This is a genomic window from Actinocrispum wychmicini (assembly GCF_004345645.1).
Lineage (GTDB): Bacteria > Actinomycetota > Actinomycetes > Mycobacteriales > Pseudonocardiaceae > Kibdelosporangium > Kibdelosporangium wychmicini.
In genome coordinates, this window is record NZ_SLWS01000003.1 from 1 (window position 1) to 55,347 (window position 55,347).

The 55,347-nt window shown below is 69.2% G+C and carries 56 protein-coding genes and 1 pseudogene (1 of these 57 only partly in view); 27 read left to right on the forward strand and 30 right to left on the reverse strand.

The window, feature by feature from the left end; genetic code table 11:
* Positions 1-340: 340 nt before the first annotated feature.
* Both EV192_RS14370 and EV192_RS14375 read right to left on the reverse strand, forming a co-directional pair.
* Entirely contained in the window at positions 341-742 is a 402-nt protein-coding gene (locus EV192_RS14370) for a rhodanese-like domain-containing protein (protein ID WP_132115403.1), read from the reverse strand.
* A complete protein-coding gene (locus EV192_RS14375; protein ID WP_165960388.1) occupies positions 739-1,257 on the reverse strand; it encodes a cysteine dioxygenase in 519 nt (172 codons plus the stop codon). Before EV192_RS14375 ends, EV192_RS14370 begins: the two co-directional genes overlap by 4 nt.
* Positions 1,258-1,423: 166 nt before the next feature.
* On the opposite strand from EV192_RS14375, the gene EV192_RS53800 reads away from it, so the two are divergent.
* On the forward strand, positions 1,424-1,795 hold the full coding sequence (locus EV192_RS53800; RefSeq protein WP_165960389.1) for a Na-translocating system protein MpsC family protein: 372 nt from the start codon (positions 1,424-1,426) through the stop codon (positions 1,793-1,795).
* On the opposite strand, the pseudogene EV192_RS55735 reads toward EV192_RS53800, so the two are convergent.
* Positions 1,792-2,668 (reverse strand): annotated as a pseudogene (locus tag EV192_RS55735) (serine hydrolase). The gene EV192_RS53800 and the pseudogene EV192_RS55735 overlap by 4 nt on opposite strands.
* Before the next feature lie 5 nt (positions 2,669-2,673).
* The gene (locus EV192_RS54725) at positions 2,674-3,546 is read right to left on the reverse strand and encodes a LysR family transcriptional regulator (RefSeq protein ID WP_132115407.1); all 873 of its coding nucleotides are present in this window, start codon (positions 3,544-3,546) and stop codon (positions 2,674-2,676) included.
* 76 nt (positions 3,547-3,622) lie between these two features.
* Here EV192_RS54725 and bla point away from each other — a divergent pair, with 76 nt between their 5' ends.
* Entirely contained in the window at positions 3,623-4,534 is a 912-nt protein-coding gene (bla, locus tag EV192_RS14395; protein WP_132115409.1) for a class A beta-lactamase, read from the forward strand.
* 1 nt (position 4,535) lies between these two features.
* Here bla and EV192_RS14400 read toward each other — a convergent pair whose 3' ends face one another.
* Positions 4,536-4,910: a YccF domain-containing protein gene (locus EV192_RS14400; RefSeq protein ID WP_132115411.1), complete on the reverse strand. Its 375-nt coding sequence runs from the start codon at positions 4,908-4,910 to the stop codon at positions 4,536-4,538.
* 41 nt (positions 4,911-4,951) lie between these two features.
* On the opposite strand from EV192_RS14400, the gene EV192_RS14405 reads away from it, so the two are divergent.
* Entirely contained in the window at positions 4,952-5,710 is a 759-nt protein-coding gene (locus EV192_RS14405; protein WP_132115413.1) for a PIG-L family deacetylase, read from the forward strand.
* On the opposite strand, the gene EV192_RS14410 is transcribed toward EV192_RS14405, so the two are convergent.
* From EV192_RS14410 to EV192_RS14430, 5 genes are all read right to left on the reverse strand, one after another.
* Positions 5,691-6,719 carry an LLM class flavin-dependent oxidoreductase gene (locus EV192_RS14410; RefSeq protein ID WP_132115415.1) on the reverse strand — a complete coding sequence of 343 codons (1,029 nt, stop codon included), beginning with the start codon at positions 6,717-6,719 and terminating at the stop codon, positions 5,691-5,693. The genes EV192_RS14405 and EV192_RS14410 overlap by 20 nt on opposite strands.
* Positions 6,720-6,838: 119 nt before the next feature.
* On the reverse strand, positions 6,839-9,367 hold the full coding sequence (locus tag EV192_RS14415) for a WD40/YVTN/BNR-like repeat-containing protein (protein ID WP_132115417.1): 2,529 nt from the start codon (positions 9,365-9,367) through the stop codon (positions 6,839-6,841).
* Positions 9,368-9,456: 89 nt separating this feature from the next.
* Positions 9,457-10,656: a DUF1501 domain-containing protein gene (locus EV192_RS14420; protein WP_165960449.1), complete on the reverse strand. Its 1,200-nt coding sequence runs from the start codon at positions 10,654-10,656 to the stop codon at positions 9,457-9,459.
* Between the two features lie 18 nt (positions 10,657-10,674).
* A complete protein-coding gene (locus EV192_RS14425) occupies positions 10,675-11,946 on the reverse strand; it encodes a DUF1800 domain-containing protein (RefSeq protein WP_132115421.1) in 1,272 nt (423 codons plus the stop codon).
* 107 nt (positions 11,947-12,053) lie between these two features.
* Entirely contained in the window at positions 12,054-12,449 is a 396-nt protein-coding gene (locus tag EV192_RS14430; protein WP_132115423.1) for a hypothetical protein, read from the reverse strand.
* Positions 12,450-12,796: 347 nt separating this feature from the next.
* Here EV192_RS14430 and EV192_RS14435 point away from each other — a divergent pair, with 347 nt between their 5' ends.
* A complete protein-coding gene (locus EV192_RS14435) occupies positions 12,797-13,963 on the forward strand; it encodes a 4-hydroxybenzoate 3-monooxygenase (protein ID WP_207926051.1) in 1,167 nt (388 codons plus the stop codon).
* A gap of 30 nt (positions 13,964-13,993) precedes the next feature.
* Positions 13,994-15,706, forward strand: coding sequence for a methyltransferase (locus tag EV192_RS14440; RefSeq protein ID WP_132115425.1), 1,713 nt, complete (start codon positions 13,994-13,996; stop codon positions 15,704-15,706).
* Here the strand turns inward: EV192_RS14440 and EV192_RS14445 are convergent.
* Together EV192_RS14445 and EV192_RS14450 are read right to left on the reverse strand one after the other, a co-directional pair.
* On the reverse strand, positions 15,639-16,304 hold the full coding sequence (locus EV192_RS14445; RefSeq protein ID WP_279493333.1) for a response regulator: 666 nt from the start codon (positions 16,302-16,304) through the stop codon (positions 15,639-15,641). The two genes, EV192_RS14440 and EV192_RS14445, sit on opposite strands and share 68 nt — an antisense overlap.
* A complete protein-coding gene (locus EV192_RS14450; protein ID WP_243726843.1) occupies positions 16,301-17,896 on the reverse strand; it encodes a sensor histidine kinase in 1,596 nt (531 codons plus the stop codon). The genes EV192_RS14445 and EV192_RS14450 overlap by 4 nt, the downstream gene beginning before the upstream one ends.
* A gap of 163 nt (positions 17,897-18,059) precedes the next feature.
* Here EV192_RS14450 and EV192_RS14455 point away from each other — a divergent pair, with 163 nt between their 5' ends.
* Genes EV192_RS14455 through EV192_RS14470 form a run of 4 tightly spaced genes read left to right on the forward strand, consistent with a single transcriptional unit; the run spans position 18,060 to position 21,133 of the window.
* On the forward strand, positions 18,060-18,866 hold the full coding sequence (locus EV192_RS14455) for an ABC transporter ATP-binding protein (protein ID WP_132115427.1): 807 nt from the start codon (positions 18,060-18,062) through the stop codon (positions 18,864-18,866).
* The gene (locus EV192_RS14460) at positions 18,856-19,728 is read left to right on the forward strand and encodes an ABC transporter permease (RefSeq protein ID WP_481728863.1); all 873 of its coding nucleotides are present in this window, start codon (positions 18,856-18,858) and stop codon (positions 19,726-19,728) included. Before EV192_RS14455 ends, EV192_RS14460 begins: the two co-directional genes overlap by 11 nt.
* Before the next feature lie 9 nt (positions 19,729-19,737).
* Positions 19,738-20,775, forward strand: a complete 1,038-nt coding sequence (locus EV192_RS14465; RefSeq protein ID WP_132115429.1) for an ABC transporter substrate-binding protein — start codon at positions 19,738-19,740, stop codon at positions 20,773-20,775.
* A 22-nt stretch (positions 20,776-20,797) separates the two neighbouring features.
* Positions 20,798-21,133 carry a DUF4333 domain-containing protein gene (locus EV192_RS14470; protein WP_132115431.1) on the forward strand — a complete coding sequence of 112 codons (336 nt, stop codon included), beginning with the start codon at positions 20,798-20,800 and terminating at the stop codon, positions 21,131-21,133.
* Between the two features lie 18 nt (positions 21,134-21,151).
* Here EV192_RS14470 and EV192_RS14475 read toward each other — a convergent pair whose 3' ends face one another.
* A complete protein-coding gene (locus tag EV192_RS14475; protein WP_132115433.1) occupies positions 21,152-21,430 on the reverse strand; it encodes a DUF2277 domain-containing protein in 279 nt (92 codons plus the stop codon).
* 261 nt (positions 21,431-21,691) lie between these two features.
* Here EV192_RS14475 and EV192_RS14480 point away from each other — a divergent pair, with 261 nt between their 5' ends.
* Complete coding sequence (locus EV192_RS14480) at positions 21,692-22,510, forward strand: hypothetical protein (RefSeq protein WP_132115435.1); 819 nt, start codon at positions 21,692-21,694, stop codon at positions 22,508-22,510.
* A gap of 41 nt (positions 22,511-22,551) precedes the next feature.
* Here the strand turns inward: EV192_RS14480 and EV192_RS14485 are convergent, their stop codons facing one another.
* On the reverse strand, positions 22,552-22,959 hold the full coding sequence (locus tag EV192_RS14485) for a hypothetical protein (protein ID WP_243726844.1): 408 nt from the start codon (positions 22,957-22,959) through the stop codon (positions 22,552-22,554).
* 277 nt (positions 22,960-23,236) lie between these two features.
* On the opposite strand from EV192_RS14485, the gene EV192_RS14490 reads away from it, so the two are divergent.
* The 5 genes from EV192_RS14490 (at position 23,237) to EV192_RS14510 (ending at position 27,963) form a co-directional block, all read left to right on the forward strand.
* Entirely contained in the window at positions 23,237-24,142 is a 906-nt protein-coding gene (locus EV192_RS14490; RefSeq protein ID WP_132115439.1) for a cytochrome c oxidase assembly protein, read from the forward strand.
* Between the two features lie 100 nt (positions 24,143-24,242).
* Complete coding sequence (locus EV192_RS14495; protein WP_132115441.1) at positions 24,243-24,635, forward strand: hypothetical protein; 393 nt, start codon at positions 24,243-24,245, stop codon at positions 24,633-24,635.
* Complete coding sequence (locus EV192_RS14500; protein ID WP_132116713.1) at positions 24,632-26,161, forward strand: multicopper oxidase family protein; 1,530 nt, start codon at positions 24,632-24,634, stop codon at positions 26,159-26,161. Before EV192_RS14495 ends, EV192_RS14500 begins: the two co-directional genes overlap by 4 nt.
* Positions 26,162-26,173: 12 nt before the next feature.
* On the forward strand, positions 26,174-27,298 hold the full coding sequence (locus EV192_RS14505) for a sensor histidine kinase (protein ID WP_132115443.1): 1,125 nt from the start codon (positions 26,174-26,176) through the stop codon (positions 27,296-27,298).
* Positions 27,295-27,963 carry a response regulator gene (locus tag EV192_RS14510; protein ID WP_132115445.1) on the forward strand — a complete coding sequence of 223 codons (669 nt, stop codon included), beginning with the start codon at positions 27,295-27,297 and terminating at the stop codon, positions 27,961-27,963. The genes EV192_RS14505 and EV192_RS14510 overlap by 4 nt, the downstream gene beginning before the upstream one ends.
* Here the strand turns inward: EV192_RS14510 and EV192_RS14515 are convergent, their stop codons facing one another.
* The 3 genes from EV192_RS14515 to EV192_RS14525 all read right to left on the reverse strand — a co-directional run bounded on the left by EV192_RS14515 (position 27,964) and on the right by EV192_RS14525 (position 30,414).
* Positions 27,964-28,533 carry a TIGR03086 family metal-binding protein gene (locus tag EV192_RS14515; RefSeq protein WP_132115447.1) on the reverse strand — a complete coding sequence of 190 codons (570 nt, stop codon included), beginning with the start codon at positions 28,531-28,533 and terminating at the stop codon, positions 27,964-27,966.
* Positions 28,534-28,642: 109 nt separating this feature from the next.
* Positions 28,643-29,839, reverse strand: coding sequence for a chitinase (locus EV192_RS14520; protein WP_132115449.1), 1,197 nt, complete (start codon positions 29,837-29,839; stop codon positions 28,643-28,645).
* An 83-nt stretch (positions 29,840-29,922) separates the two neighbouring features.
* Positions 29,923-30,414, reverse strand: a complete 492-nt coding sequence (locus EV192_RS14525; RefSeq protein ID WP_132115451.1) for a VOC family protein — start codon at positions 30,412-30,414, stop codon at positions 29,923-29,925.
* A 366-nt stretch (positions 30,415-30,780) separates the two neighbouring features.
* On the opposite strand from EV192_RS14525, the gene EV192_RS14530 reads away from it, so the two are divergent.
* A complete protein-coding gene (locus EV192_RS14530) occupies positions 30,781-31,293 on the forward strand; it encodes an XRE family transcriptional regulator (protein WP_132115453.1) in 513 nt (170 codons plus the stop codon).
* A gap of 99 nt (positions 31,294-31,392) precedes the next feature.
* Here EV192_RS14530 and EV192_RS14535 read toward each other — a convergent pair whose 3' ends face one another.
* Genes EV192_RS14535 through EV192_RS14545 form a run of 3 tightly spaced genes read right to left on the reverse strand, consistent with a single transcriptional unit; the run spans position 31,393 to position 33,598 of the window.
* Positions 31,393-31,779, reverse strand: coding sequence for a VOC family protein (locus EV192_RS14535; RefSeq protein ID WP_132115455.1), 387 nt, complete (start codon positions 31,777-31,779; stop codon positions 31,393-31,395).
* A gap of 4 nt (positions 31,780-31,783) precedes the next feature.
* Positions 31,784-32,350, reverse strand: a complete 567-nt coding sequence (locus EV192_RS14540) for an ATP-dependent Clp protease proteolytic subunit (RefSeq protein WP_132115457.1) — start codon at positions 32,348-32,350, stop codon at positions 31,784-31,786.
* Positions 32,351-32,398: 48 nt separating this feature from the next.
* A complete protein-coding gene (locus EV192_RS14545; protein ID WP_132115459.1) occupies positions 32,399-33,598 on the reverse strand; it encodes a cysteine desulfurase-like protein in 1,200 nt (399 codons plus the stop codon).
* Between the two features lie 58 nt (positions 33,599-33,656).
* Between EV192_RS14545 and EV192_RS14550 the strand changes: the two genes are divergently transcribed.
* Positions 33,657-34,274 carry a TetR/AcrR family transcriptional regulator gene (locus EV192_RS14550; RefSeq protein ID WP_132115461.1) on the forward strand — a complete coding sequence of 206 codons (618 nt, stop codon included), beginning with the start codon at positions 33,657-33,659 and terminating at the stop codon, positions 34,272-34,274.
* Entirely contained in the window at positions 34,261-35,865 is a 1,605-nt protein-coding gene (locus EV192_RS14555; RefSeq protein ID WP_132115463.1) for an acyl-CoA dehydrogenase family protein, read from the forward strand. The genes EV192_RS14550 and EV192_RS14555 overlap by 14 nt, the downstream gene beginning before the upstream one ends.
* Here the strand turns inward: EV192_RS14555 and EV192_RS14560 are convergent.
* Positions 35,862-36,509, reverse strand: a complete 648-nt coding sequence (locus EV192_RS14560; protein WP_132115465.1) for a hypothetical protein — start codon at positions 36,507-36,509, stop codon at positions 35,862-35,864. The two genes, EV192_RS14555 and EV192_RS14560, sit on opposite strands and share 4 nt — an antisense overlap.
* 821 nt (positions 36,510-37,330) lie before the next feature.
* Between EV192_RS14560 and EV192_RS14565 the strand changes: the two genes are divergently transcribed.
* Positions 37,331-38,578, forward strand: coding sequence for a hypothetical protein (locus EV192_RS14565; RefSeq protein WP_132115467.1), 1,248 nt, complete (start codon positions 37,331-37,333; stop codon positions 38,576-38,578).
* 89 nt (positions 38,579-38,667) lie between these two features.
* On the opposite strand, the gene EV192_RS14570 is transcribed toward EV192_RS14565, so the two are convergent.
* The 3 genes from EV192_RS14570 to EV192_RS14580 all read right to left on the reverse strand — a co-directional run bounded on the left by EV192_RS14570 (position 38,668) and on the right by EV192_RS14580 (position 40,554).
* Positions 38,668-38,904, reverse strand: coding sequence for a hypothetical protein (locus EV192_RS14570; protein ID WP_132115469.1), 237 nt, complete (start codon positions 38,902-38,904; stop codon positions 38,668-38,670).
* 145 nt (positions 38,905-39,049) lie between these two features.
* Positions 39,050-39,709, reverse strand: a complete 660-nt coding sequence (locus tag EV192_RS14575) for a 4'-phosphopantetheinyl transferase family protein (RefSeq protein ID WP_132115471.1) — start codon at positions 39,707-39,709, stop codon at positions 39,050-39,052.
* Positions 39,706-40,554 carry a metallophosphoesterase family protein gene (locus tag EV192_RS14580; protein WP_132115473.1) on the reverse strand — a complete coding sequence of 283 codons (849 nt, stop codon included), beginning with the start codon at positions 40,552-40,554 and terminating at the stop codon, positions 39,706-39,708. The genes EV192_RS14575 and EV192_RS14580 overlap by 4 nt, the downstream gene beginning before the upstream one ends.
* Before the next feature lie 354 nt (positions 40,555-40,908).
* Here EV192_RS14580 and EV192_RS14585 point away from each other — a divergent pair, with 354 nt between their 5' ends.
* Positions 40,909-42,981 carry an HAD-IC family P-type ATPase gene (locus EV192_RS14585; protein ID WP_132115475.1) on the forward strand — a complete coding sequence of 691 codons (2,073 nt, stop codon included), beginning with the start codon at positions 40,909-40,911 and terminating at the stop codon, positions 42,979-42,981.
* Between the two features lie 49 nt (positions 42,982-43,030).
* Positions 43,031-43,663 (forward strand): acyl-CoA-like ligand-binding transcription factor, encoded by a 633-nt coding sequence (locus tag EV192_RS14590; RefSeq protein ID WP_132115477.1) that lies wholly within the window; start codon positions 43,031-43,033, stop codon positions 43,661-43,663.
* A 29-nt stretch (positions 43,664-43,692) separates the two neighbouring features.
* On the opposite strand, the gene EV192_RS14595 is transcribed toward EV192_RS14590, so the two are convergent.
* Both EV192_RS14595 and EV192_RS14600 read right to left on the reverse strand, forming a co-directional pair.
* Positions 43,693-44,919 (reverse strand): glycosyltransferase family 2 protein, encoded by a 1,227-nt coding sequence (locus EV192_RS14595; protein ID WP_207926053.1) that lies wholly within the window; start codon positions 44,917-44,919, stop codon positions 43,693-43,695.
* A 14-nt stretch (positions 44,920-44,933) separates the two neighbouring features.
* Positions 44,934-45,830, reverse strand: a complete 897-nt coding sequence (locus EV192_RS14600; RefSeq protein WP_132115479.1) for a glycosyltransferase — start codon at positions 45,828-45,830, stop codon at positions 44,934-44,936.
* A 104-nt stretch (positions 45,831-45,934) separates the two neighbouring features.
* Here EV192_RS14600 and EV192_RS14605 point away from each other — a divergent pair, with 104 nt between their 5' ends.
* Positions 45,935-46,921, forward strand: coding sequence for a CobW family GTP-binding protein (locus tag EV192_RS14605; protein WP_207926054.1), 987 nt, complete (start codon positions 45,935-45,937; stop codon positions 46,919-46,921).
* 12 nt (positions 46,922-46,933) lie between these two features.
* Here EV192_RS14605 and EV192_RS14610 read toward each other — a convergent pair whose 3' ends face one another.
* The gene (locus tag EV192_RS14610) at positions 46,934-48,397 is read right to left on the reverse strand and encodes a peptide MFS transporter (protein ID WP_132115481.1); all 1,464 of its coding nucleotides are present in this window, start codon (positions 48,395-48,397) and stop codon (positions 46,934-46,936) included.
* 90 nt (positions 48,398-48,487) lie between these two features.
* On the opposite strand from EV192_RS14610, the gene recD2 reads away from it, so the two are divergent.
* The 3 genes from recD2 to EV192_RS14625 all read left to right on the forward strand — a co-directional run bounded on the left by recD2 (position 48,488) and on the right by EV192_RS14625 (position 51,614).
* Positions 48,488-50,683, forward strand: coding sequence for an SF1B family DNA helicase RecD2 (recD2, locus tag EV192_RS14615; protein ID WP_132115483.1), 2,196 nt, complete (start codon positions 48,488-48,490; stop codon positions 50,681-50,683).
* A gap of 20 nt (positions 50,684-50,703) precedes the next feature.
* Positions 50,704-51,123 carry a cold-shock protein gene (locus EV192_RS14620; RefSeq protein ID WP_341770856.1) on the forward strand — a complete coding sequence of 140 codons (420 nt, stop codon included), beginning with the start codon at positions 50,704-50,706 and terminating at the stop codon, positions 51,121-51,123.
* A gap of 116 nt (positions 51,124-51,239) precedes the next feature.
* Positions 51,240-51,614, forward strand: a complete 375-nt coding sequence (locus tag EV192_RS14625; protein WP_132115485.1) for a DUF1304 domain-containing protein — start codon at positions 51,240-51,242, stop codon at positions 51,612-51,614.
* A gap of 3 nt (positions 51,615-51,617) precedes the next feature.
* Here the strand turns inward: EV192_RS14625 and EV192_RS14630 are convergent, their stop codons facing one another.
* Positions 51,618-51,977 (reverse strand): nuclear transport factor 2 family protein, encoded by a 360-nt coding sequence (locus EV192_RS14630; RefSeq protein WP_132115487.1) that lies wholly within the window; start codon positions 51,975-51,977, stop codon positions 51,618-51,620.
* A 73-nt stretch (positions 51,978-52,050) separates the two neighbouring features.
* On the opposite strand from EV192_RS14630, the gene EV192_RS14635 reads away from it, so the two are divergent.
* Positions 52,051-52,527 carry an Lrp/AsnC family transcriptional regulator gene (locus EV192_RS14635; RefSeq protein WP_132115489.1) on the forward strand — a complete coding sequence of 159 codons (477 nt, stop codon included), beginning with the start codon at positions 52,051-52,053 and terminating at the stop codon, positions 52,525-52,527.
* Between the two features lie 136 nt (positions 52,528-52,663).
* Positions 52,664-53,788 carry a trans-sulfuration enzyme family protein gene (locus EV192_RS14640; protein ID WP_243726845.1) on the forward strand — a complete coding sequence of 375 codons (1,125 nt, stop codon included), beginning with the start codon at positions 52,664-52,666 and terminating at the stop codon, positions 53,786-53,788.
* Between the two features lie 111 nt (positions 53,789-53,899).
* On the opposite strand, the gene EV192_RS14645 is transcribed toward EV192_RS14640, so the two are convergent.
* Both EV192_RS14645 and EV192_RS14650 read right to left on the reverse strand, forming a co-directional pair.
* The gene (locus EV192_RS14645) at positions 53,900-54,376 is read right to left on the reverse strand and encodes a DUF5994 family protein (protein ID WP_132115493.1); all 477 of its coding nucleotides are present in this window, start codon (positions 54,374-54,376) and stop codon (positions 53,900-53,902) included.
* Positions 54,377-54,750: 374 nt separating this feature from the next.
* Positions 54,751-55,347: the 3' portion of a fatty acid desaturase family protein gene (locus EV192_RS14650; protein WP_132115495.1), read on the reverse strand. 453 nt of this gene lie beyond the right edge of the window; the window shows 597 of its 1,050 coding nt (coding positions 454-1,050); the start codon falls outside the window, past its right edge; it ends in the stop codon at positions 54,751-54,753.

Below are 55,347 nucleotides of genomic sequence, written 5' to 3' on the forward strand. Positions count from 1 at the left end.
AGCCACACCCATGCGCTAGCGCGCCAGGCCACACCCATGCGCTAGGCGCGCCACACCCAAGCGATGCGCTGGCGCGCCAGGCCACATCCATGCGCCTGCGCGCCAGGCCGCACCCAGGCGCTAACGCGCCGGAGCCACATCCATGGCTAGCGCGCCGGGCGCGCACTCCGTCGGGCCGGCCCGGGCCGGCACTCCACCCGCACCCGGCCCACGCTCCACCCGCACCCGCACCCGCACCCGCACCCGCGCTCGGCTTACACTCCACCTGCACTCAGCCCGCGCTCGGTTTGCACTCCGCTCGCGCTCGGTTTGTGCTCGGTTTGTGCTTGGCGCGCTCGGGTTAGGTTCCGTCCAGTCGGGACAGGATTGGGTAGCCGGCTTCTCGCCAGGCGATGAAGCCGCCGACTACGTCTCGGACTTGGGTGAGTCCTAACTGGAGTGTCATTTGGTGGGCCGCTAGGCTGGATGTGTAGCCTTCGTGGCAGATCAGGATGATTTCCTGGTCTTGGTTGTCGGGTTGTAGCTCCTTGATGTGCCAGGGGCTTGTTACGTCCAGGCGCCATTCCAGCACGTGTCGGGAGACTGGGACGGCGCCTGGGATCTCGCCGAACCGCCAGCGGTACTCGGTGGGCCGCAGGTCGATGAGGGTGGCGCCGTGGCGTAGGGCGTTGGCTGCCTGGGCGGGGCTGTAGCGGGCGATTTGGGCTCTGGCCTGCTCGAGCAGTCGTGATACCTCGTTCACGGCTGGTGCAAGGTCGCCGCTTGGGCTTCAAGCAGCGTCGTGTCGGGTTCCGGGGTGTCGCATTCGATCGCGCGTAGGTGATGCGTTCCGGTGGGCAGCCAGCAGTAGAAGTTCATCACCCGCAGGGGTGGTGAGTAGGCGTGGATCGAGATTGTCGGGTCCATTCCCACGTTCACCAGGTTGTGCAGGTAGTCGGCGCCGAAACCGACAGCTGTGCCGGTTGGATGTCGGCGGGTGCGCAGCGTGGCCGAGTTGATCGTGCCGAAGTCCTCCATGAGGGCGCCGCGGGCGATGGCGAAGGCGCCGACGCTGCCGCCGTGGTCGTGCAGGAGGGTGTCTTGGCCGATGTCCCAGCAGATCAGCCACACCTCGTGCTGATCATCTCGGCGTAACCGCAGGCAGTAGCGGTGGTCCAGGTCGAACCGGACCGCGGACAGCCAGATTTCGGGGGATTTCGCGATGTCGTCGACAAGGCGTCTGAGGTGCCGCACGGGCAGCACTGAATGTTCATCCACGAGACAAGCCCTTCCGCTTAGAACCCGCGGTGTCCTGGTCCGCCGGGACTCCGTCGCTCCAGGCCAGCGTGGGTTGTATCTCGCTCGAGTCCGTGCCGCCGCCACACCCGCCGTGTTCGGCGCGCAAACCACGGCACAGCCCGAACCCCCAATATATGGTGGCCAGGTGCGGATAACCAGGGCACAGCGCAACGCCGTCGCCGAAAAGATCACAAGTCTTGAGCGGGCGTTCTACGGTCGCGGCCCGCGGAACGTCAAGGTCTCGGTCAGCGACGACGATCCGATCAGCCTCGTGGTGCTGTCGGTGGACAGTCTCACCGTGGCCGACGCGGTGCTGAGCGAACGGGGTCACTTGGACGCCGTGATCCGGCACCACGACGCCCTGCACGAGGCGACCAAACAGGACTTCCTGGACGCCATCGAGCAGATTGTCGGCAGCCCGGTGTCGGCGTACCTGTCGCAGGTGCACCCGAACACCGGGTACGCGGTGCGCGTGTTCGTGTTCTCCGCCGACGGCGACTTCGACCAGGCGGACTAGGCTTGACCGCGCAGGTGGTCACGCAGTGTCCGGGCGACCCGGCCCATCAGGATCTCGGCCTCGGGCTGGACGGCGGCCGGCACGCGGGACTCGGTGAGCGCGGCGACCGCGAACCGCTGGCCGTCGGCGTGTTCGACCACGCCGACCTCGTGCCGGAGGTTGAGCAGCGTCCCGGTCTTGGACGACCACCTGGTGGCGTCGGAGCTGAACTCGGGGCCAAGTCGCCACCGGATCAGGTTGAGGCCCATCAGTTCGCGCACCCGGGCGGACACTGATTCGTCTATTGTGGACGGCGTCCAGAGCGCCTGGAGCAGGTCGACGAACGCGCGCGCCGAGCCTGAACTGGCTGATGTCGAGTTGCCGCACCGGATGGCCTTGGCCGGCCGTGGCGGCGTTGATGGCCAGGGTGTGGGCGAGGCGGACGTCGATGTGTTCGGCCGGGGTGTCGCTGAGTTCACCGACTGGGTGCCGGGCGGTGATCCCGGACAGGCCCCAGTCGCGCGTCATCCTGGTGACCTGGGCGGGCGGGGTGAGCTCGAACAGGGTGTCGGCCGCGACCTCGTCACTGATCGCCACGGCGAGGTACAGCAGGTCGTCGACGGCCACGCGCGCGGGATGCCGGAACCGGGCCAGCCCAGTCGGCCCCGGTGTGTCGATCCTCCCAGGCCGTACCTCGATCTGTGTGGACCCGTCCAACTCGCCGCGTCGGATCCGCTCCAAGGTCGCGGCCGTCAACGGGACCTTGACCAGCGACGCGCTCGGGAACTCCAGGTCGGGGTCGATCCCGACTTCCGTCCCGGTGCGCAGGTCGCGGACCAGAAACGAGCCGCGCAGGCCGCCGTTGTCCAGGTCGTCCCGCAGTCGGGCGAGCAGCCCGTTCACCGGACGCCCAGGCAGCGGCCGATCGCCGTACACAGGCGCGTGCGGAGACGTTGGGCGTCGTCGCCCAGCCCGGCCGCGACGTCGAAGCCGCGCGCGAGCCGGATCCCCCCGACCGACCGCCATTCCAGGCCGAGCTCCCGGGCCTGCTCCGCCGAGCACAGCAACAGGTCCGCCGACCCGTACACGCTGGCGGCCGCGGCGGTCAACGAGTCGGCCACGGTGACCTGCGCGGGCCGCAGCCCCACCGAGTCGCGGAGCTGGATCACCTGGTCGCGGATGTGCGGGACGTCGTCCTCGGGCTGGATCCAGACCCGGCGCGGCGGGCGGCTCGACCGGCCGGCCCGCAGGGTCTCCAGGTGGATCACGTCCGACGGCGGCGTGATCCCGCCCGCCAGGCCGAGCGGGACGGTCCAAACACCCTCGGACGCGGGGACCGCGGTGATCGCGGCCCGGACTTCGCGGGTGCGCACGAGTTCGGCTCGTTCACCTGGCCCGGCGGCCCGGAACTCCAGGAACACGTCGAGCGCCCGCGCCTCGGCGTCGAGTTCGGCGAGGCCGCGAGTGGTGCACGTGTCCGGCACCGCGAGCCGCAGCGGCCGCAGCTTGGCGCGCTTCGCGTCGTGTTCCATGGCGTCGGCGAGGTGGACGAGGCGCTTGGCCGACGGCAGCATGTCGCGCCCGAACGGGGTGAGCTGCGCCCGGCGGGTCGAGCGGTCGAACAGCCGCTCGCCGAGGTGCCGTTCCAGCGCGGCGATGCGGCGGCTGGCGACGGGTTGGGGGATACGGGCGAGCGCGGCGCCCGCGGTGAAACTCCCGGTCTCGCTGACGCTCACGAACGCCCTGCTGCCGCTGATCAGGTCCACGACCACATCTTATGCCGATTCAGCATGGAATTGTTCATTTCCGTCTTGGACAGCATGGAACGACTCGACGAGACTGCGGATGATGATCAGCGCCGAAAGGAATCCCGTGTCCCGTCGAGCCGTGCTCGCCGCTCTGACCGTCCTGTCGCTCGTCAGCTGCAGTACGGCCACGCCTGCCCAGCCACCGGCATCCACCCCAGTCGTGTCGACGCCCCCGAAGCAGCCGGACTTCGGCCGGCTCGAACGGGACTTCGACGCCCGACTCGGTGTGTATGCTGTAGACACGGCGAACGGACGTGAGGTCGCGTTCCGTGCCGACGAGCGGTTCGCCTACGCCTCCACCCACAAGGTGTTCACCGCCGGAGCCGTGCTGCAACGCATCCCCATCGGCGACCTTGAGCGCACGGTCAAGTACAGCCAGAACGACCTCGTCGCCAACTCGCCCGTCTCGGAAAAACAGGTCGCCACCGGGATGACGCTGCGCGCCGCGATGGACGCCGCCATCCGTTACAGCGACAACACCGCGGACAACCTGCTGTTCCGTGAACTCGGCGGACCCAACGGCCTGGCCGCAGCGGTACGGGCGACCGGCGACACCACGACCCACGTCGACCGGATCGAACCCGCGCTCAACGACACAGCGCCCGGCGACATCCGCGACACCAGCACGCCACGCGCGATGACAGCCACCATGCGCGCGTTCACCCTCGGAAACGCGTTGCCCGAGGACAAACGAACCATCCTCGTCGATCTCATGCGGGCCAACCAGACCGGTGGCACGGTGATCCGGGCGGGTGTGCCCGCGGGCTGGCAGGTCGGTGACAAGACCGGCACCGGCGGCTACGGGACCCGCAACGACATCGCCCTGGTCTGGCCGCCGCAACGGGCGCCTATCCTGCTCGCGATCCTGTCCGACAAGAAGGCGAAGGACGCGAAGACCGACGACAAGCTGATCGCCCAGGCCGCGGCCGCCGCGCTCGCCGCGTTTCAGTGACTCAGTCGGTGTACACGATCCGGGAGCCCAGCGGCACCAGCGAGACCGGGACCATCTTGAAGTTGGCCACCCCCAACGGGATCCCGATGACCGTCAGGCACAGCAGGATACCGGTGACCACGTGCATGACCGCCAGCCACCACCCGGCCACGACGATCCACAGGATGTTGCCGATCAGCGACGCCAGGCCGGCGTCCGCGCGCGGCACGATGGTCCGGCCGAACGGCCAGAACGCGTAGTTGGCGATCCGGAACGACGCCAGCCCGAACGGGATGGTGATGATCAGCAGACAGCAGAGGAAGCCGGCGAGCAGATAGCCGACGGCCATCCAGAATCCGCTGAGTACCAGCCAGATCACGTTCAGCAACACACGCACGGCGTCCATTGTGTCGTACCGTCCCGGTAGGGTCCGGACCCATGGCTACCTTGGTGACGTTCCACGCCCACCCCGACGACGAGTGCATCGCGTGCGGCGGCGTGATGCGCAAGGCCTACGAAGACGGCCACCGGGTCGTGCTCGTCGTGGCCACCCGCGGCGAACACGGCGAGCTGCACGGCACGCTCGACGAAGGCGAAGAGCTGTGGGAGCGCAGAGTGAAGGAAACCAACGCGGCGGCCGAGATCCTGGGCGCGTCCCGGGTCGAGTTCCTGGGGTACGTCGACTCCGGCATGATGGGTGACCCAACCAACGACCTGCCCGGATCGTTCTGGACCGCGGACGTGGAGGAAGCCGCCCAGCGGCTGGCGGCGATCCTGACCGACGAGGACGCGGACGTCCTCACCATCTATGACGACTACGGCACGTACGGCCACCCGGACCACATCAAAGTGCACCACGTGGGCAAGCGCGCCGGCGAGATCGCGGGCACCCAGCGGGTCTACCAGCACGCGGTGAACCGTGACCTGGTGATGGCCGGCGACGCCCCGCCGGAGATCACCGAGGACCCACACTTCGGTAAGCCGGAGGCGATGCTCACGGCGGCCGTGGACGTGTCGGCGTTCGCGGACCACAAGCGCAAGGCGATGCGGGCGCACGCCAGCCAGATCGACGAGGAGTCGTTCTTCCTGGCCATGCCGGACGACGTGTTCCAGGTGGCGTTCGGCACCGAGTGGTTCATCCGCGAGGGTCAGGGCCCGGGGATCACCGAGACGGACATCATGGGTGGTCTGAAGTAGCGCGCCAGCCGAGGGCCGGGCCGAGCTTGGTCGCGATGTCGGTGAGGATCTGCACGTAGTCCTCGTGGTCGAAGGTGAACGGCAGGGCGAACGCGACCTCGTCGACCAGTTGGAAGCCGGCGTGGGCGTACAGCTGTTCGGCGATCTGGTCGGACGTGCCGACGAGGTCACGGGCGAACAGCAGCCGGCGCGGCCCGTGCGTCTCGGAGGTGCGTGGCGTGCGTCTGAGCACGAACTCCTCGTACTTCGCGCGCTGCTCCGCGGTGGCCGTGTCGGTCGGGATGACCACGAGTCCTTGGGAGACGCGGGCCTTGTCGCCGTCGGGGTGGTGTGCGCGGAACGTCTGGATCTGGACGCGCTGGATTTCGGCGAAGTCCAGCGTGTCCTCGGCCTGCACCACGTTGCTGCTCAGGAAGTTCATCCCGTGTTCGCCGGCCCATTTCGCCGACCGGACGCTGCCACCGCCGTACCAGACGCGTTGGCCCAGCCCTCGGGCGTGCGGCTGGACGCGGTCGGAGAACACCTCGAAGCCCTCGGTGCCGCTGTACGTGGTGACCGGTTCGCCGCGGATGTGGCTCAGCAGCCGTTCCACTCGGGCGTAGCTGAAGTCCTCGACGTCGGCGGTGTCCGGGTACAGGGCGTGTTTGACCTGGTCGTAGTGGATGGGCGGGCCGACACTGATGCCCGGGTTGAGCCGCCCGCCCGAGAGTACGTCGACCGTGGCCAGGTCCTCGGCCAGCCGCAGCGGGTTCTCCCAGCCCAGCGGGATGACCGCGGTGCCCAGGTGGATCCGGCTGGTGCGCTGGCTGGCCGCGGCCAGCACGGCGACCGGCGACGAGATGCCGTACTGCAGGTGCCGGTGCCGCACCCACGCACTGTCGAAGCCGAGTTCCTCACCGAGCTGGATGACGTTCAGCGTCGACTCGTGGCCGCGCCGCGGATCGTCCGCGTCGAACAGCCCGATGGTGAGGAAGCCCAGCTTGCGCAGCGGTTCCGACGGCAGCGGCACAGCGATCCCTCCACATCCACGGGCGGCACCCCCATTCTGGCAAGAGACGGCCTGGCGGGGAGGGGTGATCCACTGGGTGGAACGCTGCCTGGCGGCCGATGCCGCCAGGCAGCGCGGTGTCACCGCACGGACAGTTGCCAGAGGCCACGGCCGTGGGTGGCCGCGACGACCGCGTTTCCGTTGGGGGACAGGGCAAGGCCGTTGACGACGCTGCCCGGCAGGCCGACGCCCAACCGGGACCACCTGGCCGCGTGGTCCGCGTCCGCCACGAACATCCCGGTGTCGGTGGCCAGCACGAGCTTGCCGTGCGTGAACACCAGGTCATCCCCTGGCGTGTCGGGCAGGTTGCCGGAGATGTCGGTCCAGTGCGCGCCGCCGTCGCGGGACTCGAACACGTGGCCCACGCCGCCACCGGGGATCCAGTGCCGGGAGTAACCGCTGTATACAGCGTACACATGGCCGGCGTCGTGCGGGTCCACACGGAGCGACGCGAGGAACCGCTGCGGCAGGTTCGGCGCGGTCACCGTGTGCCACGTCCCACCGTAGTTCGTGTCGATGCCACTGGCGAACGCCGGACCCGGGTTGCCGCCACCGGCCACCCACCCGGCGTACGTGGTCGACCCGTTCACCGTGAGCGCGGTCGCCAGGCGCGGTGCGCCGTTGGACCCCTTGCCCAGGTCGTGCACGTTCTTCCAGTCACAGCCGTCCGAGTGGCAGCGGGTGGTCCACGCCGCGTGGTCGTCCCACACGAACTCGCCACCGGCGACCCAGTGGTTCGGGTCGGTCACGTCCGCGGTGAAGGGGGCGATGAACCGCGCGGTCGGGTCGCACCCTGGCATCGTGCCCGGGTCGTCCGGGTTGCCGCCGCAGACCGGGCTGATCGTGCGGAACGTGTGGCCGCCGTCGGTGGTCACGTACATCGCCAGGTTCACGTATTCGCCGACGGAGTTGTTGCCGTTGCGCGGATCCACGAGCACCTGGCCGCCGTCGCCGCCGGCCGGCTGGATCATGGTGGACGCGTTCCGACCGAGCAGCACCGACGTGCCGTTGTCCTGCAGGCCGCCCCAGTAGGCGGTCCGGCCGCCGGGCAGACTGCCGGTTCCGGCGCCGTAGTACTGCAGGTTGTGCAGGGTGGCGTTGGTGTTCGTCCAGTCGCCGTACCCCTGGTGGCCCAAGGGGCGGTGCCAGACGCCGCCGTCGCTGCCGATCCAGACGTGCCCGTTCACGACCGCCAGCGCGTGCTGGTCCGGGTGGGTCGTCTGGGGACAGTTCGGGTTGCAGGGCAGCCGGAGGTTCCAGTACGGGCCGGCGGCCTGGAACGTCCGGCCGCCGTCGGTGGTCTCGAAGACCTCCTCCAACGAGACGTACACGTGGTTCGGGTTCGCCGGATCGACCGTGATCGCCTGGTTGTACCAGGCCTGGACGCCGACGTGGAAGCCGTCCTGGTACAGCAACGCCGACCCGGAGTGGTCCAGTGAGTCGGAGTCCCCGACCTTCCGCCACGGCCCGGCCGGGTCGCCGTTGGCCGAGACGAAGACGCCCTGCAGCACGGTGTCCCCGCCACTGGCCTGCAGCGTCGGTGACTGCACGATGGCCCAGAGCTGCTTGCCGTCGCCGGTCCAGGAGAGCGTGGTGCGGCCGATGTCGCCGGCGTTCAGGTCGCCGGTCGGGTGCACCAGGCTGAACGACCCAGGCGCGCCGCCTGCGTTCGACACGTACAAACCGTTGTACGACAGGTCATCCGGCGCGGTCCCGCCACGCCAGCCGATGGTGGTGAGCACGGTCTGACCGCGGACCTGGACGTCCGTGGTGAAGTTCGTGCGGTACGGCGAACGGGTGGGGTTCGGGTCGGGCGCGAACACCTGCTGCCACGGACCATAGGTGCTCGGCGAGTGCCGCCACAGGCCGTGCGTGGTGGCCGCGAAGATCGTGCCGTCGCCGGCTCGGGTGAGTCGGAAGATCTGCGAGCCGTCGATCTCGTCGCCGCCGACCTTGCGGTAGAACGTGCCGAACGTGTCCGAGACGTACACCCCTTGGCCCGCGTAGGAATCCGAGCTGGTGTTGGCCTCGCCGGTGCCGACCCAGACGCGGTGCGCCCGGTCGACGAGCACCGCGCCGACGGACTGGCTGCCCAGCCCGCCCCACGCCGGCCACCAGTGGCCGCCGTTGTCGAATGTCCGCCACACACCGCCGTCGGCCGTGCCGGCGTAGATCACCCGGCTGTCCGGGGCGAGCGCGGTGATTCGACCGGCCACCAGGCCCCAGCCGGCGCCGGCGTTGGACTCGACGGGGTCGGTGTAGCCCGCCGGCTCGGACTGGTACGGCTGGCCGGTCACTTCCTGCCACTGGCCGCCCGCCACCGGCAGTCTGGCGCCGTCGGCCAGCGCGGTGCTGACCGCCGCGGCCGGTACCGACGTGCCGGGGGCGATTCGCTGGTTGGCGAATTCCTCGGCGCGGTCGGCGATCTCGCCGGCGTCGTGGTCCTCTTCCACGATCGAAAGGCCGTGGTGGTGCGTGGCCGCGTACCGCGCGGGCGATGGCGGTACGAGACGGTCCGAAGTGGCGTTCGCTGTCGACGATGTCAGAATTGTCGTGGTCATCACGGTCAAAGCCGCGATGACCGTTACTAACCGTCCCTGCCCATTCATTGGGGACTCCCTCGCGTGCCGATGAGCAGAACCATCGGAGGCTAGGCTCTTTCGGGCAGGATGAGTGCCGCCATCCGTTGGGTTTCCGGTCAGGGGAGCAGGGCGTCCAGCCGGCCGGGGTGGTCGCCGAGGATCGGGCCTGGGTCGGTGCCGAGGACGCGGTCGATCAGGGTGGCGTAGATGTCCCGGAAGTCCGTGGTCTCCTTGAGGTCGCCCTTGTCCAGGTCGGTCAGGCTGGGTTGCTGGCCGTGGAAGCCGCCGTTGACCCGGGGGCCGAGGACGAACGCGGGGCCGGCGGTGCCGTGGTCGGTGCCGTCGCTGGCGTTGGCCTGGACGCGCCGGCCGAACTCGGAGTAGACCAGCACGACCACGTCCTTGCCGCGGTCGGACTTGCCCATCCGCTCGACGAACGCGGTCAGCGCACTGTCCAATGAGGACAAAAGGCGTTGCTGGGTGCCGCGTTCGTCGGCGTGGGTGTCGAAGCCGCCGAGGGACACCGAGTACGCCCTGGTCGGCACGCCTGTCTCGATCAGACCGGCGACCAGGTCCAGTTGGGTGCCCAGTGCGCTGGCGCCTTTCTGTTGCTTGGCGTGCGCGTCACCGAACGTCTTGGCCGCCTCGGACAGGTCGGTGATGGACTTCGCGGCGCGCGCGTAGTCCGTGCCTTCGCCTGCCTGCGGTTTGCCCAGCGCGAGGAAGGACTGGCCGAGCGCGCCCTTGGGGATCTGCAGGCCGGACGGCGGCAGGCACGCGCCCGCGGCCCGTTCCCCGGCCAACAGTGGCGGCAGCACCGGCTCGACCGACAGGGCCCGCAGCGGGTCGTCGCCGGTCACGTCGAGCCACCGGCCCAGCCAGCCGGTCCGGCCGGGCGACTGCGGCGACGCGGTCTGCCAGATGGCCATCGACCGGAAGTGACTGTGGTCCGGTTGCGGGTAGCCGACCCCGCGCACGATGGCGAGGTTCTTGGTGTCCCACAGTTTCCGCATGCCCTTCAGGCCCGGGTTCAGCCCGAGCCCCTCGCCGAGGTCGAGCACCTCCTCCGGTTTGTACGCCAGGTCCGGCCGGGCGTCCTGGTAGGCCCGGTCCGCCGCGGGGACCACCGTGTTCAGGCCGTCGTTGCCGCCGTACAGCGTGACGACGACCAGCACACCCGCGCCGGGTGGCAGCGGGTCGTGCTGGGCCGCGGCCAGCAGGTCGGACCAGTTGACCTGGGTCGCGCCGACGGCCAGCGCGCCGGCCGCGGTCACCCCGGTCCAGGTGAGGAACCGACGGCGGGTCACCGACTTCAGACCGTCCACTTGAGACTCCTAGCTGATCACGTACTCGGGCGCGCACACGGCGACGGACGCCAGCTGCGCCGGCTGGTGGGCGAGTGGGGTCAGGGCCGCCCGGGTCCGGTCGCTCCACGCGCCGACCCCCAGCAGGGTCCCGATCGCGGTCACCGGGTCGCCGGACAGCGCGGCCAGGTCGGCGTGCGGGGTGAGCAGCCGGGCCAGCTGCAGCCGGGCCAGACCGGCCGCGGTGGTCAGCCACGCGCCGCCGGCCGGCCAGCCGCCGACACTCGGCGGCAGGAACGGAACTTGGCCCATTCCGCGCAGCCCGGCCAGCAGTTTGGTCTGTTCGTCGGCGGGCAGCGTGGCCGGCCGGATCTTGAACGCCCGCATCACCCCGACCGCCCATTCGACCGGTTGTTTGACGATCGTGCTCCCGTCGTCGCGGAAGGCCGGCTCGGCGGCCAACGCCCTCAGCAGCGCCCGGATGTCACGGTTCGGGCCGTACGCGCCGGTGAGCCGGGCGAGGACGTCGTCGGCTGGGGGAGTGCCGCTGACTAGCCGCTGCCACAGCCGCCGCGCGACGAACTTCGGTGACGCGGGACTGGTGACCAGCACGTCGACCAGGGAGTGCGCGTCCAGCGGGCCGGTGTGGCCGATGACTGTTTTGTCCTTGTTGTCGTGTTGCTTGGGGACGAGCGTGACGGCCAGGGTGTCCCGGTCGATCTTCCAGCCGGTGAGCGCGCGGGCCGCCGCCCGGACATCGTCCTCCGTGTAGTTGCCGACACCGAGCGTGAACAGCTCCATCAGCTCACGGCCGAGGTTCTCGTTCGCGGCCTTCGCGGTGTTCTTCTGGCCGTCCAGCCACACCAGCATCGCCGGATCCACGACCATCGCGTTGGCCAGCACCCCGAAGTCGCCCAGGGCGTGCTGCCGCTGGGTCTGGTTCTGCGCCAGCATCATCCTGGCACTCTTGACCTTCTGCGCACTGGTGGCGAAATGCCCGTGCCAGAACCAGGTCATCCGCTCCACCAGCGGACTGTTCGTGGCGACCATCCGGTCCAGCCACCACAGCGTGATCGCCTGCTGGTCCGTGCGGACCTGCTGGGCCTCCTGCTGTTTGGCGGCCTTGTCCTTGCCGGGTTTGGGTTCCGGGCCGAGCGTGGGCGGCGGTGGGGCGCCCGGGTCGTCGGCGGCGGACAGGAACGCGTCCACCGTCCGGCCGGAGTCCAGCTCGCCAGGACGCGGTCCGAACCCGAACCGTTCGAACAGCCGCCGCGCCGCGGCCCGGTCCCCGATCACAGCCATGAACCGAGTGTCGTGACGTCATGGGCACGCCCGCAATCATTCGCAGGTCCCCGTACACAACTCTTACAAACGGTACCCGTCGCCCACCGTAGTCACCGTGTCACGGATCAGAAGTGGTCGGCGTCGGTGAGCTCACCCTCGAACGTGTCGGCCTGGGCGACCACCATCTCCAACGCCCTGGTGAACTCCGTGATCACGCTCTTGTCCGTCAACGGCACCGCGTGCTTCAGCAGGGCCACGCCGTCCACCACGGCCGCGCCGCCGACCAGGCACGTTCCCGCCAGTTCGAGGAAACGACCCAGCTCGATCTTGTCGGCCCAGCCGACCGGGGACGAGATCTCCAGCCAGGCGCCGCCCGCGGCGGCGTCCACCACGTGGTGCACCGAGACCTGCTGGGTCCGGTCGCCGTCCGCGTCGAGCCGGAACCGCAGCCAGCCGTCGGCCTCTTCCAAGACCTCATACCGGGTACGGACGTAGTTGATGACATCGGTCCAGGTGGTCACGCGCAGAGCATCTCATGCCCCGCCGACAGGAGTCCGCAGCCACACCCGCCTGGAAACTCCTCGCCGAGGATGTTGTCGATCATCGTTCGGGGTGAAGGTGGTCAGTGACGCCTGACCTACGGCTCGTTCACCGGTACTCGTGCTGGGGCCGATCTGTTGTGCCGTAGGCAAAGCCACCGTGCGCGTGCCGAAGTACGACGCCGGCGACCGCACGCCGTAGACACGATGGAGTGATCGATTTCCGTGCGTCCGGCGTGTTGTCGGTCCGGACGGCGGTCGATGCTGTGCAGTGTCGCCCACGCGTCAGCGCGTCTCGGAAAAGTCGTACGTTGGAGAGGGAGACAAGCGTGGTCGACGACACGGCCGTGCTCATCGTGGGCGCCGGTCCGGCCGGGCTCGTCCTGGGCAACCTGTTACTCGCCGAGGGGGTCGACACCCTGATCGTGGAGCGTGCCGACCGGGCGCGCGTCCAGGCCAGGGCCAGGGCCGGGTTCCTCGGCCCGAACAGCGCCCGGATCCTGACCGAGCATGGCCTCGGCGCCGGTATGCTCCACAATGGACGTCCACATGGGACATGCGCGTTCCGTTACGCGGACGGTGAGTTCGAACTCGACTACGGCACGCTCGGCCCAGGCGAGCCGCACACCGTCTACCCACAACAGGACCTCGTGACGGACCTCGTCGCCGAGTATCTCGACCGCGGCGGCGACCTGCGGTTCGGGGTCACCGTCACCGATGTCGACCCGCACACGGGCGCTGTCGCCTACCGCGACGCGAACGGTGCCGGCCAGGCCACGGCCCGGTTCCTTGCCGGCTGCGACGGCGGCAACGGCGTCACCCGCACTGCCATCCCGGCGTGCTCGGTTCGCCGCCACGCCCGCGACCACGGTACCGCCTGGCTGGCTGTCCTCGCCGAGGCGCCGCAGAGCATGTCGGCGGTCACGTACGCGATCCACGACAACGGATTCGCCGGCCACATGGCCCGCGGCCCCGAAGTGACCCGCTACTACCTGCAGGTTCCGCCCGGTGACGACGCCGTGGCCTGGACCGACGAACGGATCTGGGCCGAACTGAACACCCGCATGCGGACCGAGGTGTTCGGACCGCTCCGCCGCGGCCGGATCACCGAACGGCGCGTCGTGCGTCTCCGCTCGGAAGTGGTCGACCCCATCCACCATGCCCGGCTGTTCCTTGTCGGCGACGCCGCCAGCGTGATCAGCCCGTCCGCGGCCAAAGGCGCCAATCTGGCGATCATGCAGGCCGAGGTGCTGGCGGGCGCCCTCGCCGCCGCGATCAACCACGGCGACGACAGCGCGCTGGCCGCGTATTCGCGCACCTGCCTGCCCCGCATCTGGCGGGCACAGGAGTTCTCCCACTGGATGATCGACCTGCTGCACGGTCCGGCCGGGCCGGACCAGGGCTATCAGCTCGGACTGCGCCGTGCCCGGTTGCGTAGCCTGCGCGACTCGCGCGCCCACCAGCACCTGTTCGCCGAACACTACGTCGGCATCTGACCAGCGAAAGCCACCATGACCATCACCCGTATGCCTGTTGTTGCCGATGCTGACCTCGCTCGCCTCATCTCGGCCAGGGAACTCGTCCGTGCCCATGACACCGACTCGGTCATCGCGGCGGCGATTCCGTCGCTGAGTGAAGAGAACCGCGCGGCCATGGCCCGGCATGTGACCCTGGTCCACGTCGCGCTGCTCATCTTCCCCGACATCCTCGACGGACTGGCCGAGGTCCTGGCCCGGCATGGCGTCGACGTGGTCACCACGACGCCCAGCGTGGTCGTCCGCGACCGGCTCAGCACCAGATATGCCGTGCCCGTCGTGGACCTGAAGGTCGACATCCTGCGCGCCCGGGTCACCGACCGCACCGGTCGGCTGTGCCAGGTGGAGATCTTCGCCCTGGCCACGACGCCGGAGTTGGCGTACATCGCCGAGGACGAACGCGCACACAACCGGGAGAACCACGTCGCGTTGGCCGTGCCGCGGGCGGATCCCGTCCTGTTGGGCGGGTTGCGCGCGTCGGTCGCCGGCCTGATGCGCCCGGACGGTGGTGGCTACAACCACCACGAGAACTCCACCGTCCTGTACTTCCGGGACCCCGACCACCCCGACCCGGCGTTCCGCCGGCTGGAGTTGATCAGTGCGGGCCTTTTCCCGCATCTGCTCACCACCCACCAACGCCAGTCCGGGCCGGGGACCGAACTGCTGCGGCTGATGACCGGGGCGTGGGCCACCCAGGCCATCACGGCCGCCGCCCAACTGCGCCTGCCCGACCACCTCGGCACGGTTGCCGACCTGGCCGGCCTGGCCGCGGCCACCGGCGCCGACCCGGACAGCCTGGCCAGGCTGCTGCGTTACCTCACCGTGCTCGGCATCGTCCGCACCGCGGGGGACCGGCACACCCTGACGGAACTGGGATCGCTGCTGCGATCGGACGTCGACGGCTCGATGCGACCGCTCGCGTTGATGTACGGCGGCCCGTTCTACCAGTCGTTCGCCGGGTTGACCGAGGCGGTCCGCACCGGCGAGGAGTCGTACGCGAAGGTCTTCGGCGCCCACCACTTCGTCCACATGGCCGCCGATCCTGGCCTCGCCGAGGTGTTCCACCAGTCCATGGCCGCGAGCAACGCCATGTTCACCAGTGTCACCCAGGTCGTCGATTTCTCCACCGCACGCACGGTCGTCGACGTGGCGGGCGGGAACGGTGAACTCCTGTACCGGATCCTGGCCGCCAACCCGGGCCTGCGAGGTGTCCTGATGGACCGTCCGCACGCCCTGGCCGTGGCCGAGTCGACCCTCGCGCCCGTGACTGACCGGTGCACCCTGGTGTCCGGTGACTTCACCGAGTCGGTTCCCGGCACCGGCGACGTCTACCTGCTGTCCCGCGTGCTGCACGACTGGGACGACGCGCAGTGCCGCACGATCCTGTCCACGTGTGCGGCGAACATGCCTCAGCACGCGGAGTTGCTCGTGATCGAACGTCTGCTCCCGGAGTCGCCGGATCCCGATTCCCTGGCTGTTCCCTGGGACGTGCACATGATGTGCAACACCGGCGGCAAGGAACGCACCCAGGCTCACTACCGTGCTTTGCTGGCTGAAGCGGGGTTCGAGCTCGTCGATGTCCGCCCACTCGCGCTGGACGCGTACGTCCTACGCGCTCGCCGTGCGGGACCCGAGACTACGGCTCGATCCACTGGTACTCGTGCTCAGGACGACCTGTTGTGCCATAACGCAAAGTCATGGTGACCTGGCCGTCCTGCGCGAGCGCGGTCAGGTATCGCTGGGCGGTGGCGCGGGCGATGCCCAGCAGTGCGGCGATCTCCGCGGCCGACGCCGGCCGTCCGTGGTCCCGTAGCCCGTTGGCGACGACCCGGGCGGTCGCCGCCGACCGTCCCTTGGGCGTCTCGCGGCGGTCCCGTTCGTGCAGCAGCCGAACCGCCCGGTCGATGTCGGCCTGGGTGGCCGTCCGGTCGCTCGACGACAGTTGGGCGTGGTAACGCGAGTACGCGTTCAACCGCTCGGCCAGGTCCTCCGCGTCGAACGGCTTCACCAGGTAGTTCAACGCACCCGCGGCGAACGCGGCCCGCACGGTGGGCACGTCGGACACCGCGGTCAGCATGATCACATCCACAGTGGTGTCCCGCAGGAACAGCAGCCCGGACTCGCCCGGCAGGTAGTTGTCCAGCAGCACCAGGTCCGGCGACAACTCGGCGACCTTCTGGCGGGCGTTCGCGGCCGTGTGCGCGACCCCGACGACCGTGAACCCGGAGACCCGCCGGACGAAGTCCGCGTGCACCATGGCCACCCGAATGTCGTCCTCGACGATCAGCACCCGAATCGTCACCGCACGTCCTCCAGCGTCGGTTCGAGCGCTTGCGGCAACTGCGCGACGAACAACGCGCCGCCGCCGGTCCCGCCGGGATTCGCCAGCCGGACGTCCCCGCCGAGGCTGCGCGCCGCCTGCAAGGTCAACGCGAGCCCGAGCCCATGCCCCGGTTCGTCCTTTGTGGACACGCCGTCGGTGAAGACGGAGTCCGCCAGGTCCGCGGGCACCCCGGCACCCGAGTCGGTCACGGCCACGTGCAGCGTGGTGCCGTCGGCCACCAGGTCGACCTCCACCACGGCCGGCCGGCCGGGCCCGCGCCGGGCCGCCTGCAGCGCGTTGTCCACCAGGTTGCCGACCACGGTCGTCACCTCGACCGGTGCGACCACTTTGGACGGAACCCAGCTGTTCTCGCCGATCTTCAGCCGGACGCCCAGTCCGGCCGCGGTCGCCGCCTTCGCGGCCAGGAACGCCTGCAGGTACGGGTCGTCGATCATGTCCGACCCGATCAGGGTGATCGCCCCCGCGGACATTGCCCGCAGGTACTCGGCGGCTTCGGCGTAGTGCTGGGTCCGCACGAGCCCGGACAACGTGTGCATCCGGTTGGCGAACTCGTGCCGTTGCGCCCGCAACGCGTCTGTCAGCTCACGGGTCGAGTCGAGTTCCCGCGTCAGGGTTTCCAGGTCGGTACGGTCCCGCAGGGTCAACACCCCACCGAGGTCGAAGTCGCCTTTCCGGACCTCACGGTAGTTCGCCACCAGTACCCGGTCGCCGGCCACGGTCACCAGGTTGTCCACCCGCTCACCGGCTTCGAGCGTGGCCCGCAGCCGGGGCGGCAGGTCCAGTTCGGACACATGCGTCCCAGGTGGCGCGTCCAACCGCAACAGCCGCCTGCTCTCCGTGTTGCACACCGAGATCCGGCCCGACGCGTCCACCGCCAACACCCCCTCCCCGATGCCGTGCAGCACGGCCTGATGCTCCTGCATCAACTCGGCCAGCTCGTGCGGCTCCAACCCCAGCGTCCGCCGCTTCAATAATCGGATCAACAGCAGCGCGCCACCCACGCCCAGCAGCAGCGCCCCGCCGCTGAACAGCCCGACCGTGCCGAGTTGGCTCTGTCGCGCCGCGTCGATCTCGGTGGCGCTGATCCCGAGGCTCACCTCGCCGACGATCGTGCCCGAGTGGTCGCGCAGCGGCACCTTCCCCCGGGCGGACAGGCCGAGCGTCCCGCGTTCGATGTTGGTGACCTCCTTGCCGGCCAGCGCCGCGCTCGGGTCCGTACTCACCGGCTGGCCGATCTGGTCCGGGTTCGGGTGCGCCAGGCGGATGCCCTTCTCGTCCGTCACCACCACGAACAGGGCGCCGGTGGCGAGCCGGGCGCTCTCCGCCGTGGCCTGGACCAGTCGCTGGTCGTCGGCGGCCACCGCGTCACCGAGGGCGACGTTCGACGCCACCACCCTGGCCATGTCCAGGGCGCGTTGCTCGAACTGGTCGCTGAGCTCGCTCGACTCCGTCCAGACCGCCATCACCGCGCCGACCACCAGTACCAGGGCCAGCAGGCCGATCTGCAGGACCAGCACCTGGCGTAAGAACGGCATCTTCGCCCTCGCCATGCGCTGACCGTACGTGCCGACGCCGGCATTGCCCAAACCCGCGAGCAAAACGCGCAGAACGCGGAGAACATTCGTTGCGCGAACAACGCGGCAAAGCCTCGCGACCCGCCAGCGCGCACTTACCGTTCACGCCCAACACAATCTACGACAACGGAGTTGGGCGATGGATTCTCCGCTGGTCGAACTGCGGGGGGCGACGAAACGCTTCCCGACCGGCACGGGCGGGACGCACACCGCGGTCCGTGACCTCACGCTCACGCTGCGGCACGGCGAGTTCGTCGCGGTCGTCGGCCCGACCGGGTGCGGCAAGTCGACCACGTTGTCCCTGGTCTCCGGCCTGGAACCGGCGTCGGCGGGTGAAGTGCTCGTCAACGGCGCACCGGTTCGCGGCATTCCGGCCGGAGTGGGCTACATGTTCCAGAACGACGCCGTGCTGCCGTGGCGGTCGGTGCTGGACAACGTCGCCGCCGGTCCGCGGTATCGAGGCACACCGAAAGGGAAAGCCCGGGAGCAGGCCCGGGAATGGGTGCGCCGGGTCGGACTCGGCGGGTTTGAGGGCTATTACCCGCACCAGTTGTCCGGCGGGATGCGCAAGCGGGTCGCGCTCGCCCAGACGCTGGTGAACGAGCCGTCGATCCTGCTGATGGACGAGCCGTTCAGCGCGTTGGACGTGCAGACCCGGGCGTTGATGCAGGACGAGTTGCTGCGGCTGTGGTCCGGGACGGGCGCCGCGGTCGTGTTCGTCACACACGACCTGGAGGAGTCCGTCGCGTTGGCCGACCGCGTGGTGGTCATGACCAGCAGCCCGGCCACGGTCAAGGCGACGTTCGACGTGCCGCTGGAGCGGCCCCGCAAAGTCGAGCAGGTCCGCCTCACCCGGGAGTTCCTGGAGATCTACCGGGAGATCTGGGACTCGTTGCGGGAAGAGGTCGAGAAGGCCCGAGAGGAGCAGGCCAACCGTGTCGCGTGACACCCTGGAAGCGTCTACTTTGGACAACGTCGAGCCGAAAACCGAAGGGCGCACGGTGAAGTCCGCGTTCCGGCGGCGCCGCGGCATGATCTGGACGATCCGGGTCGCGTTGGTCGTCCTCTGGCTCGCCAGTTGGGAACTGACGGCCACGTACCTGATCGACCCGTTCTTCTACTCCAAACCCAGTGCGGTCTGGCACAAGCTCGTCGACTGGTTCACCGGCGGCACCAGCCAGGGATCCATCTGGGAACAGATCGGGTACACGCTGCAGGAGGCGGTCGCCGGGTTCCTGCTCGGCGCGCTCGCCGGCGTGGTGCTCGGCATCCTGTTGGGCCGCAGCCGCCTGCTGGCCGACATCTGCGCGCCCTTCATCAAGGCCGCGAACGCCGTGCCGCGGATCGTCCTGGCGGCGCTGTTCGTGATCTGGTTCGGCCTGGGCATGTCGTCGAAGATCGCGACCGCGTTCGTCCTGGTGTTCTTCGCCGTGTTCTTCAACGCGTTCCAGGGCGCCCGCGAAGTCGACCGCAACCTCATCAACAACGCCCGGATCCTCGGCGCGGGCCGCCTGCACGTGCTGACCACGATCGTGGTGCCCAGCGCGACCTCGTGGATCCTCGCGTCGCTGCACACCGCGTTCGGGTTCGCCCTGATCGGCGCGGTCGTCGGCGAGTTCACCGGCGCCGACAAGGGCCTCGGCCTGCTGATCAACCACTCGCAGGGCACGTTCGACAGCGCCGGCATCTACGCCGGGATGATCGTGATCACCGTGATCGCCCTGCTCGCCGAATGGCTGCTGACCGTCGCCGAGAACAGGTTGCTGAAGTGGCGCCCGCCATCCATCACCACAGGACTCCAGATCTAGGGAGAGACCGTGAAAACCCGTGCCATCATCGCCGTCGCCGCGTTGGCGCTCGGCCTCACGGCCTGCCGTTCACAGGACGGCACCACCGCGGCGGCGCCCAACGCCGACGGGACGACCGACGTCAAGATCATGGTCGGCGGCGTGGAGAAGGTGATCTACCTGCCGGCCAAGCTCACCGAGCAGCTCGGGTACTTCAAGGATCAAGGCCTCAACGTCCAGATCCTCACCGAGCCGGCCGGCGCGACCGCCGAGAACTCGCTGATCTCCGGTGACGTCAACGGCGTCGTCGGGTTCTACGACCACACGATCGACCTGCAGACCAAGGGCAAGTGCATCACCAGCGTCGTGCAGATGGCCGACGTGCCCGGCGAGGCCGAGGTGGTGGCCACCAGGAACGCGGACAGCGTCAAGAGCCCGACCGACTTCAAGGGCCGCAAGCTCGGCTTCACCAGCCCCGGCTCGTCCACCGACTTCCTCACCCAATACCTGGCCACCAAGAACGGCGTGGCCACCAGCGAGTACACCGGGGTGAAGGCCGGCGCGGGCCAGACGTTCATCGCCGCGATCGACAACGGCGGCATCGACGCCGGCATGACCACCGATCCCACGATCGCCCAGCTGGTCGACTCCGGCAAGGCCAAGGTCATGCTGGACATGCGCACCGAACAGGGCACCCGGGCGGCGCTCGGCGGCCTGTACCCGGCGAGCGCGTTGTACATGGACTGCGCGTTCGTCCAGCAGCACAAGGAAGTCGTGCAGAAGCTGGCCAACGCCCTGGTCAAGACCCTCGGTTACATCAACACCCATTCGGCCGCGGACATCGCGGCCAAGATGCCGCCGGACTTCGCGGGCGGCAACCAGGCCCTGTACGTCAAGTCGATCAACGACAGCAAGGGCATGTTCAACACCGACGGCAGGATGAAGGCCGACGGCGCCAAGAACGTCCTTGAGGTGCTCAGCCAGTTCTCGCCGAACGTGAAAGGCAAGAAGGACACCGTCGACCTGACCAAGACCTACACCGACGAGTTCGTCACCAAGGTTCAGTAACGCGGTGCTAGAGTCCCCCGTCATGCATCGACGGGGGACTCTGTTCGCGGTGCCGGCGTTGGTCACGATGGCGACTGCGGCCTGCACGACGTCCGAGCCCGGCATTCCACTCCCGGCCTCCACCCCGTCAACTCAGCGGGTGTTCGACGAGAAGGCCGTAGAACAGGGCGTCAGGCAGATCCTGCGGGACCAGTACGGGGAGACCCCCACCAACGTCACCTGCCCGAGGAACCAAGTGGTCAAAGTGGGCACCGTGTTCACCTGCACCCTGCGGGTCAACGGCGAGCCGAGGAAGGTCCGGATCACCGTGCGGTCGGACCAAGGCGAATACGAGGTCAGCCAGTCGGCGCCGGCGTAGTCGGAGGCTAGGCGCGCTTTAGCTCGACTTGGCCTTGGCGGCCAGCCGGGCCTGCACCTCCGGGCGCCGCAGCGGCGGCACGGTAGTGGGCGGCTGGCGGCGCGGCGGCAACGCGGCCAAGAGGCGCGTGGTCGTCGCGGTGACCTCGGCGACAGCGGCTTCGAAGGCGTCCCGGGTGCTGTCGGTCACCGACTGGACGCCGCTGACCTTGCGGACGTACTGCCGGGCCGCCGCCTCGACCTCCTCGGCCGTGGCGACCGGTTCAAGCCCGCGAAGTGTGGTGATGTTGCGACACATAACGGTCAGCATAGGCACAACGGCAGTCGATCACTGGGTGATCAGCATTCCCAACACCATCCCGATCAGGACGAGCAACACCGCCGCCTTGGCCAGGAGACCAGCCGAACAGTTGATTTGCATGCTGTCCTTGGTACGCCACGGACGGCGCTGGTTGTCCGACGGGCGTGGACCTCCGTCGTGGACCTCCGCGCCGGAGGAGCGGCCCCGCCGCCGGAATTGTCCATAGAATGGCGGACAACTCGCCGGATGGAGGCCGCCGTGCTCGACGAAGACGATCTCAGCGGGGTCGTCCGGAACGTCCAACGAAGCAGGGCGGAGGCGACCAAGCGCTTCGTGAACCATCCGCTCACCCGCGCGTACCTCGAGGCGGGGGTCCGGCTCGTGGAGCGTGAGCTGCGGGCAGCGGACACCGACGGCCAGTTGACGCGTCCGTTCGAGACCCTGCGCCGGGAGAACGTGATCGCCGAACTGGCCAACGGGCGAAGGGAACTCCCGATCAGGGGCACGGTCGGGTCGTTCCGGGACCGGTGGGACCCGTTCTCCGGGTACCTGTCCGACCTCGCCCGGTTCATGCTGCGGATGCGCCAGTCCGGCCCGGTGAACACACTGGTCCGCCAGGCGACTGTGGCGCTGTCCGACGGCGACTTCGCGGCCGTGGTGCACGAGGTCGCCTACCGGGACATGCTGCTCGCCGCCCAGTCGATCCCGTTGCGCTTCCGGTTCCTGGCGATGACGCTCGCCGCCCAGGACCAAGCCGTGGCCGAGGCGATGACCACGGTCTACCACGACATCACCCACGCCTGGAAGTCGCTCTGCGACGAGGTCTTCGCGGCCCGGGGCCTCACCCTGCGACCCGGCCTGACCACCGACGACCTGGCAACGATCCTGGTGGCCCTGAACGAAGGCCTGGCCTTGCGAACGGCCAACGAACCGGACCACACGTTCCGCGACGACGAGACCCGCCACGGCCTGCTCGGCCAGGCCGCGCTGGCCCTGTTCGCCGCGTTCGTCGACAAAGGTGACCACAGCACGCTGGAAGAGTTGGCCGAACGAATCGCCGGCGGCAAGGACGCCTGAGGTTGTGCGGGCAGGGGCCCCGCACAACCCCGTGGCGTGTCTCAGTGGGTCCAGTCGGCGAGCATCCGCTGTCGGGCGCCGGCCAGGCTGATCGTGCCGGCGCAGACCTGTCGTTTCAGCGAGTTCTCTTCCTTGTCCTTGTCTTCGGCGGCTTGGCCGGGATCTGTGCTGCCGGCGCTGGTGCGCGGCTCGGGCCACAGGTTGTTCGGATCGCGTGGCGCGCCGCCGAGTTCCAACGGGACCAGATGGTCCTCTTCGAGTGCCGTGTTGGGGATGTCGGCTTCGCCGTATTCGCCCTTCTGCTGGTTCTTCAGGGCGGTGGTGTAACTGGACGGCGGTCGGACTGTGGCCGTCCACCCGGACACGCAGATGGTGGTGTCGATGGTGTCCTGGCTGACGTCCGGGTTGAAGGCCCCCGGGGTGCACGCGGAATCCGCTGTGCCGTTCACGATTGTGCACGTCCGCGCGGCCGACGCCGAGGGCGCGACACAGACCGCGAACGTAACGGTCGACGCTAAAACCCAAGCGGTCTTTACCATTCGCATACCAGCCTCCGATTCCGTGAGTTGTTCACGACTCGCCACAGAATGCTGCGAGGACACCACCGGCGGAACCAGTCAGTAGTCGTTGAATATGGCGTGAACAGTCGAACGTCAACGGACACAACGGAAAAATGGGCGCATACCTTGACTCGGGTGTCGCTAGGGGGGCGAGTACGGTCGGGCCATGACCTTGCAGCCGTTGACGATCGAGCGGATGTTCTTGTCGTGGACGCTCGATGTGCCTGTGCTGCTGGTCGTCGCGTTGCTCGGCTTCGGATACGTGTGGGCGGCGCGGCGGACAGGGGAGTGGCGGCGGTCGCGGACGGTGTACTTCTGTGCGGGGCTGGCAACGGTCCTGATGGTCACTGTGTCCTTTGTGGGCGTTTACGCCGACTCGTTGTTCTGGGTGCGCGCGGTCCAGACGGTCGTGTTGTTGATGATCACACCGTTGTTGCTGGTGATGGGCGCGCCGCTGACGTTGCTGCTGGCCACCGTCCCGGAGCGAACCGCGGACAGGCTCAGGAAAGCTGGGCGTTCGGTGACCGCGCGTGTGTTGACGTTCCCGCTTGTCGTGACGGTCGTCCTGGTCGCGCCGACGTTCGTGTTGTACTTCACGCCGCTGTACGAAGCGTCTCTGCGCAACGGATTCGTCGACGATTTGGTCCATGTGGGACTTGTCGGCGCCGGGTTTGTGTACTTCTGGACGCGTTTGGGGGTCGACCCGACGCCTCGGTCGGACTCCTACCTGGTGTCGTTGTGGATCAGCCTGACCGAGGTGATCGCGGACGGCGCGCTCGGTCTGGTGGTCTGGCTGGGTCCGCTGATCGCGTCCGGCTACTACCAGGCGCGCACGTGGGGCCCCGACATCCGGCTGGACCAGATCATCGGCGCCGGTGTGCTGTGGATCGGCGGCGACCTGGCCGGGCTGATGTTCGTCGGGGCGCTCGTGGTGCGCTGGCGGCGGGACGACGAGCGCAAGGCCGAGCAAATCGACCGTGAGCTGGACGAGCAGGAGCGGGTCGTGGCCAAGCCGGGCCTGTGGTGGGAGAACGACCCGCAGTTGGCCGAGCGGTTCCGGCGCCTACGCTGATTAGCGTAGATCGGCTACCTATGAGTACGAGGGTTTGCGTATCGCACGGCCGGTCCTGAGCCGACGCGTGCGCAGGGCGTTCCCCGGCACGCTTGCGGCCATGCTGACAACGACGGAGCCTCGGACGTCCTCCCGCCGATGGGTGTGGTTGACGTTCCGTGCGCTCGTCTCTGTGCTGACCATCGACGCGTATCTGCAGGCGGTGCTTGCCGGGCGGTTCCTGTCCGGTGCCTACGGCAGTCTCCTCATGCACCGGAGTAACGGCGTCAGTGGTGTGGCGATCCTGTCGTTCGCGCTCGTTGTCGTCTCGATCGTCGCGTGGCGGACGAAGCAGGCCACCGGGACGCTGGTCGTGTTGACGGTCCTGCTGAGCGGGGTCATCGCGCTGCAGATCATGCTGGGGTTCGAACGGATTCTCGGCCTGCACATCCCGTTGGGTGTCGCGATCATCGCGCTGTCGACCGTGCTCACGATCTGGGCGTGGCGCCGATGAGCCGCCTCACCCGCAGGCAGATGCTCGGCGTCACCGGCGGTGTCGTGGCCGCCACCGCGGTGGGTTTCAGCGTTCCCGCCCTGAGCAGCACGGAGGAGACAGGCACACTGCTGCCGAGCCTGCTCAAGCCGCCCGAACCGTTCCGGGTGCCGCTGCCGGTGCCGGCGGTGCTCGCTCCCGGCCGGCATCCCGACCACCCGGGCGCGGACTACTACGAGATCACCGACCAGGTCGCCCACCAGGAGATCATCCCCGGCACCCGCACCGAGGTGTGGGGCCCCGGCGGCACGTTCCCGGGGCCGACCCTGGTGTCGTACTCGGGCCGGCCCACGGTGGTCCGTCGGATCAACACGCTGCCGGTCCCGACCGTGAACCACCTGCACGGCGGGCACGTCCCGGCGGCCAGCGACGGCTTCCCGACGGACCTGGTGTACCCGCCGGGCTACCACGACATGGGCGACATGCCGGGTATGCCGGGCGACCCGCTCGCGGTGACCACCACCGGGCACCGGGACTACGAATACCCGATGGACCAGCGGGCCGCCACGCTCTGGTACCACGACCACCGGATGGGGTTCACCGGTCCGGCGGTGTGGAACGGTCTGGCCGGTTTCCACATCGTCCGTGACCGGGAGGAGGCCGCGCTGCCGCTGCCCGGCGGCGACCGGGACGTCCCGCTGATGATCGCGGACCGGTCGTTCACCCAGGACGGTTCGTTGCGGTATCCGGCCGCCGACGGGATGATGCCCGGTGTCACCGAGACGTACATGAACGGTGTGCTGGGTGACGTCATCCTGGTCAACGGGGCTCCGTGGCCGGTGATGGACGTGGCCGCAGTCCGGTACCGGCTGCGGATCCTGAACGCCTCCAACGCCCGCCGTTACCGGCTTTCGCTCGGGCTGCCAATAGTCCAAATAGGATCGGACGGCGGCCTGCTGGACCGGCCGGTCACGCACACCACGCTGGACGTCGCGCCGGCCGAACGGTTCGACGTGGTCGTCGACTTCTCGGGGCTGCGCGCCGGCCAGGAGGTCACGCTCACCAACCAGCTCGGCACCGAAGGCACCGCCAACGTCATGCGGTTCCGGGTCACCGGGCCGGCGCCGGACACCAGCCGGATCCCGGAGCGGCTCGCCGACGTGCCGAGGATCGACCGGGCCGAGGCCACGGTCGTCCGCGACTTCACGTTCCAGAAGAAGACCAAGGTGTGGGGCATCAACGGCGAGGAGTTCGACCCGACCAGGGCGATCGCCCGGCCCCGGCTCGGCGACTGGGAGATCTGGCGGTTCGTCACCGACCTGCACCATCCCGTGCACATGCACCTGGCGCAGTTCCAGGTGCTGTCGCGCAACGGCAAGGCGCCCGGCCCGACCGACGCGGGCTGGAAGGACACCGTCGACCTGCGGCCGGCGGAACTCGCCGAGGTGATCGTGCGGTTCACCGGCTACCGGGGCCGATATGTGCTGCACTGCCACAACCTGGAACATGAGGACATGGCCATGATGGCGATGGTGGAAGTGGTGTGAGGAGGACAAGCCATGCGGCGGCACCTGCCGGACATCTCGGTGGTCCTGGTGGTCGCGGCGGTCGGTCTGATCGGCGTGGTCGTCGAGTGCAGGGACTCGAGCCGGTCGCTGCCGCCCCTGGCCGGTGCGGTCGCGCTCGCCGCCGTCGGCGGCGCGCTGCTGCCGCTGCGTAAGCGTTGGCCCCTGTGGGTCGCCCTGGGTGTGCTGGCTGTGTGCCTGACGTATCACCTGCTGGGCTACCCGGGGCTCGCGGTCGCCGCGCCGATGTACCTGGTGTGCTACACGCTCGTCGGCAACTCCCGTAGCCACCGGGCACTGGGGGTCGGCGTGGCGGTCGCGTTCGCCGTGCCGCTCATCTCGCTGCTACCGCCGCACCCACCGGACGGCGTCAACTTCGCCGCGATCAGCGGTGTGACGATCTCCCTGGCCGCGATGCTCACCGCGGCCGACGCGAAACGGGCCTGGAGCCTCGCGTCGGAGGAGAAACTACGCCGGATCACCCAGGAGTCGGACCGGCGCGTAGTGGCCGAACGGCTCACCATCGCCCGCGAGCTGCACGACGTCCTGGCCCACACGATCACCCTGATCAGCGTGCAGGCCGCGGCCGGCTTGGACGCGATGGACACCCGACCGGCTCAGACCCGTTCGGCGTTGACCAACATCCGGGTCGCGGCGAAGGACGCCATGGCGGAGCTGCGCAGCACCCTGCGGGTGCTGCGGGACAGCGCGACCACCGACCAGCCCGCGCCGCAGCCCCGGCTCGACCAGGTGGCCCAACTCGTCGACCAGGCCACCGGCGCCGGCATCCAGGTCTCGCTGGTCGACGAGGGCGACCCGGTGGACATCCCGATCGGGGTGGAACTGGCGGCGTACCGGATCGTCCAGGAGGCGTTGACCAACGTGATCAGGCACGCCAACGCCACCCAAGCCACGGTACGACTGCGGTACTACCCGGACTCCCTGCTGGTGGAGGTCACCGACAACGGCCAGGGACCGCCGGACGGCGGCGCCGACGGCCACGGCATGATCGGGATGCGGGAACGCGCCCGCGCGACCGGCGGCACGTTCGAAGCCGGCCCTGCCCCCGATCATGGCTTCGTCGTGCGGGCCAACCTGACTTTGGGGGAGCCACGATGACCATCCGGGTCGCGCTCGCGGACGACCAGGCTCTCGTGCGCGCGGGGTTCCGGTCACTGCTGGAGAACAGCGCGGGCATCGAAGTGGTCGGCGAGGCCGCCGACGGCCAGGCCGCGGTCGAACTCGCCGAGCAGGCCCGACCGGACGTGGTGCTGATGGACATCCGCATGCCGGTCCTGGACGGGATCGAAGCCACCAAACGGATCTGCGGGCGCCCCCACCTCACGGGCGTCCGGGTGGTCGTCCTGACCACGTTCGAAGTGGACGAGTACGTGTTCGCCGCCCTGCGCGCGGGCGCCAGCGGCTTCCTGCTCAAAGACGTCGAACCGGACGATCTGCGCCGCGCCGTGGCGATCGTCGCCGCCGGCGAAGCCCTCCTCTCACCCAGCGTCACCCGCCGCCTGATCGCGGAATTCACCTCCACCCCCCACCGAACCCCCGAACACACAGCCCTGCTGGGCGACCTGACCGACCGCGAACGCGAAGTGACCGCCCTCGCCGCCCAAGGCCTGACCAACACCGACATCGCCGAAAAACTCGTGATCAGCACAGCCACCGCCCGCACCCACGTCTCCCGCGCGATGGTGAAGGTCAACGCCCGCGACCGTGCCCAACTGGTCGTCTTCGCCTACCAGTCAGGCCTCGTCAAGCCGCCACAGCCGTGACTACCAGGCCTTACGGCCGACGAACGCGAGCCAGCGGGTCTGCTCGTCGGCGTCGTCGGGCGGGGTCAGCTCGGGGCCGATGCCGGTCGGTGAGCGGTGGATGACGTTGGCGCTGACCCACTCGTGCGAATCGGGCAGTAGGTCGGGGGCGAGGCGGACGTCCAGGCCGCAGGCGTTGCCGATGTCCCATGAGTGGGCGAGGAAGTCGGCCACCAGGGCGGGCAGGAAGCCGGTGAGTGGGATCGTGCCGAGTATGCCGGTCTCCCGGGTCCTGGTGATGGATTCGGGGGTGAGCGTCGCGTCGGCGGCCGCCCTGGCTGCGCGCCACCGGATTACCGGGTCGGGACCGGCCACGGGGGCGGGGTGCGGCACGCCCGGGGCGCCTTCGGTGGACGTGAAGGGTTCGCCGGTGGCCCAGTGCCGGACCAGGTCCTGGCCCCACACGACGTGGCCGACCACGTCCCGCACGGTCCACAGTTCGCATTCGGACTGTTTGTCCCAGGCACCCGCCGGGATCTGGTCGAGCACCGCGTCGAACCCGTCCTGGGCGCGGCGATAAGCGTCGAGCATCTGTCTCTCCTTGGTCGTACGGACATCCCAAGGACGACTGAGAAGGACGGGACTCGACAGTGGACATGAAAAAGCTCCGGGCCGCTGGCGGCGGCCCGGAGCACCCCGGTCAGCATGGGCCGTTGTCGGCCCACACGCCTGCTTTGCCTGGTTCCTCGTTCTGGGTCCACCACTTGGCGGTCCAGGTGTGCTTGTTGTGCGTCACCTGGGCGCCGCCGGTGTAGACGTTCCCGGCCACCCATTCGGGCGGGCTGCACGGGCCAGGCGGCTTGGTGGTGGGCGGCGGCAGGCTGGTCGGGCTCGCGTTCGCCCAGCGGGTGCTGAACTTGGTGAAGTCCCACGCGTTCTGGGTGGTGTTGCTGCACACGCCGTTGTCGGTGGTGCCAACGCAGGGCCGGTCGCGGTTGACCGACCAGAACGTGAACCGGCCGAGGTGGTGGCTGGTGGCGTAGTCGTAGACGGCCTGGAAGTCGCCGGGCTGGAACATCTCGCCGGCGTCCGACTTGCCGTTCATGCCGGAGAAGCCCTCGTGCCGGTAGGCGGTGTCGCTGTCCCAGTTGAGGTGCGTCATCAGCAGGCCGTGGAAGCCCTCCAGGGCGGACACCTGCGCGGAGCCGCCGCCGAACCCGCCGTCGAACGGCATGATCGAGAAGTTGTTCGGGTTGAAGCCCAGGCCGCGGGCCTGGTCCAGCAGTTGGGTGCCGAACCAGCCGGTGCCCGCGCCGGTGCCGGGCAGGGTCACCGAGACGAACAGGCCGGGGTTGTTGGTCTGCAAGGTCTTCGCCGCGCCGAGCTCGTTGGCGATGGCCGCGGAGTTCTCGTACTCGGGTTCCTCCAGGTCGAAGTCGATCGCCCGCAGGCCGTACTTGGTGACCACCTGCTGGTAGGCGGCCGCGGTCGCGGCGGCGGTGCCGCAGGTCTGGCCCAGCTTGGTGCCGCCGTAGCCGCCGACGGACACCGAAACGTCCCCGCCGGCCGCGCGGATCCGGCCGATCACGCCGGCGACCGCGGTGTCGGACGAGACCGGGTTGGTGCCGTCCCAGGTCGGGCTGCACCCGCCGCCGTTCGGCGCCAGGATGAACGCCAGCTGGAACGCCTTCTGCCCGGTCGCGGACATCACCACGGTCGGGTCGGGCGGGTTGTTGCTCACGGGCATCAGGTACGGGGCCGAGGCGTACCAGTTGTCGGTCAGGGTGGTCGCGGCCAGGGCAGGGGGCTCGCTCGCGGTCGCCATGACCGTGGCCGCCGAGGCGGCGATCACGGCCATGGCCAAACCAGCGGCGGCGGGCAGGGTGCGTCGTCGCATTTCCGCCTCCGTTGTGAGTTCCTGCCTCAAGGGTTGGACTAGACCAATTCAAAGTCAAGAGGTTGGTCTGAACCACTTGGAACTCAGATGCGGGCGTACGCCCCGGGCGTGTCCTCGCCGTACCGGGTGATCTCGGCCTCGATGTCCAGTTCGCCGTTGTATGCCCGCATCTCGTCGTCGACCAGGTCCTGCGGGACGAGCCAGCAGATCTCGAACTCCAACCCGTCCGGGTCCTTGGCGTACAGCGCCTTGGTCGTGCCATGGTCGCGGGAACCCACGAGCGCGTCGGCCTCGGTCAGCCGTTTCGCACATTCCCGCAGGTCGGCGAGGGTCGTGACCTCCCACGCCAGGTGGTAGAGGCCGACCGCCCCGGTGCCGGCGAGGCTGTCCGCGGCCTCGTCACCGACCGTGAACAGGCCCAGATCGTGGTCGTTGCGGGAGGTGGCGGCCTGCAGGAACGCCGCCTTCGGCATGCTGTGCACGACCCGGAAACCCAGGACGTTCACGTAGAAATCGGTGCTGTGCTGGGCGTCCCGGACCCACAGGACGGCATGGTTCAGACCCCGGATGGCCATGGCTGCCTCCAATCGGTGGTCAGCCCAATGAATCCCCCGAGGCGGGACGTGTCAATCCCGAATCCACCTGAGTACCGGGTATGGACCACAGCGCAGCCCATCTGCTCCAAATTCGGACGTAACCTGAGTGGACGCGTGCGACTCAACTGGCACCTCCGCAGAACTTTCCCAGGGCGAACCACAGTTCGGCGGCGTGCCTGGCGTCGTCCAGTTTCCGGGCACCAATTTCCTGAATCTTGTCTCGGGCAGGTCGGCCACGATGTTCCCGCTGTGTGTAGAGCACCCAGGGTCTACGTTCTGTCGGGGTTGCCTCCCCAAGTACCCTTGTCATCACAGGTCGCGAGGTGAACGGAGAAGGTGTCCCCGTTGCGGAAAGAGATCAAGCACCCTCGATTGGCAGTGCTCAAAGGTCAGCGTGACATAGAATCCGCCGCACGCGCACTCGACGAGGGAGATGTCAGTCCGTTGGCGACAGGTGCGTCTGCACATTGGTCTGACATTGGCCTTGCGGCGCGAGTCGGCCCCAAGGCGACAGCGCATCTTCGTCGATGGATGATTGACGGTAAGACGTCAACAATCCGCACGAACGCGTTGAGCATTGTTGCCAAATTGTCCGGCAGGGCTAACGCCGAGCTTGTGGTTGAAGCCCTTCGGAAGGACGAAAAAGTGCGGACACTGTGTCTGGCCTCGATCATCAGCCGGACCTGTCAGCTTGACTGGGATACGTCTATTCGAATTGCCAAGGACCCATCGACTGCCCCTAACCCCCAACTTCTGGCTGGCAAGTTGGCACACGAGGCGACCAGTCCCAAAGATACTGAGAGTCGTTGGTGCAGCGCTTATCTTCTGCAGGAACTAGCGCCTGTTCTTGCCCGCTGAACTGACCGCCGCTGTTCGCTCTCGCTACCCCGTATTGCGGCGGCACCCCCGCATTGAGTATGTTTGGGTTGTCCGCATAACGCCGCGCCGATAACCCAGTCAGGTAGGCGCATCGGCGACCAGTTCGATTTCGAATCCGTCGTCGTTCTCCAGGTACGCGGCGTAGTGCTGCTCACCGCCCGCGTGTGGGTGCCGGTCCGGGAACATCAGCGTCCAGCCGTGGTCCTGGGCGTTCGCCGCCAGGTTGTCCACGGTGGCCTGGTCCGGCACCCGGAACGCCAGGTGGTTCAGCCCGGCCCGTAGCCGGTCGTGGCCGCCGGTGAGCGCGGGGGACTGCTCGAACACCAGATAGGTCGGGCCCAACCCCCAGCTGTGCCCGTCGCTCCACCGCTGGAACGGTTGGTAGCCGAGCTCTTCGAGCAGCCATCCCCACGTGGCGACGGCACGGTTCAGGTCCGGGACCCAGATCTCGACGTGGTGCAGCACTTGGTCAGAGTGCCACCACGCGGTTGGAGTTGACGACGTGGTCGACGAACCCGTAGTCGCGGGCCTCTTCCGCGGTGAACCACTTGTCCCGGTCACCGTCCGAGATGATCCGCTCCAGCGGCTGGCCGGTCTGCTCGGCGGTGATCTCGGCCATCCGGCGCTTCATCCGGCCGAGCGCCTCCGCGCGGATCGCGATGTCCGCGGACGTGCCGCCGACGCCGCCGTGCGGCTGGTGCATCAGGATGTTGGCGTTCGGCAGGGCGTAGCGCTTGCCGGGGGCGCCGGCGGTGAGCAGGAACTGGCCCATCGAGGCGGCGAACCCGAGCGCCCAGGTGGCCACGTCCGGCTCGATCAGCTGCATGGTGTCGTAGATCGCCAGGCCGGCGGTGACCGAGCCGCCCGGCGAGTTGATGTAGAACGTGATGTCCTTGGTCGGGTTCTCCGCGGCCAGGAGCAGCAGCTGGCCGGTGATCCGGTTGGCCACGTCGTCGTCCACTTCGGAGCCGAGGAAGACGATCCGTTCGGCCAGCAGCCGCTCGAACACCGAGTCGCTGAGCGTCGTCTGAGTCATGATCCCGACGCTAGCCGGGCGCGGCCGCGATCGGGCCCGTGTTCGCTCTCAGCGGTGTTCGCCCAGAGCGTGCACGGCGGCCACCAGACGGTCCACATCGGACTCGTCGGTGTACGGCGCGATGCCGGCGCGGATCGCGCCCGCGTCCCCGATCCCCATCCAGCGGGCGCATTCCAGGGCGTAGAACGTGCCGGCGGGGGCGTTCACGCCACGGTCGGCCAGCTGTCGGTACGCCTCCGCGGGCGGACACCCGGGCACCGAGAACAAGGTTGTCGGCGTGCGGTCCCGATGCGGCACGCCGTAGAACTGGACGCCGTCGAGGCCGTACTCCATCCGGGACAGCATCGCCCGCTCGTGCACCTCCAGCGCCTGCATCGACCGCGCCAGCCGGGCCCGCCGCGACCCCGTGCCGGGCACCAGGGAGGCGAGGAAGTCGATCGCGGCCGTCGTCCCGGCCAGCAGCTCGTAGGGGAGGGTGCCGTACTCGAACCGTTCCGGGACCGTGTTGGTCGCGGGCATCAGCTTGTCCGGTCGTAACGTCTCCAGCAGTGTCGGCCGGGCGGCGACCAGGCCCAGGTGCGGGCCGAGGAACTTGTACGGCGAGCACGCGTAGAAGTCGGCGCCCATCGCCTCCATGTCCACCCACGCGTGCGGCGTGAGGTGCACACCGTCCACATACAGCAACGCTCCAGCCTGATGCACGAGTGGGGCGATCCGCGCGATGGACGGCTTGGTGCCCAGCAGGTTCGACGCCCCGGTCACCGCGACGACCCGGGTCCGGGTGTGTAACAGGTCGGTGATGGCGGCCACCGGTAACTCGCCGGTCGCCCGGTCGAACTCGGCCCACCGCACGACCGCGCCGCGCGTCTCGGCGGCGTGCACCCACGGCCGGATGTTGGCGTCGTGGTCGAGCTTGGTGACGATCACCTCGTCGCCCGGCTGCCATTGTTTGGCCAGCGTCCGGGCCATGTCGTAGGTCAGTTGGGTCATGCTGCGGCCGTAGATGATCCCGGCCGGCTGCGCGCCGAGCAGGTCCGCGGCGGCCTGGCGGGCGTCGGCCACGATCCGTTCGGCGCGCACCTCCGACTTGGTGGTCGCGCCGCGGTTCGACACGGCCGCCCGCAGGGTCTCCGCGACGGCGTCCGCGACCACGTCCGGCACCTGGGTGCCGCCGGGGCCGTCGAAGTGCGCGGCGCCTTCGGCGAGAGCGGGGAAATGGGCACGGACCGCCTCGACGTCGTACGTCATGGTCGCAGCCTACGACCGCGGCTTGCGTGAAGCGGTGAATCACTGGTTCACTTCTTACGTGCCGTACCGACGGACCGCCCGGGTGCAGGCGCGGATGGACACCCAACGCGCCGCGATCCTCGACGCCGCCGTGGATCTGCTGTCCGAACAGGGCTACGCGGGCTGCTCCATGGCCGCGGTCGCGGCTCGGGCCGGCATCGCCACGGGCAGCGTCTACCGGCACTTCCCGGGCAAGGCCGAGCTGGTCGTGGAGTTGTTCCGGATCGTCGTGGGCCACGAGGTGGAGGCGGTCGCCCGCGCCGCCGCGGAGCCGGGCGACGTGCTCCAACGGGTCGTCGCCGTGGTGGAGACGTTCTCATCGCGCGCCCTCAAGTCACCACGCCTGGCCTACGCGCTGCTCGCGGAACCCGTCGACCTGCCTGTCGAAGCCGAACGCCTGGTGTTCCGGCGGGCCTTCCGGGACATCGCCGCGGCCCAGATCGCCGCCGCGGTCGCCGCGGGCGTGATACCGCCGCAGAACCCGGAGATCACCGCGGCCGCGCTCATCGGCGCGCTCGGCGAGATCCTCGTCGGACCCTTGGCCGATGGCGCTGCCAGTTCCGACACTGTCGACTTGATGCCGTCAATCATCGCGTTCACCTTGCGTGCGCTGGGAGGTCCCAATGCCGACTCATGAGGTCGCCAACCAGGTCCCGCCCCTTGTGGGCCATGACGTCGCCGACGACCCCGCCCTGCTGGCCGGGCTGCGGCGGTACGACGCCGAATGGGCCGAGCCCGAGCTGCGCGATCTCGGCCGGCTCGCGGGCGGCGAGCGCGCCCAGGAATGGGGTCGGGTGGTCAACGAGAACCCGCCCGTCCTGCACACGCACGACAGGTACGGCAACCGAATCGACGAGGTCGAGTTCCACCCGTACTGGCACGACCTGATGACGGTCGCCGTGCGGCACGGCCTGCACGCCGCGCCATGGGCGTCGGCACGTCCCGGCGCGCATGTCGCCCGCGCGGCCAAGATGTACGTGTGGGGTCAGGTCGACGCCGGCCACACCTGCCCGATCTCCATGACCTACGCGGCCATCCCGGCACTGCGCGCCAACCCGGCACTGGCGGCCGAGTACGAGCCGCTGCTGAGCTCGACGACGTACGACTACGGCCTACGCGTGCCGTCGACCAAGAGCGGCCTGATCGCGGGCATGTCCATGACGGAGAAGCAGGGCGGCTCGGACGTCCGCGCGAACACCACGACCGCGACCCCGGCCGGCGACGGCACGTACCGCCTGGTCGGGCACAAGTGGTTCACGTCCGCGCCGATGTCGGACATGTTCCTCACGCTGGCGCAGGCGCCGGGCGGCCTGTCGTGCTTCCTCGTGCCGCGCGTGCTGCCGGACGGGACACGCAACCCGATCCGCCTGCAGCGCCTGAAGAACAAGCTGGGCAACAAGTCCAACGCGTCCGCCGAGATCGAGTACGAGCAGGCCGTCGGCTGGCCGCTCGGCGCCGAGGGCGCAGGCGTGCGCACGATCATCCAGATGGTCAACAACACCCGTCTCGACTGCGTGCTCGGCAGCGCCGCCGGGATGCGTTACGGCGCCGTGCAGGCGGTCCACCACACCACCCATCGAACGGCGTTCGGCGCGCGGCTGCTGGACCAGCCGTTGATGCGCAACGTCCTGGCCGACCTGGTGATCGAGGCGGAGGCGGCGACCACGGTGGCGATGCGGCTCGCCGGCGCGTCCGACCGCGGCGAGGAGACGTTCCGGCGGCTCGGGCTCGCGGTGAGCAAGTACTGGGTGTGCAAGCGGGCGCCGATGCACGCGGCTGAGGCGCTGGAGTGCTTGGGCGGCAACGGTTACGTGGAGGAGTCCGGCATGCCGCGGCTGTACCGGGAGGCCCCGCTGCAGTCGATCTGGGAGGGCTCCGGGAACGTCGCCGCGCTGGACACCCTGCGCGCGATGGCCCGCCAGCCGGAGTCGGTCGACGCCTACTTCACCGAGGTCGAGCAGGCCGCCGGCGCGGACTCCCGGCTGGACGACGCGGTCGCGCGCCTGCGCAAGGACCTGTCCGACCTGGACGACATCCAGTTCCGGGCGCGCCGGCTGGTCGAGTCGATGGCGTTGGCACTGCAGGGTTCCCTGCTCGTCCGGTACGGCCCGACGGCGGTGGCGGACGGTTTCTGCGGATCGCGGTTCGGCGACCACGGCGGCGCCTTCGGCACCCTTCCGTCCGGTGTGGACACTGAGGCGGTGATCGCGCGGGCGGTGACGGTCTAGATCACCGAGCTCCAAGCCTCGTCGACGAGGGCGGCGACCATCGACGGGACGTCCGTCGCGGTGCCGTTCGGCGTGATCTCCACGGTCAGCGTGGCGTTGGTGCGGGAGCACGTGACCGCGTGAGCGGACTCCGGCTCCGGCGTCTGGCCGGCCGGCGTGGGGTCGTTGTGCACCACGCACGACACCTGGCCGAACTCCTCGACGGTCTGCGACGACTTGGCCAGCCCTTGGGAGGCGGCGTCTTCGTAGGGCGCGTACAGCGGGTGCGGCGACGGCGCACGGTAGATCATCACTGTGAGCTGCTGTCGGATGTCCTGGTCGACGTACAGGTCCACCAGCGCGCCCGCGCCACGGTGTGACTCCGACAGCAGCTGGGAGCTGTGCTCGTTGCGTGCCTTGATCTGGGACAGGGCCTCCGGGAGGCCGGACGAGCCGCTCGTGCCCGGGGCGATCGGGACATACTGGCCGATCCGCTGCGGTGGCCGGACCGGCCGCCTGTCCACCGCGTCCGGGCCGCTGACCAGCCACGCGGCCCCGACGGCGAGCGCTCCCACAGCCAGCCCGGCCAGCCCCACCAGGGCCGACACCCACGGCACGGGCCGGCGGCGGACCGGGGGCGGGGGATCCGGTGTCTCGTCCGTCATCCGCGAATGCTACGGCCTGGTCCGGACCAATTGCCAGACGCTCAGGTGTCCGAATCGTCGGGCGGTGATCGACAGCCCGCCAAAGGCCACTGTGGACGGACACAGTGGACAGCCGGAACGACCGGTGAACTGGACCGTCGGTCCACTTTCCGGTGGCGGCGCTGCCGAAAACACTTCCCGAAATACGCCGGGAATGCGGCGCGGACGAGCCCCGGCGCGCCAATCGCCGGTGCACCGCGAGTCCGACGCTCGCGCGGCGGCGTGAACGGCAGTTGGTGCCGCGGGAACAGTCCATGTGGCCGGAAATTGGCGTTCGCCATCGATGAGTTGCCGGTTCGGCGGCCGGCCGTCGTTCAACTGAGGCCGACGGCAGTTGAACGGCGGATGCCCGGCCCGTCACCGGCAAAACACTTCTTCCACACAGGTTGCCCACAAAACTGGCGGTCATTGTCACAGTGGGCGGCCTTTTCAGCCGTGCGGATTCCCGATACACTGCGGCGGTCAGTTAATCGGGGGTGAGACTCGGGGAAGGTGTGGGGCATCGATTTGTCCACCACGCTGAGTCGCGGGGTGATTGTGCCGACCATGGCAGCGGGGGCTGGTCGTGGCGGGGGGCTTGTTCGTTCCCTTGCCCGTCGTGCCCGCGCTGGGGCAGCACGGTTGAGCACGGTGGTCCCGGTCTGGGGATGAGGGGCCGACTTTTCGTCGACACAGCCACGTGTTCCGGAGTGTCCGAAGTGGACGCTCGCGGTGGTGCGCCGGAATCCCGGGGCCTCGGTTGAGTGACGCTGTGTGTCAACGACCTGGGAAAGGAATATTGAGTGAACAATCGAAGATCTGCGATCCTGGCCGCCGGGATGGTGGCTGTGCTGGTCGCGGGCGTCGGCACCGCGCAGGCCACGCCGGACAACTCCGGTCGCAAGCTGATCGGGCAGGCGCCGGTGTCCGTCGCGGCTGGGCTCAGCGAGAAGGCGGCGGGTACGCCGTCGAGCTTCATCCCGCTCTCGCCGGTGCGGGTGCTCGACACCCGGAACGGCACCGGTGTTCCCGGTGGGGCGCAGGGCCCGATCGGTCCGGCCGGCCAGGTGACGTTGGATCTGTCGAGCAAGGTGCCTGCCGACGCGACGGCCGTGGTGCTGAACCTGACCGGGACCGGACCGTCGGCGTACACCTTCGTGACGGTCTTCCCGGCCAACGTGAAGCGGCCCGGGGTGTCCAGCCTCAACCTCGCGCCCGGTGACACCAGGCCGAACTCCGCGACGGTGGCGCTGAGCCCGGACCGCAAGGTGATCGTGTACAACGAGGCCGGGACCACCCAGGTGATCGCGGACCTCGCGGGCTACTACACCAGCACCAACGCGGCGAAGTTCGTCCCGGTGACGCCGGGCCGGGTGCTGGACACCCGCCGCTCGGGTGGGGTCGGGGCGCACGGTGAGGCGGTCATCGACCTGACCTGGCTCGACCCGTCGACCACGGCGGTGACGTTCAACCTGACTGGTATCGGTGCGAGCGTGCCCACGTTCGTCACCGCGTATCCGGACGGCTCGACACGTCCCCTCGCGTCGAACCTGAACATCGGTCCGGGCCAGATCGTGCCGAACCTGGTCACGGTCCAGGTGGGCAGCAACCGCAAGGTCCGGCTGTACAACGACAGCGGTCGCGTGGACCTGATCGCGGACCTGCAGGGCGCCTACGACAGCACGGGCCGCGGCCTCGCGTTCGTTCCGGCCATTCCGGAGCGCGTCATGGACACCCGCGACAACGGGCGGCCGCTTGACGAGCAGTCGATCACCGTGCTGTGGTGGAACGCGCCGGCGCCCAAGGGCTACGTGGGCAACATGACCGGTATCAGCGCGTCCACGGGTCAGTACGTCGTGGCCTGGCCGCCGCCCGACCAGAGCCTGCCGAACGTGTCGAACCTGAACATCGCGCCGGGGGAGATTGTGGCCAACAACTTCATCGGCGTGGTGGCGAACGATCCGGAGTTCGGTCCCTCCACCTACTTCGCCAACAGTAACGGCACCGTCCACATCATCGTCGACGTCGCCGGATACTTCGAGGCGGCGTAGTCGTAGTCGGTATTCGCTGAACAAACAGCAAGCCGCCCCGCGAACCTTTGGTTCGCGGGGCGGCTTGCTGGTGGAGCTGGTGCGGGATTTCAGCCGCTGCGCCGGTTGGCGAAGTTGCGGTGGTTCGGCACCGACTGGTTGCGGACGTTGTTCTGTGCTTTCCCCGACCGGTTGCGGACCTGGGACTTCGCCGCCCGACGCTCGGCGCGGCTCGGTTTCGGCTCCTCGTCGGCCGGGTCACGCGGCTCGATCGGCCGCATGAACGACAGCTCCTGAGGGACGGAATCAGCGTCCTCGGTGTTCTTCTTCAGCGGGTTTTCACGCATGGGAACCTCCCGAAAAAATGAATGTGGGTACGGCAATACGGCTCAACACGCACGCGGCGACGACGCGCCAGGCGTGGAGGGAATCAGTTGCCCAAAGTGCCCATGACGACACCATAGCAGCGCGCCTGCGGGCGCGCATCCCCGATCAGTTCGCCACCGGGATGGCGATGGCGGTGATCACCAGGCCGTCACCCACGATCCAGCGGCCGTCGAACGCGTCCACCTGGGTGCCGGCCACCATCGGGCCGGGAACCAGCAGCCGGGCGTGGAACGTCCCGGCCGGGTCGAGTGTGATCGACGCCTCCTCGAAGCCCAGCCACTTGTGGGTGAGCGGATACCAGGCCTTGTAGACGGCTTCTTTCGCGCAGAACAGCATCCGGTCCCAGTGGATGCCCGGGTCCACGCCGGCCAGGGCGGACAGCATGACCTTTTCCTCGTCCCGCGCGATCATGCCCTGCACACCCTCGGGGAGCGGGCCGTGCGGTTCGGCGTCGATGCCCACGGTGTGGATCACCGACGTCAGTGCCACCACGGCGGCGCGGTAGCCCGCGCAGTGCGTCATGCTGCCGACGACGCCGGCCGGCCACTGCGGTGCGCCGCGTTCGCCGTTGAGCAGGGCCACCGGCGCGACCCCCAGTTCGGCGAGGGCCTGCCGGGCACAGTCGCGGACGGTCGCGAACTCCCGGCGGCGTTTGGTCACGGCCTTGGCGACCCGTTCCGCCTCCTCGGGGAACATGGTCGACTCGGGCACGTCCTCGGTGGTGTCCCGGCTGGCCACACCGGCCGGCATCAGCTTCTCGATCACGGCGCCACCCGCACTCTGCGCAAGACCGGACGCAGCAGCGGCTCGGGCAGCCCGCGCGGCTTCCACTCCCGTGGATAGCCGAGCGACACCTCCTCGAACGGCACCCCGTCGTACACGGTCGGCCTGGGGATGTGCAGGTGCCCGTACACCGAGACCGCCGTGTTGAAGCGCACGTGCCAGTCGGCCGTCAACACCGTGCCGCACCACTGCGCGAACACCGGGTAGCGCAGCACCAGCGTGGGCTGGCGGACCAGCGGCCAGTGGTTGACCATCACCAGTGGCACGGCCGGGTCGCACTCGGCGAGCCGGCGCTCGGTCGCCGCGATCCGGGCGTGGCACCAGGCGTCGATCGACGGGTACGGGTCCGGGTGCAGCATGTGCTCGTCGGTGCAGACGATCCCCGCCTCGTACGCGGCTGCCAGCGACTCCTCCTTGGAGTTCACGCCGGGGATCCGGAACGTGTAGTCGTACAGCGTGAACAGCGGCGCGATCCGCACCGGACCGCCCTCGCCCGACCACACCGCGAACGGGTCCTCGGGGGTGAGCACGCCCAGCCGCCGGCACATCTGGACGAGGTGCTCGTAGCGTTCGACGCCGCGCAGCTTCAGCGTGTCTCTCGGCGTGGTCCACAGCTCGTGGTTGCCCGGCACCCAGACGACCTGGTCGAACCTGGACGCGAGCAGGGTCAACGCCCACTCGATGTCGGCGGCGGTCTCGGCCACGTCGCCGCCGACGATCAGCCAGTCGCCCGGATGGTTCGGCCGCAGGCCCTCGACGATCGGCCGGTTCTCCTCGTGCCCCACGTGCAGGTCGCTGATGGCCAGCAGTTGCGGTGTCGCGCTCACCCCGTGAGCCTACCGAGGTGGCCGGTGACCAAGTCGTTCTTTGACTGTGACCGGGCTCTCCGCGCGGTGGAAGCACCTGGTCAGCGGCCAGCGTGCGGAGCGCGACCGGCCAGCTGGCGAGGCCCCCTGCCCGGGGGCCGGTTCAGGGGCCGGTCCCCTGAACCGGACGCCGGACACCGGCGCCACGCCCGCCCTGGCGGCCGTTGTGACCCTTGTGGACAGTGCCGGCCGGGCGCCCGGTGGTCGGTCGAACGCGAAATTGGTCTAAAAAGATCACTCCACGTGTTGCGCACCACTGGCGGAGCGAGTACTTCTGTGGTGAGAGAAAGTCTTGCTACCGCTGGGAGTTCCGGCATGATCACCGGTCAGGACCGCGCCATGGCCGACGAACGGGACGTGCAGCCGGACCGCGTCGGGCAGACAATGCGACTGCTCGCCGTGCCCGCGCTGGTCATCGCCGTTCTGCTCGCGCTGCTCGCGGTGCTGGTGACGTTGCTCGGCATGTCCGACAGCGGTCTACTGTGGACGGTCGCGGCCGTGGCCGGGCTGGCGCCGCTCGCCGTGTGGACCGCGGCGGATCTGGCCGGCCGGAAGGTCGGCGGCGCGCTGCTCGCCGTCCCGGTGGTGATCGCCGCGCTCGTGTTGCGCCAGCATGAAGTCGGCACCGCGGTCGGGATGCTCGCGTGCCTCGGCCGGTGGCTGGAGGCGTTCGTGTGGCGCCGCGCCCGCCGCGATCTCACTGTTCTGGCAGGCAGTTCACCGGATCTCGGGATCAGGACCGGCGACCGGGTCCGCGTCGGGACCGGTGACATCGTGCCGGTCGACGGCCGGCTGCTGGCCGACGCGGTGATCGACGAGGCGCCGCTGTCCGGTGATCCCATTCCCGTGCTGCGGGCGCGCGGTGAGGCGGTGCGCAGTGGCGTGATCAACGCGGGCGAGCCGTTCGAGCTGGTGGCGACCGTGCCGGAGACCGAAGGGACCTGGGCGGCGATGGCGAGGCTGGCCCGTCGCGCGGTCACCGAGCGGGTCGGCGTCGACCGTCGGGCCGACCGGGCAGCATTGCTGTACCTCGCGCTCGCCCTGCTGGCCGCGGGGGTGTTGTGGCTGGTCACGCACCAAGCGCTGGCCGCGTTCGCGTTGCTCGCGGTGGCTGCGCCGGGCCCGGTTCTGCTGGCCGCCCCGCTGGCGCTGGCCGCCGGCACGAACCGGGCGTCGCGCCAGGGCGTGGTGGTCGGCGACGCCGATGTCCTCTCCCGGCTGGGGCGGGTGCGGGTCGGCGTGGTGGACAGTGCGGGTGTGGTGACCTTGGGGACGTTGTCGGTGACCGAGGTCGTCGCCGCGCCCGGCTGGCTGACCGACGACGTGCTCGCGCTCGCCGCGTCGGTGCGGCAGTTCCGGCCCGACCCGTTGTCCGGCGCGGTGGTCCGGGCGGCCAAGGCGGCCGGCGTCCGGGACAGCTGGCGGACCAGGAAGGTTGTGGTCACCGACACCCCGCCGGACGGCGGCGCGGACTGGGTCCGGGTCGCGGCGGCCCGTGCCGCGTTGGACAACGCGGGCCCCGCGTGGGTCATTGTGGACGGTCAGGCGGCCGGCGCGCTGCTCGTGCGGGACGAGGTGCGGCCGGAGGCCGCGGACTCGTTGCGCCGGCTCCGGTCGGTCGGGATCCGGCGGCTGGTGCTGGTGACCAGGGGCAGCGTCAACGACCCTGAAGACGTGGGTGTCGTGCTGGGTGTGGACGAGCTGTGGACCGGCTGCGGCACGGCGGACAAGGTGGAACGTGTCCGCGAGGAGCGCAGGCGCGGGTTCACCATGATGGTCGGCGACGACCCCGCGGTGGGCGCTGCGGACGTGGGCGTCGCGTTGAGCGGCCGCGGCACGTGCGTCGCGGACGTGATCATCGCCGACGGACGGGTGGCCCGGCTGGCCGACGCGGTGTGGACCGCCCGCAGGTCACGGCTGATCGCCGCGCTGACGACCACGGGTGGGCTCGCCGTGGTGCTCGGGTTGATGAGCCTCGCGGCGATGGGCTGGGTGGTGCCGATCCTCGCCGTCCTCGGCCGGAGCGCGGTGGACGTGCTGGTCATGGGCTTGGCGTTGCGCGCGCTGCGCCGGGCGCGGCCGGTGGACCGGCTGATGGAGGTCGACCACGACCACCTGCGGCCGGTGCGGCTCGCGGTCCGCAAGGCAGCGGACGACCTGTCGTCGGGGATGACCCCGCAGGCCGAGCGGTCGGTGCTGAAGGCCTACCACCTGATCTCCGACCACGTGGTGCCGATGCAGCGCACCGGTGAGATCGAGAAGCAGGTGCGCCGGCTCGGTGCCCACCTCGCCACGCCGAACGCCCAGGTGGACGACCTGCGGGCCACGCTCTACGGCCTGAACGCGGTGTTGAGCGAGCGGCTCATCGTCCGCCGCGACCAACAGTGACCTTGGTGCAAGTTTGCCGGCCGTGAAAAAAGGTCGATAGCCTGGCGGCATGCCCGACCAGGGGGAGCGACCGCTCGGACTGCGCGCGCGCAAGAAGATCGAGACCCGCCAGGCCCTGGCCGACGCGGCCATCAAGCTGTCGGTGGAACGGGGTTTCGAGAACGTCACCGTGGAGGACATCGCGGTCCGGGCCGGCGTGTCCACCCGGACCTTCTTCAACTACTTTCCGTCCAAAGAGGACGCTGTGCTGCGGCCGGACCCGGACCCGATCCGCCGGACCCAGCAGATCATCGACAGCTTCGCCGCGGCGCCCCCGGACGTGGCCCCGGCCCGGGCGTTCGCCATGGCGATGCGGTCGGAGGCGGAGCAGGTCGACCGGGCCGCCGCGGAGTGGCTGATCCGGATCTCGATCATCGAGCGGGATCCGGCCATGCTGGTCAAGATGTTCACCGCCCGCGCGGAGACCGAGCGGATGGCGGTGGAGGCGATCGCCGCGCGGACGAACCTCGATCCGGCGACCGACCTCTACCCGGAACTGATCTACCACGCGGTGGGCGCCGCGTTCCGGACGGCGATGAAGCGGTGGTACGCACTCGGCGGCGTGGGCTCCCTGACCGCTTTGTTCGATGAGGCGGTTGACCTGCTCATTTCTGGGCTCTCCATGCCGCCCGGTTCGGTCTGACATGGGGACCCCCGCGACGGCTGCCTGCCTCAGTTGATCAGCTGGTCCGTGTCCTCGGGCTTGGCTTTGACCGCGTCTTCGAGGGTGCGGCCGTCGGTGGTGGGGATGCTCAGCACGCCGACGAACATGCTGAACATGATCGTCTGGAAGCCTAGGACCAGGCCGAGGACCGCGGGGATGGCGGTGCGGATGTTCCGCGCGGTGTCCAGCGCGCCGAACCCGGTGTCACCCCAGCGCAGCAGCTGCAGCAGCGCGACCACGACACCGGCGACGAAGATCAGCAGCCCCAGGATGAGCCCGCGTTCGATCGAGAACCGTTCGATCAGCTGCCGGTACCGCGCACTCATCGGCAGCAGCCCTTCCCGCGCGGCGAAGAGCTTCACCATCACGGAGAACAGCACGGCCTGGTAACCGACGACCGCGATGCCGGCGGTGTAGAGCATGGTGGCGACGTCGAACCCGACGCCACCGATCGCGATCGGGCCGACAAGCAGGGCCAGGGTGGCGGCCAGGCCGAGAACCAGGCCGGCGAGGCCGGGGTAGAGGAACAGCCAGCGGGGGCTGTAGATGAGCAGGAACCGCAGGTGCCGCCAGCCGTCGCGCCAGCTGCGCAGGTGCGGTGGCCGGCTGCGGCCGTCCTTCTTCAGGGTGGTGGGTACCTCGGCGATGCGCAGTCCGGACAGGCAGGACTTGACCACGATCTCGCTGGCGAACTCCATGCCGGAGGTGTGCAGGCCGATCCGCAGGATGGCCTCGCGGCGGAACCCGCGCAGTCCACAGTGGAAGTCGCCGACGGGAGCCTTGAAGAACAGCTTGCCGATGAACGACAGCACCGGGTTGCCCAGGTACTTGTGCAGCGGGGGCATCGCGCCCGGCTCGATCCCGCCCTTGAACCGGTTGCCCATCACCAGTTCCGCGCCGTCACGCAGGGCGGCGACGAACGGGTCCAGGTTGGCGAAGTCGTAGCTGTCGTCCGCGTCGCCCATGATCACGTACGTGCCGTGCGCCGCGCGAATACCGCCCATCAACGCGTTGCCGTACCCCTTGGCCTCGACGTCGACGACCCGCGCGCCCAGTTCCCTGGCGATGTCCTGGGACCCGTCGGTGCTGCCGTTGTCCGCGATCACGACCTCGCCGACCACCCCGGACCGTTCCAGGTAGCCCTGCGCCTTCCCGATGCAGGTCGCCAGCGTCTCCGCCTCGTTGAGACACGGCATGACGATGGACAGTTCGATCGGCTCGATCGGCGCTGCCATGTCGTGGTCCGTTCTCACTTGTAGCTGAAGGTCGTCTTCAGCATGGTCGCGGCCGCGCGCCGGTTGCCGGCCGCCAGCAGTCCGGGAATCGTGACCAGCGAATGCACCCGGGACGTCCAGTGCAACCGGGCCGAGCGGGCCGCGCGGGGCCAGCCGGCCCGGCTCATCATGTCGGCCATCTCGTTGAAGTACGCGCGCTCCTCGTCGAACCGGGTGCCGTCACCGGCCTGCGCCGACGACACGCTCGCCGCGTGCCTGCGGTACTCGATACAGGGCCGCTCCAGCAGCACCGCCCGCCCGCCGTCGAGCAGTATCCGCAGGTAGAGGTCGAGGTCCTGGACGATGTCGAAGCCCTCACGGAAACCGTGCTGCTGGATCACGTCGCGGCGGAACACCACGCTCGGGAAGTACATCCAGTTGCCGCGCAGCAACGAGACGGCGAGGTCCTCGCCGCCGATCACCCGCTGGCCGCGGACCCGGGGCATGGTCATCCGCTTGACCCGGTCGGCCAGCGGCAGGGCGGGGTTGCCGTCCTCGTCGATGACGGTCGCGTTGGTGTGCACGAACGCGGCCTCGGGGAACTCCTTGGCCCACTCGTGCACCCGGCCGACGAAGTGCGGCAGCAGCCGGTCGTCCGAGCCGAGCAGGGTGACCAGGTCCTCGCGGGCGGTGTCCACGCACCGCTGGAAGTTCCGGTTGATGCCGAGCCGCACCGGGTTGGCCAGGTACGTGACCCGCGGGTCGTCGTGGCCGGCGAGCCACTGTTCGAGGTCACCGCCGAGACCCTGGTCGACGCCGTCGTCGATGACGGTCAGCCGCCAGTCCGGGTCCCGCTGCGCCAGGACGCTCTCGACCGTCTCGCGCAGCAGCCTGCCGTCCCCGTACGCGGGCAGCATGATGTCGACGGTCATGAACCTGATCTCCTCTTACCCATGGCGTTTCGTGACAGGACGTTACAGCCACGCCGGGCCCGGAGCGCATCGAGGTGCGGCATCGGCTCCGGTAGGTTCGAGGCGTGATCCCGGTCGTTCTGGTCACCGGCTTCCTCGGCGCCGGCAAGACCACGTTGCTGAACCACCTGCTCACCGCCGCGCGCGGCACCCGGATCGGCGTGATCGTCAACGACTTCGGCAGCATCGACGTGGACGCGATGACCGTCGCCGGCCGGGTCGACTCGATGATCTCGTTGGGCAACGGCTGCCTGTGCTGCGCGGCGGACACCTCTGACGTCGACGGCATGCTGGCCAGGCTGGCCGAGCCGGCGCTGCGGATGGACGTGATCGTGATCGAGGCCAGTGGCCTGGCCGATCCACAGGCGATGGTTCGGCTGCTGCTGGCCAGCGAGGTGCCGAACGTGCGGTACGGCGGTCTGGTGACCGTGGTGGACGCGGCCGGGTTCGCCGCGACCGCGGCCGACCACCCGGACCTGGCGCGGCAGCTGAAGCTCGCGGACCTGGTGGTGCTGAACAAAACCGACCGGGTGGACAGCACGGCCGAGCTGATCCGGACCATCAGGACGTTCAACGGCGAGGCACCGGTCGTGTCCACGACGCACGGCGCGCTTGACCCGTCGCTGCTGTTCGAGGTCGGTCCAAACCTGCCGGTGGCTCGTCAACTGTCCTTCGACGACCTGGCCGACCACACTGACCACGCGCACGCGCGGTACGAAACGGTGTCGTTCACGTCGGACGATCCGATGCATCCGGTGCGGCTGATGGAGTTCCTGGACAACCGGCCGGCCGGGCTCTACCGGATGAAGGGCTTCGTCCACTTTGGAGTCCCCGGCCACGAGGACCGGTTCGGCCTGCAGACCGTCGGGAACTACCTGCGGTTCCACCGGTCGCCGTGGCCGCGCGGCACCCGGCCGGCCACCCAGCTGGTCCTGATCGGCAAGGACGTCGACACCGACCAGGTCCTGTCGCGGCTGGCGGCGTGCGCGCGGACGGACGAGGTCGAGCAACGGGACATGCTGTGGGTGACGCGGTATGTCGCGGAGGAGTAGTCCCGTTGGTGGTCACCTGACTCCCTGCATGAGCCGGCGCAGCGGCGGCGTGAACGCGAACAGGATCAGGCCGAGCACGATGGCGGCGCCGCCGAGGATGCCGAAGTACGCGGGCTCGTTGTCCGCGTTGTAGAGGCCGGCCAGTTCGCCGGCGAGCGACGAGCCCGCCGCGATCGACAGATAGAACAGTGCCACCATCTGCGACTCGAAGACCTTGGGCGCGAGTTTCGTGCTCACCGACAGCCCGACCGGCGACAGGCACATCTCGGCCAGCGCGAACACGACCAGCACCAGGGCCAACAGCAGTGGGTTGACGGTCGCGCCGGAGCCGGTGGCGCTGATCGCGACCATCAGCAGGAACGCCACGCCCATCCCGGCGACACCCAGCGAGAACTTCACCGGGGTGCTCGGCTGGCGGTCGCCCAGCCTGGTCCACAGGTACGCGAACACCGGGGCGAGGATGATCACGAACGCGGGCTCGACCGAGTTGAAGACGGCCGGCGGGATGTGGAACCCGAGGGCGTCCAGGCCGACCCGGCTGTCGGCGTAGATCGGCAGGACCGTGAACTGCTGCTGGAACAGCGACCAGAATCCGAAGCTCGCGATGAACAGCGGGACGAACGCGAACACCCGGCTGCGTTCGACCGGGGTGATCTTGCGGCTGGTCAGGATGACCGCGAACAGGGCGAGGGCCGCCGAGACCACCACCCAGGTCACCACCTTCGCCAGGTTGTCCGTGGTGATCACCCCGGTGACCAGCAGGACGGCCACGACGGCGACGCCGACCGCGACGATCGCGCCCGCCCGGATCCGGGCCGGCGCGTCCAGCGGGTTGGGCACCACCCGGGCATGCGCGCCGAGGTTGCGCCGGCCAAGCACGTACTGCGTGAGCCCGGCCGCCATACCCACCGCCGCCGCGCCGAACCCGACGTGGAAGCTCACGTCGGTCTGCAGCCAGCCGGTGATGATCGGGCCGAACATCGCGCCCAGGTTCACCCCCATGTAGAACAAGGAGAACCCGGCGTCCCGGCGCTCGTCACCGTCCGCGTACAGCGTGCCGACCAGCGCGGCGACGTTCGACTTCAGCCCGCCGGTCCCGATGATCACCAGCACCAGCCCGACCGCGACCCCGGTCAGCCCGGGGATGACGGCCAGCACGATGTGCCCGCACATGATGAACACGCCGCCGAAGAACACCGTGCGCTCCGGCCCGAGCAACCGGTCCGCCACCCACGCGCCGCCGACGCCCGCCAGGTACGCCAGCCCGCCGTACGCCCCAACCAGCCCGGCGGCGCTGGCCTTGGACATGCCGAGGCCGCCGTCGGTGACGCTGTAGTAGAGGTAGTACGCGAGGATGGCCTGCATCCCGTAGTAGGAGAACCGCTCCCACATCTCGGTGCCGAACAGGTTCGCCAGTCCCCGGGGATGCCCGAAGAAACCGCGCGCGGGTGCCTCAGCCGGTGTCGTCACGCCCAGTCACATTACTCGGATCGCGGTGATTTGCATTCCGGAAGCACGGCCGACTGTGTGACTGATTGACACCCGCTGTGTGATATTGCTTCATCTGTGGCCACCCAGGAGCCGTTTCGGGGCGCGGTCCTTGAGGCTGTGCTGGAACGGATCACGTACGCCAACGAGGACACCGGGTATACCGTCGCCCGCGTCGACACCGGCCGGAGCGGGGAGCTGGTCACCGTCGTCGGCGCGTTGCTCGGCGCGCAGCCGGGGGAGTCCATTCGGATGCGCGGCCGGTGGGGTTCGCATCCGCAATACGGCAAGCAGTTCCACGTCGACGACTACACCACTGTGCTGCCCGCGACCGTGCAGGGAATTCGGCGGTATCTGGGGTCCGGGCTGATCAAGGGGATCGGGCCGCGGCTGGCCGACCGCATTGTCGAACATTTCGGGGTGGCCGCGCTCGACGTTATCGAACAGCAGCCGGAACGGCTGGTCGAGGTGCCGAAACTCGGGCCGAAACGCACGAAGCTGATCGCCGAGGCGTGGGAGGAACAGAAGGCCATCAAGGAGGTGATGGTCTTCCTGCAGGGGGTCGGCGTGTCCACCTCGCTCGCGGTGCGGATCTACAAGCAGTACGGCGACAAGTCCATCGACGTGGTTCGCACCGAGCCGTACCGGCTGGCGTCGGACGTGTGGGGGATCGGGTTCCGGACCGCGGACACCATCGCCAAGGCGGTCGGCATCCCGCATGACAGTCCACAGCGGATCAAAGCGGGCCTGCAGTTCACCCTGTCCGAGTCCACCGGGGACGGCCACTGCTACCTGCCCGAACAGCGGCTGATCGCCGAGGGGGTGAAGATCCTCCAGGTGGACACCGGGGCGGTGATCGACTGCCTGGCCGAGCTGATCGACGAGGAAGGTGTCGTCCGCGAGGTGATCGACGACGAGGTCGCGATCTACCTCGTGCCGTTCCACCGGGCCGAGATCTCCCTGGCCAACCAGTTGCGGACGCTGCTGGCCGCCGGGCCGGACCGGCTGGCCGCCTTCGGGAACGTGGACTGGACGAAGGCGTTGGCCTGGCTGCGTCAGCGCACCGGGTCCGACCTCGCGCCCGAGCAGGAGCAGGCCGTGCGGCTGGCGTTGACCAGCAAGGTCGCCGTGCTCACCGGCGGTCCCGGCTGCGGCAAGAGCTTCACCGTACGGTCCATTGTGGAGCTGGCCGCGGCCAAGCGGGCCAGGGTGGTGTTGGCCGCGCCGACCGGGCGGGCGGCGAAGCGGCTCAGCGAGCTGACCGGGCACGAGGCCAGCACCGTCCACCGGCTGCTCGAACTGAAGCCGGGCGGCGACGCCGCCTATGACAAGGACCGGCCGCTGGAGGCCGACCTGGTGGTCGTCGACGAGGCGTCCATGGTGGACCTGCTGCTGGCGAACAAGCTGGTCAAGGCGCTCGCCCCGGGGACGCACCTGCTGCTGGTCGGGGACGTCGACCAGCTGCCGTCGGTCGGCGCCGGCGAGGTGCTGCGGGACCTGCTCGCCAAGGACACCCCGATCCCGCACGTCCGGCTGACCCAGATCTTCCGCCAGGCCCAGGAGTCCGGTGTGGTCACCAACGCCCACCGGATCAACGCGGGCGAACACCCGCTGACGCGCGGCCTCACCGACTTCTTCCTGTTCTCGGTGGACGACATCGAGGAGACGGCCGCGCTGACCGTGGACATCGTGGCGAACCGGATTCCCCGGAAGTTCGGCCTGGACCCGCGGCGGGACGTGCAGGTCCTCGTCCCGACCCACCGCGGCCCGGCCGGCGCGGGCGCGTTGAACACGCTGCTGCAGGAGGCGTTGACACCGTCCCGGCCGAACCTGCCGGAGCGGCGGTTCGGCGGTCGGGTGTTCCGGGTCGGCGACAAGGTCACCCAGATCCGCAACAACTACGAGAAGGGCGCGAACGGCGTCTTCAACGGCACCCTCGGCGTGGTCACCGGTCTGGACGTGGAGGAGCAGAAACTCCTCATGCGTACCGACGAGGACGAGGACGTCAGCTACGAGTTCGGCGAACTCGACGAGCTCACCCACGCCTACGCGGTGACCATCCACCGGTCACAGGGCAGCGAATACCCGTGCGTGGTCATTCCGATCACCACGAGTGCCTGGATGATGCTCCAACGGAACCTGCTCTATACTGCGGTCACCAGGGCCAAGAAGGTGGTGGTGCTGGTCGGCTCCGCCAAGGCCATCGGCCAGGCGGTCCGTACGGCGAGCACCGGGCGGCGGCACACGGCGCTCGACCACCGGCTGCGAGCCTGATGGGGAAGTCTCTTTTGGTGGTGGATGAGGTGTTGGGTTTGGTCTCCGGCAAGGTATTGAGGTTCGACGACGTCCGCGGCTACGGGTTCATCGCGCCCGACGACGGCGGCGAGGACGTCTTCATGCACGCGAACGATCTGCGGGACGAGAAGTTCCTGTTCACCCCGGGCACCACGGTCGAGTTCGACGTGGTCGAGGGCGACCGCGGCCTGAAGGCGACCGGGGTGCGGGTGCTGGAACGCGGCCCGACCCGGTCGGCCGGGCCCGCCGGGGGCGCGGACGACGAAGTGATGTGCGACGTCCTGTCCCCGCGCGAGCTGATGCAGGAGCTGACCGAGGCCCTGCTCGAAGCGGCGCCGACCCTGACGGCCGCGCAGATCGTCCAGGTCCGCCAACGGATCGCGAAACTGGCCCACGCCCACGGCTGGCTCGAAAGTTAGGCCGGCGCGGCCGGTTCCCGGGGATGTCTCCCGTATGATTCACGCCGAATCGGGGATGTTCCCCGGTTAGGCCGCGATACGGAGACCTGTCTCCGTTGGGCAATGGGAGGCGGAGCGTGCAGGTAGCCGCGAACATCGTGATCGGTTTGGTGGCCGCGATCCACGCGTACATCCTCGTGCTGGAGATGTTCCTGTGGACCACGCCGAGGACCCGCCGGGCCTTCGGCATCGACCAGGACCTGGCCGAGAAGACCGTGGTGCTGGCGGCCAACCAGGGACTGTACAACGGTTTCCTGGCCGCCGGCCTGGTGTGGGCACTGATCGCCGGCGGGACGAACGGCTACGAGTTCGCCGTGTTCTTCCTGATCTGCGTGATCATCGCCGGTCTGTACGGCGCGTTCACCGCGTCCAGGCGCATCCTCTTCGTCCAGGCCCTGCCCGCCGCGGTCGGGCTGGTCCTGGTCCTACTGGCGCACCAGTCGGCCGGTTAGGCCCTAGGCGGGGACCTTGTTCAGGAAGCCGTGCACGTGCTTGATCTTGTTGTCGGCGAGCACGAGCACGTCGAAGCCCTCGACCAGTGGCTCGTCGGCGCCGGGAGCGCCGAGGTACCAGGTGAAGCGGGCGAGGTCGTGGTGTCCGTCCACTTCGCCGAGGGTGAAGACCAGGCCGGCGAACTGTTCCTGCACGCCCGCGATCATCTGGTCGACGTCGTCGGTTCCGGCCCGTTGGGCCAGCGGGTCGGTGTACGTGGTGTCCACTGTGAACAGTTCGGTTACCAGCAGCCGGCGCTTGGCCGGGTCGGTCTCGTTCCAGGTGTCGATGTACCGCTGTGCTGTGTTCCGGTAGTCGCTCATGACTCAAGGATGTCGGTTCGGGCGCGGCCAGTCGATTACCTCGGAGGTCAAGGCCGTCCGGTAGGTTCGGGCGATGCGTGACGACGTGGCCTTCGACTCGGTCGACGTGGCGATCCTGCGGATCCTGCAGAGCGACGGGCGGATCGCCAACAAGGATCTGGCCGCGGCCGTCGGCGTCGCCCCGTCGACGTGTCTCGACCGGGTGGCGCGGCTGCGTCGGGCGGGGGTGATCACCGGCTACTTGGCCGAAGTGGACGCGGCGTCGATGGGCCGGACCGTGGACGCGTTGCTGGCGGTCCAGGTGCAGCCGCACTCCCGGGGAGTGGTGGACCCGTTCGTCGCGCATGTGTTGGCGCTGCCGGAAACCCGCGCTGTCCATCACGTGACGGGCGTGGACGACTTCATCGTGCACGTCAGTTGTGGCAGTACCAGGGACTTGCAGCGGCTGGTGCTCGACGAGTTCACCACCCGTCCGGAGGTCGGCCGGGTGCAGACCCACCTGATCTTCGGGTCGTGGCGCGGCGGCCCGCTGCTGCCGTACCCGTCGTAGGGGCGGTCCGGATCCTGTACTGGGGATGCTCGGCGTACGGTCGATCGGACCGAATCAACTGATGTCATGACCGCCAATGACCGAATTTTGTTCGGACTTTTCGGCATGCAACCGTTGTTCTTACACACTCCTTGGTATGAAGCTGAGCACCCGCGCAGTGCACGCCGGCCGCGACGACCTCGTTGACCTGGGGCTGCACGCGGTTCCGATCGACCTGTCGACGACCTACCCGTCTCGCGACAGCCACGGCGAGACCGCACGCCTGGATCTCGCCGCCGCCGGGGAAGCGTTGTCCGGTTCGCAGGTCTACGGCCGGGTGGGCAACCCCACGGTCGCCCGTTTCGAGGCCGCGCTGGCCGAACTCGAAGGCTGCGCGGCCGCCGTCGCCTTCGCCAGCGGCATGGCGGCGTTGTCCGCGTGTCTCCTCGCCGCGGTCACCGCCGGCCGCCCACACGTCGTCGGCGTCCGGCCGTTGTACGGAACCACCGACCACGTCCTGGAAACGGGTCTGCTCGGCACCACCGTCACGTGGGCGACCGCGGACAAAGTGGAATCCGCGCTACGCAACGACACCGGCCTGGTGATCGTCGAGTCACCGGCCAATCCCACCCTGGAGGAACACGACCTGGGCGCGATCGCGGCCGCCTGCGGAGACGTGCCTTTGTTGGTGGACAACACGTTCGCCACCCCGATCCGGCAACGCCCAGTGGAGTCGGGCGCCAGGATCGTCATGCACAGCGCCACAAAGTTCCTCGGCGGACACGGCGACGTCCTCGCCGGCGTGATCGCGTGCGACGAACCGTACGCCCGCGTGCTGCGCCAGATCCGCTTCGCGACCGGCGCGGTCCTCCACCCCTTGGCGGGCTACCTGTTGCTGCGTGGACTGTCCACATTGCCCATTCGGGTCCGAGCCGCGTCGGCGACCGCCGCCACCCTCGCCGCCCGCCTGGCCACCCACCCGGCGGTGGCGAAAGTCCACTACCCGGGCGGCCCACTGGTGTCCGTGGAGATCCACGGCGACCCGCACCAGGTCATCAGCGCGGTCCGCCTGCTCACCCCGGCGGTCAGCCTGGGCAGCGTCGACAGCCTGATCCAGATCCCGGCGGCCCTCACCCACCGGGTGATGGGCGCGGACTCACGGGCGGACAGCGGGATCAGCGACCGGCTGATCCGTATCTCGATCGGCCTTGAGGACGTCGAGGACCTCTGGCAGGACCTGAACCAGGCGTTGTCGGTGAGCCACCGGGTCGGGGATAGCTGACCCACCGCGGGGAACCGGCGCGGGTCACCCACGCGAGGGCGAGGCCCGCGACGACACCCGCGGTGAACGCGATGGCCTTGGCGGGTCCTCGACTGTCCACAGTGGTCGTTTTCATTCCGGTCCGTTCGCCGCGATGGATCCGGGCACGCCGTTGCTGGTAAGGATTTCCGCCGCGGTCGCCACTGTGTCGCGGGCGGCGGCCGCGTACATCACGGCACGGGCGACACCGCCGCGCGTGCCGACCGGGACTACGAGCACGGTCATCCGGCGGTCGTCCGCGCTGATCGCCATGACGGTGTCCGGCGGCAGTGTGGGGCAGTCCTCCAGGGACACCGCCCAGCCGTTGGTCACGATCTCGGGAACGACTGGGTGCCACGCGCCGAAGTGGCACGCCAGCCGGTTGACCGGGCCGATCCACGAGCTCAACGCCATGACCAGGCCTGGGAACTCCGCTGCCGGGTCGGCCGAGCGCGGCCACCACGCGCCGTCGACCTGGCCGCGCACGCCTGTGGTCGGCTTGATCCGCAACCGGGGGTCGGGTGGCGGTCGGTACGGCGCCGAGCCGGCACCGAGCCAGTCCAAGGTCATCCCGACGCTCCCGCCTCCGGCCGGATGTGCCCGCCGGGTGTGTTGCTGCTCCGAAGGTGGTGGCGGCTCGAACGCCGGCACTCGACATGCCCAAGGTGCGGACAGTGTACTCGGCCGCCCGTTCGGGAACGGAAATCGTCGACATCCGGACCGGTCGTCCGAAGTGGGCACTGCGGCTGCTTACCGGTTGTCCGGCTCCGCTTCCGGGTCGGGCGCGTCGCTGGGCTCGCCCGGTTCGCGGAACAGTGTCTCCCGCGGGGCCACGCGGTCGGCGGGCGGACTGTCCTGCTCGACCGGCTGGTCTTCGTAAGGGTGGCTGAACAGTTCGTGGCCGGTACTGATGATGTGTCCTTTCTGGACGGACGGGTCGCGGCTCAGCTGGCGGGCTGCGGCCGGACTCGGCGGCGCAGCGGCGCGCCCGCGTCGTGCAGGTGCCGCAGCACGATGGTGTACGAGGCGATCAGGCTGGCCTGGCTGTAGGAGATGCCGTGTCGCGCGCAGAAATCCCGGACGAGGGGCTGGGCCCGGCGCAGGTTGGGCCGGGGCATGTGCGGGAACAGGTGGTGTTCGATCTGGTAGTTCAGGCCGCCGAGTAACCCGTCCACCCACCGCCCGCCGGAGATGTTCCGGGACGTGAGTACCTGCCTGCGCAGGTGGTCCAGCTCCTCCTCCCGGCTGAGGATCGGCATGCCCTTGTGGTTGGGGGCGAACGAGCAGCCGAGGTAGATCCCCATCAGGCCCTGGTTGACGACGATGAACAGCACCGCCTGGCCAGGTGACAGGACGATGAACAACGCGGCGAGAAGGCCGCCGAACGGGATGGTCAGCAACGCGGCTTCCAACAGCGGCCGTTTGACGCCACGGTTCAGCACGGCGTGGAAGCTGGCGATCCGCAGCATCGTCGCCTCGACCAGCAGCAGGGGGAAGAACAGGAACGCCTGGTACTTCGCGACCCACCGGTAGACGCCCCG

What these genes read in the sequence shown, in the direction of transcription:
- bla (WP_132115409.1), top strand. Translation starts at nt 3,623, where the DNA reads ATGATCAGCGCCGAAAGGAATCCCGTGTCCCGTCGAGCCGTGCTCGCC.
- EV192_RS14405 (WP_132115413.1), top strand. Translation starts at nt 4,952, where the DNA reads ATGGCTACCTTGGTGACGTTCCACGCCCACCCCGACGACGAGTGCATC.
- EV192_RS14415 (WP_132115417.1), bottom strand. Translation starts at nt 9,367, where the DNA reads ATGAATGGGCAGGGACGGTTAGTAACGGTCATCGCGGCTTTGACCGTG.
- EV192_RS14425 (WP_132115421.1), bottom strand. Translation starts at nt 11,946, where the DNA reads ATGGCTGTGATCGGGGACCGGGCCGCGGCGCGGCGGCTGTTCGAACGG.
- EV192_RS14440 (WP_132115425.1), top strand. Translation starts at nt 13,994, where the DNA reads ATGCCTGTTGTTGCCGATGCTGACCTCGCTCGCCTCATCTCGGCCAGG.
- EV192_RS14450 (WP_243726843.1), bottom strand. Translation starts at nt 17,896, where the DNA reads ATGGCGAGGGCGAAGATGCCGTTCTTACGCCAGGTGCTGGTCCTGCAG.
- EV192_RS14455 (WP_132115427.1), top strand. Translation starts at nt 18,060, where the DNA reads ATGGATTCTCCGCTGGTCGAACTGCGGGGGGCGACGAAACGCTTCCCG.
- EV192_RS14470 (WP_132115431.1), top strand. Translation starts at nt 20,798, where the DNA reads ATGCATCGACGGGGGACTCTGTTCGCGGTGCCGGCGTTGGTCACGATG.
- EV192_RS14475 (WP_132115433.1), bottom strand. Translation starts at nt 21,430, where the DNA reads ATGTGTCGCAACATCACCACACTTCGCGGGCTTGAACCGGTCGCCACG.
- EV192_RS14490 (WP_132115439.1), top strand. Translation starts at nt 23,237, where the DNA reads ATGACCTTGCAGCCGTTGACGATCGAGCGGATGTTCTTGTCGTGGACG.
- EV192_RS14495 (WP_132115441.1), top strand. Translation starts at nt 24,243, where the DNA reads ATGCTGACAACGACGGAGCCTCGGACGTCCTCCCGCCGATGGGTGTGG.
- EV192_RS14500 (WP_132116713.1), top strand. Translation starts at nt 24,632, where the DNA reads ATGAGCCGCCTCACCCGCAGGCAGATGCTCGGCGTCACCGGCGGTGTC.
- EV192_RS14505 (WP_132115443.1), top strand. Translation starts at nt 26,174, where the DNA reads ATGCGGCGGCACCTGCCGGACATCTCGGTGGTCCTGGTGGTCGCGGCG.
- EV192_RS14510 (WP_132115445.1), top strand. Translation starts at nt 27,295, where the DNA reads ATGACCATCCGGGTCGCGCTCGCGGACGACCAGGCTCTCGTGCGCGCG.
- EV192_RS14515 (WP_132115447.1), bottom strand. Translation starts at nt 28,533, where the DNA reads ATGCTCGACGCTTATCGCCGCGCCCAGGACGGGTTCGACGCGGTGCTC.
- EV192_RS14520 (WP_132115449.1), bottom strand. Translation starts at nt 29,839, where the DNA reads ATGCGACGACGCACCCTGCCCGCCGCCGCTGGTTTGGCCATGGCCGTG.
- EV192_RS14525 (WP_132115451.1), bottom strand. Translation starts at nt 30,414, where the DNA reads ATGGCCATCCGGGGTCTGAACCATGCCGTCCTGTGGGTCCGGGACGCC.
- EV192_RS14540 (WP_132115457.1), bottom strand. Translation starts at nt 32,350, where the DNA reads ATGACTCAGACGACGCTCAGCGACTCGGTGTTCGAGCGGCTGCTGGCC.
- EV192_RS14545 (WP_132115459.1), bottom strand. Translation starts at nt 33,598, where the DNA reads ATGACGTACGACGTCGAGGCGGTCCGTGCCCATTTCCCCGCTCTCGCC.
- EV192_RS14555 (WP_132115463.1), top strand. Translation starts at nt 34,261, where the DNA reads ATGCCGACTCATGAGGTCGCCAACCAGGTCCCGCCCCTTGTGGGCCAT.
- EV192_RS14560 (WP_132115465.1), bottom strand. Translation starts at nt 36,509, where the DNA reads ATGACGGACGAGACACCGGATCCCCCGCCCCCGGTCCGCCGCCGGCCC.
- EV192_RS14570 (WP_132115469.1), bottom strand. Translation starts at nt 38,904, where the DNA reads ATGCGTGAAAACCCGCTGAAGAAGAACACCGAGGACGCTGATTCCGTC.
- EV192_RS14585 (WP_132115475.1), top strand. Translation starts at nt 40,909, where the DNA reads ATGATCACCGGTCAGGACCGCGCCATGGCCGACGAACGGGACGTGCAG.
- EV192_RS14590 (WP_132115477.1), top strand. Translation starts at nt 43,031, where the DNA reads ATGCCCGACCAGGGGGAGCGACCGCTCGGACTGCGCGCGCGCAAGAAG.
- EV192_RS14595 (WP_207926053.1), bottom strand. Translation starts at nt 44,919, where the DNA reads ATGGCAGCGCCGATCGAGCCGATCGAACTGTCCATCGTCATGCCGTGT.
- EV192_RS14600 (WP_132115479.1), bottom strand. Translation starts at nt 45,830, where the DNA reads ATGACCGTCGACATCATGCTGCCCGCGTACGGGGACGGCAGGCTGCTG.
- EV192_RS14630 (WP_132115487.1), bottom strand. Translation starts at nt 51,977, where the DNA reads ATGAGCGACTACCGGAACACAGCACAGCGGTACATCGACACCTGGAAC.
- EV192_RS14635 (WP_132115489.1), top strand. Translation starts at nt 52,051, where the DNA reads ATGCGTGACGACGTGGCCTTCGACTCGGTCGACGTGGCGATCCTGCGG.
- EV192_RS14640 (WP_243726845.1), top strand. Translation starts at nt 52,664, where the DNA reads ATGAAGCTGAGCACCCGCGCAGTGCACGCCGGCCGCGACGACCTCGTT.
- EV192_RS14645 (WP_132115493.1), bottom strand. Translation starts at nt 54,376, where the DNA reads ATGACCTTGGACTGGCTCGGTGCCGGCTCGGCGCCGTACCGACCGCCA.